General features: G+C 63.4%; 49 protein-coding genes (1 of these 49 running past the window's edge). 27 read left to right on the forward strand and 22 right to left on the reverse strand.

Going from position 1 to position 57,101, the window contains the following annotated elements; genetic code table 11:
• Positions 1-956: 956 nt before the first annotated feature.
• Together HXS66_RS11335 and HXS66_RS11340 are read right to left on the reverse strand one after the other, a co-directional pair.
• A complete protein-coding gene (locus tag HXS66_RS11335) occupies positions 957-3,788 on the reverse strand; it encodes a heavy metal translocating P-type ATPase (RefSeq protein ID WP_255303214.1) in 2,832 nt (943 codons plus the stop codon).
• Entirely contained in the window at positions 3,785-4,243 is a 459-nt protein-coding gene (locus HXS66_RS11340; protein WP_176503582.1) for a MerR family DNA-binding protein, read from the reverse strand. The genes HXS66_RS11335 and HXS66_RS11340 overlap by 4 nt, the downstream gene beginning before the upstream one ends.
• Positions 4,244-4,687: 444 nt before the next feature.
• Between HXS66_RS11340 and HXS66_RS11345 the strand changes: the two genes are divergently transcribed.
• Positions 4,688-5,941, forward strand: a complete 1,254-nt coding sequence (locus HXS66_RS11345; RefSeq protein ID WP_240499638.1) for an OmpP1/FadL family transporter — start codon at positions 4,688-4,690, stop codon at positions 5,939-5,941.
• A gap of 169 nt (positions 5,942-6,110) precedes the next feature.
• Here HXS66_RS11345 and HXS66_RS11350 read toward each other — a convergent pair whose 3' ends face one another.
• From HXS66_RS11350 to HXS66_RS11375, 6 genes are all read right to left on the reverse strand, one after another.
• Positions 6,111-7,193, reverse strand: coding sequence for a porin (locus HXS66_RS11350; RefSeq protein WP_169477284.1), 1,083 nt, complete (start codon positions 7,191-7,193; stop codon positions 6,111-6,113).
• Positions 7,194-7,493: 300 nt separating this feature from the next.
• Positions 7,494-9,089: an ABC transporter ATP-binding protein gene (locus HXS66_RS11355; RefSeq protein ID WP_218015172.1), complete on the reverse strand. Its 1,596-nt coding sequence runs from the start codon at positions 9,087-9,089 to the stop codon at positions 7,494-7,496.
• A 147-nt stretch (positions 9,090-9,236) separates the two neighbouring features.
• Positions 9,237-10,160: an ABC transporter permease gene (locus HXS66_RS11360; RefSeq protein WP_084207794.1), complete on the reverse strand. Its 924-nt coding sequence runs from the start codon at positions 10,158-10,160 to the stop codon at positions 9,237-9,239.
• Positions 10,161-10,174: 14 nt separating this feature from the next.
• On the reverse strand, positions 10,175-11,101 hold the full coding sequence (gene oppB, locus HXS66_RS11365; RefSeq protein WP_077377715.1) for an oligopeptide ABC transporter permease OppB: 927 nt from the start codon (positions 11,099-11,101) through the stop codon (positions 10,175-10,177).
• Between the two features lie 59 nt (positions 11,102-11,160).
• On the reverse strand, positions 11,161-12,834 hold the full coding sequence (locus tag HXS66_RS11370) for an ABC transporter substrate-binding protein (RefSeq protein WP_176503584.1): 1,674 nt from the start codon (positions 12,832-12,834) through the stop codon (positions 11,161-11,163).
• A 150-nt stretch (positions 12,835-12,984) separates the two neighbouring features.
• Positions 12,985-14,610: a peptide ABC transporter substrate-binding protein gene (locus HXS66_RS11375; RefSeq protein WP_176503585.1), complete on the reverse strand. Its 1,626-nt coding sequence runs from the start codon at positions 14,608-14,610 to the stop codon at positions 12,985-12,987.
• 429 nt (positions 14,611-15,039) lie between these two features.
• Here HXS66_RS11375 and prfB point away from each other — a divergent pair.
• From prfB to HXS66_RS11405, 6 genes are all read left to right on the forward strand, one after another.
• A protein-coding gene (gene prfB / locus HXS66_RS11380) for a peptide chain release factor 2 (RefSeq protein ID WP_103751451.1) occupies positions 15,040-16,138 on the forward strand; the annotation gives its coding sequence in 2 pieces (ribosomal slippage) (positions 15,040-15,114 and positions 15,116-16,138; 1,098 coding nt in all).
• A gap of 162 nt (positions 16,139-16,300) precedes the next feature.
• Complete coding sequence (lysS, locus tag HXS66_RS11385) at positions 16,301-17,839, forward strand: lysine--tRNA ligase (protein ID WP_077377722.1); 1,539 nt, start codon at positions 16,301-16,303, stop codon at positions 17,837-17,839.
• A gap of 353 nt (positions 17,840-18,192) precedes the next feature.
• Positions 18,193-18,576: a hypothetical protein gene (locus HXS66_RS11390; RefSeq protein WP_084207797.1), complete on the forward strand. Its 384-nt coding sequence runs from the start codon at positions 18,193-18,195 to the stop codon at positions 18,574-18,576.
• A gap of 254 nt (positions 18,577-18,830) precedes the next feature.
• Positions 18,831-19,142: a BolA family transcriptional regulator gene (locus HXS66_RS11395; protein WP_077377728.1), complete on the forward strand. Its 312-nt coding sequence runs from the start codon at positions 18,831-18,833 to the stop codon at positions 19,140-19,142.
• Positions 19,143-19,144: 2 nt separating this feature from the next.
• Positions 19,145-20,068: a hypothetical protein gene (locus HXS66_RS11400; protein WP_176503586.1), complete on the forward strand. Its 924-nt coding sequence runs from the start codon at positions 19,145-19,147 to the stop codon at positions 20,066-20,068.
• The gene (locus HXS66_RS11405; protein WP_176503587.1) at positions 20,065-20,571 is read left to right on the forward strand and encodes a GNAT family N-acetyltransferase; all 507 of its coding nucleotides are present in this window, start codon (positions 20,065-20,067) and stop codon (positions 20,569-20,571) included. Before HXS66_RS11400 ends, HXS66_RS11405 begins: the two co-directional genes overlap by 4 nt.
• Before the next feature lie 124 nt (positions 20,572-20,695).
• Here the strand turns inward: HXS66_RS11405 and zapB are convergent, their stop codons facing one another.
• Complete coding sequence (gene zapB / locus HXS66_RS11410) at positions 20,696-20,956, reverse strand: cell division protein ZapB (protein WP_176503588.1); 261 nt, start codon at positions 20,954-20,956, stop codon at positions 20,696-20,698.
• Between the two features lie 180 nt (positions 20,957-21,136).
• Positions 21,137-21,787: a 16S rRNA (guanine(966)-N(2))-methyltransferase RsmD gene (gene rsmD / locus HXS66_RS11415; RefSeq protein ID WP_084207800.1), complete on the reverse strand. Its 651-nt coding sequence runs from the start codon at positions 21,785-21,787 to the stop codon at positions 21,137-21,139.
• A 106-nt stretch (positions 21,788-21,893) separates the two neighbouring features.
• On the opposite strand from rsmD, the gene ftsY reads away from it, so the two are divergent.
• From ftsY to HXS66_RS11440, 5 genes are all read left to right on the forward strand, one after another.
• Complete coding sequence (gene ftsY / locus HXS66_RS11420) at positions 21,894-23,513, forward strand: signal recognition particle-docking protein FtsY (RefSeq protein WP_176503589.1); 1,620 nt, start codon at positions 21,894-21,896, stop codon at positions 23,511-23,513.
• Positions 23,510-24,178 (forward strand): cell division ATP-binding protein FtsE, encoded by a 669-nt coding sequence (gene ftsE / locus HXS66_RS11425; RefSeq protein ID WP_077377747.1) that lies wholly within the window; start codon positions 23,510-23,512, stop codon positions 24,176-24,178. The genes ftsY and ftsE overlap by 4 nt, the downstream gene beginning before the upstream one ends.
• Positions 24,175-25,245: a permease-like cell division protein FtsX gene (ftsX, locus tag HXS66_RS11430; RefSeq protein ID WP_077377751.1), complete on the forward strand. Its 1,071-nt coding sequence runs from the start codon at positions 24,175-24,177 to the stop codon at positions 25,243-25,245. Before ftsE ends, ftsX begins: the two co-directional genes overlap by 4 nt.
• Before the next feature lie 257 nt (positions 25,246-25,502).
• Positions 25,503-26,378 (forward strand): RNA polymerase sigma factor RpoH, encoded by an 876-nt coding sequence (gene rpoH / locus HXS66_RS11435; protein WP_084207803.1) that lies wholly within the window; start codon positions 25,503-25,505, stop codon positions 26,376-26,378.
• Between the two features lie 178 nt (positions 26,379-26,556).
• On the forward strand, positions 26,557-29,214 hold the full coding sequence (locus HXS66_RS11440; protein ID WP_139345486.1) for a bifunctional diguanylate cyclase/phosphodiesterase: 2,658 nt from the start codon (positions 26,557-26,559) through the stop codon (positions 29,212-29,214).
• 78 nt (positions 29,215-29,292) lie between these two features.
• Here HXS66_RS11440 and slmA read toward each other — a convergent pair whose 3' ends face one another.
• The 5 genes from slmA to coaBC all read right to left on the reverse strand — a co-directional run bounded on the left by slmA (position 29,293) and on the right by coaBC (position 34,516).
• Positions 29,293-29,910, reverse strand: a complete 618-nt coding sequence (gene slmA, locus HXS66_RS11445) for a nucleoid occlusion factor SlmA (RefSeq protein WP_077377757.1) — start codon at positions 29,908-29,910, stop codon at positions 29,293-29,295.
• 115 nt (positions 29,911-30,025) lie between these two features.
• Positions 30,026-30,943, reverse strand: a complete 918-nt coding sequence (argB, locus tag HXS66_RS11450; RefSeq protein ID WP_084207805.1) for an acetylglutamate kinase — start codon at positions 30,941-30,943, stop codon at positions 30,026-30,028.
• Between the two features lie 231 nt (positions 30,944-31,174).
• Positions 31,175-32,557, reverse strand: a complete 1,383-nt coding sequence (locus HXS66_RS11455) for a phosphomannomutase/phosphoglucomutase (RefSeq protein WP_084207806.1) — start codon at positions 32,555-32,557, stop codon at positions 31,175-31,177.
• A gap of 168 nt (positions 32,558-32,725) precedes the next feature.
• Entirely contained in the window at positions 32,726-33,184 is a 459-nt protein-coding gene (gene dut, locus HXS66_RS11460) for a dUTP diphosphatase (protein ID WP_136939620.1), read from the reverse strand.
• Positions 33,185-34,516 (reverse strand): bifunctional phosphopantothenoylcysteine decarboxylase/phosphopantothenate--cysteine ligase CoaBC, encoded by a 1,332-nt coding sequence (gene coaBC / locus HXS66_RS11465; protein WP_176494235.1) that lies wholly within the window; start codon positions 34,514-34,516, stop codon positions 33,185-33,187. It abuts the gene before it with no gap.
• 363 nt (positions 34,517-34,879) lie between these two features.
• Between coaBC and radC the strand changes: the two genes are divergently transcribed.
• The 11 genes from radC (at position 34,880) to HXS66_RS11520 (ending at position 45,818) form a co-directional block, all read left to right on the forward strand.
• Complete coding sequence (gene radC, locus HXS66_RS11470) at positions 34,880-35,554, forward strand: DNA repair protein RadC (protein WP_077377769.1); 675 nt, start codon at positions 34,880-34,882, stop codon at positions 35,552-35,554.
• A 502-nt stretch (positions 35,555-36,056) separates the two neighbouring features.
• The gene (gene rpmB / locus HXS66_RS11475) at positions 36,057-36,293 is read left to right on the forward strand and encodes a 50S ribosomal protein L28 (protein WP_043336270.1); all 237 of its coding nucleotides are present in this window, start codon (positions 36,057-36,059) and stop codon (positions 36,291-36,293) included.
• A gap of 92 nt (positions 36,294-36,385) precedes the next feature.
• Complete coding sequence (gene rpmG / locus HXS66_RS11480; RefSeq protein WP_016417370.1) at positions 36,386-36,541, forward strand: 50S ribosomal protein L33; 156 nt, start codon at positions 36,386-36,388, stop codon at positions 36,539-36,541.
• A gap of 155 nt (positions 36,542-36,696) precedes the next feature.
• Entirely contained in the window at positions 36,697-37,512 is an 816-nt protein-coding gene (gene mutM, locus HXS66_RS11485; RefSeq protein ID WP_176503590.1) for a bifunctional DNA-formamidopyrimidine glycosylase/DNA-(apurinic or apyrimidinic site) lyase, read from the forward strand.
• A gap of 150 nt (positions 37,513-37,662) precedes the next feature.
• On the forward strand, positions 37,663-38,862 hold the full coding sequence (locus HXS66_RS11490) for a class I SAM-dependent rRNA methyltransferase (RefSeq protein WP_205700541.1): 1,200 nt from the start codon (positions 37,663-37,665) through the stop codon (positions 38,860-38,862).
• 144 nt (positions 38,863-39,006) lie between these two features.
• A complete protein-coding gene (locus tag HXS66_RS11495) occupies positions 39,007-39,363 on the forward strand; it encodes a DUF2007 domain-containing protein (protein WP_176503591.1) in 357 nt (118 codons plus the stop codon).
• Positions 39,360-39,875 (forward strand): thioesterase family protein, encoded by a 516-nt coding sequence (locus HXS66_RS11500; RefSeq protein WP_176503592.1) that lies wholly within the window; start codon positions 39,360-39,362, stop codon positions 39,873-39,875. The genes HXS66_RS11495 and HXS66_RS11500 overlap by 4 nt, the downstream gene beginning before the upstream one ends.
• A gap of 143 nt (positions 39,876-40,018) precedes the next feature.
• Positions 40,019-41,140, forward strand: a complete 1,122-nt coding sequence (gene ald, locus HXS66_RS11505; RefSeq protein ID WP_077377781.1) for an alanine dehydrogenase — start codon at positions 40,019-40,021, stop codon at positions 41,138-41,140.
• 217 nt (positions 41,141-41,357) lie between these two features.
• Positions 41,358-42,371 (forward strand): tryptophan--tRNA ligase, encoded by a 1,014-nt coding sequence (locus HXS66_RS11510; RefSeq protein ID WP_077377784.1) that lies wholly within the window; start codon positions 41,358-41,360, stop codon positions 42,369-42,371.
• A 211-nt stretch (positions 42,372-42,582) separates the two neighbouring features.
• On the forward strand, positions 42,583-43,827 hold the full coding sequence (locus tag HXS66_RS11515; RefSeq protein ID WP_176503593.1) for a YeeE/YedE family protein: 1,245 nt from the start codon (positions 42,583-42,585) through the stop codon (positions 43,825-43,827).
• A 311-nt stretch (positions 43,828-44,138) separates the two neighbouring features.
• Positions 44,139-45,818 (forward strand): NAD-dependent malic enzyme, encoded by a 1,680-nt coding sequence (locus HXS66_RS11520; protein WP_176503594.1) that lies wholly within the window; start codon positions 44,139-44,141, stop codon positions 45,816-45,818.
• A 146-nt stretch (positions 45,819-45,964) separates the two neighbouring features.
• On the opposite strand, the gene acnA is transcribed toward HXS66_RS11520, so the two are convergent.
• Positions 45,965-48,709: an aconitate hydratase AcnA gene (gene acnA, locus HXS66_RS11525; RefSeq protein WP_077377793.1), complete on the reverse strand. Its 2,745-nt coding sequence runs from the start codon at positions 48,707-48,709 to the stop codon at positions 45,965-45,967.
• 346 nt (positions 48,710-49,055) lie between these two features.
• On the opposite strand from acnA, the gene HXS66_RS17570 reads away from it, so the two are divergent.
• The 3 genes from HXS66_RS17570 to trxB all read left to right on the forward strand — a co-directional run bounded on the left by HXS66_RS17570 (position 49,056) and on the right by trxB (position 51,612).
• Positions 49,056-49,412, forward strand: a complete 357-nt coding sequence (locus HXS66_RS17570; protein ID WP_176503595.1) for a CPXCG motif-containing cysteine-rich protein — start codon at positions 49,056-49,058, stop codon at positions 49,410-49,412.
• A gap of 293 nt (positions 49,413-49,705) precedes the next feature.
• Positions 49,706-50,308: a peroxiredoxin gene (locus tag HXS66_RS11535; RefSeq protein WP_065392448.1), complete on the forward strand. Its 603-nt coding sequence runs from the start codon at positions 49,706-49,708 to the stop codon at positions 50,306-50,308.
• 347 nt (positions 50,309-50,655) lie between these two features.
• Positions 50,656-51,612, forward strand: a complete 957-nt coding sequence (gene trxB / locus HXS66_RS11540; RefSeq protein WP_176503596.1) for a thioredoxin-disulfide reductase — start codon at positions 50,656-50,658, stop codon at positions 51,610-51,612.
• A 122-nt stretch (positions 51,613-51,734) separates the two neighbouring features.
• Here the strand turns inward: trxB and HXS66_RS11545 are convergent, their stop codons facing one another.
• Positions 51,735-51,992 (reverse strand): SlyX family protein, encoded by a 258-nt coding sequence (locus HXS66_RS11545; protein WP_176503597.1) that lies wholly within the window; start codon positions 51,990-51,992, stop codon positions 51,735-51,737.
• Positions 51,993-52,491: 499 nt separating this feature from the next.
• Between HXS66_RS11545 and HXS66_RS17545 the strand changes: the two genes are divergently transcribed.
• Positions 52,492-52,956, forward strand: coding sequence for a cold-shock protein (locus tag HXS66_RS17545; RefSeq protein WP_176503598.1), 465 nt, complete (start codon positions 52,492-52,494; stop codon positions 52,954-52,956).
• A 102-nt stretch (positions 52,957-53,058) separates the two neighbouring features.
• Here HXS66_RS17545 and HXS66_RS11555 read toward each other — a convergent pair whose 3' ends face one another.
• From HXS66_RS11555 to dapC, 5 genes are all read right to left on the reverse strand, one after another.
• Positions 53,059-53,472, reverse strand: coding sequence for a hypothetical protein (locus HXS66_RS11555; protein ID WP_077377811.1), 414 nt, complete (start codon positions 53,470-53,472; stop codon positions 53,059-53,061).
• A complete protein-coding gene (gene dapE / locus HXS66_RS11560; protein ID WP_084209577.1) occupies positions 53,469-54,665 on the reverse strand; it encodes a succinyl-diaminopimelate desuccinylase in 1,197 nt (398 codons plus the stop codon). Before dapE ends, HXS66_RS11555 begins: the two co-directional genes overlap by 4 nt.
• A gap of 156 nt (positions 54,666-54,821) precedes the next feature.
• Complete coding sequence (gene dapD / locus HXS66_RS11565; RefSeq protein ID WP_176503599.1) at positions 54,822-55,847, reverse strand: 2,3,4,5-tetrahydropyridine-2,6-dicarboxylate N-succinyltransferase; 1,026 nt, start codon at positions 55,845-55,847, stop codon at positions 54,822-54,824.
• A 40-nt stretch (positions 55,848-55,887) separates the two neighbouring features.
• Complete coding sequence (locus HXS66_RS11570; protein WP_308478319.1) at positions 55,888-56,289, reverse strand: arsenate reductase; 402 nt, start codon at positions 56,287-56,289, stop codon at positions 55,888-55,890.
• Positions 56,290-56,328: 39 nt separating this feature from the next.
• Positions 56,329-57,101 carry the 3' portion of a succinyldiaminopimelate transaminase gene (gene dapC, locus HXS66_RS11575; protein ID WP_176503600.1) on the reverse strand. It continues 427 nt past the right edge of the window, so 773 of the gene's 1,200 nt are visible here — the last part of the coding sequence; its start codon lies off the right edge, out of view; its stop codon occupies positions 56,329-56,331.

Consider the following 57,101-nt stretch of genomic DNA (forward strand, 5'->3'; position numbering starts at 1 on the left):
CGAACTCGGAAGTGAAACCGCTTAGCGCCGATGGTAGTGTGGAGTTTCTCCATGTGAGAGTAGGTCATCGTCAGGCACTTATACTGAACCGCCCCTGCAGCCCAGCTGTAGGGGCGGTTCTCTTTGTGCGCGGAAAAAGTGATGCTCGGCAAGAGTCGTGTGCGAGACAAAAGCTGCGCTGAGTAAAGAGTGCTGAGCCGGGCGTGCTGGGAACACGCGATGAGAAAAGGTCACGCGTCCCTAGGGTAGCGTTTCTCCCTGTAAGAGTAGCGGATGGCCGCCCCGATCCTCGTCAGGCACTTATACTGAACCGCCCCTGCAGCCCAGCTGCAGGGGCGGTTCTCTTTGTGCGTAGGAAAAAGTGGTGCTCGGAGAGGTGCACGCACTGCGTGAGAGGGGAGAGATAGGAGATAGCTCTGCCTGGACGGTGTTTCTCCCTGTAAGCGTCGCGGATGGCCGCCCCACGACCGTCATGAAAAGCTCGTCAGGCACTTATACTGAACCGCCCCTGCAGCCTTGCTGCAGGGGCGGTCTGCGTTGGGGCATCGAGGTGGGCAGAGTACGGTAAAGCGGGAGGCGCTTCGTCGAGGTAGTGACGCACTGATATGCAGAACCGCCGGGAGAGCGGGTGTGGACAGGTGGGCGCCAACCAGGAAAACAAGTTGTCCACACCCCCTGGCGGCGTGAGAGCGCCCCGACTTACGAGGCAACTGTCGCTGTTACATGGCGCTGTCCCGGAAAAGCGGCAGGGTCTTGGTGGACATCGGACTCGCTAGAGGCTGACGCGAAGACGCCCTGCCACACAGTGCGTGGCAGGGCGTCTTGAGTTGCCTTCACTGATCAAATGAAGGTGCTACGGATCAGTGGCAGAGCCGTGGTTCATGACCTGGCCAGCCAGAACCACCAGACGATGGCAGCGATCAGGCCAAGCCCTATCAGGTTGACGAGTATGCAGATCATGCTGACTCTCCTTGTGGCATGGTGGAAGAATTTCCTGTGCTGTCCGTACGTGACCGAGCTGCCCCCGGGGGAGTGAACCCCCGCAGGCGGTTGGCGTTCGTCACGACCGTCACGGAAGACAGTGACATGGCCAGCCCGGCGATCACCGGCGACAACAGCATGCCGGTGAAGGGATAGAGAATGCCTGCCGCAATCGGAATGCCGATCAGGTTGTAGCCGAAGGCACCCACCAGGTTCTGCTTGATGTTGCGCAGCGTGGCCTGGCTGATCGCGATCGCGTCCGCGACCCCTGCCAGGGAGGGCTGCATCAGCGTGATGCCGGCCGTCTCTATGGCGACATCAGTACCTTCACCCATCGCGAAGCCGACATCGGCCAGCGCCAGCGCCGGCGCATCATTGATGCCGTCGCCGACCATTCCCACCACATGGCCTTCCTGTTGGAGGCGGGCGATCTCATCGTGCTTGTCATCCGGTGAGACGCCGGCACGATAGTCATCGATCCCGGTCTCACGGGCCACGGCAGCGGCCGTGTGCTGATTGTCACCGGTCAGCATGATCACCTTGAGGCCAACGGCATGCAGGCGAGCGATGGCGTCGCGGCTATCGTCACGCAGCGGGTCGGCCAGCCCGAAGACGGCGATCAATGCATTGTCACGTGCCATCAGGATCACGGTGCGGGCATTGTCTTCCAGCGACGTGATCTGCTCACTCAGCGGTGCAAGGCTGATACCTGCATCCTCCAGCATGGCAGCGTTGCCCATGCGCCAGGTGCGGCCTGCATCGTCCTGAGCCTGAATGCCGCGCCCGCTGATGGTCTGGTAGTCATTGAAGGCCTTGCTGCGCGAGGCCTCGGGACGCTGTGCTTCGATATGTGCCAGCAGCGCGGTGGCCAGGGGGTGCTCGGAGCCCCGCTCCAGGGCATGGGCGGCATCCAGCACCTCCTGCTCGCTTTCCCCCGAGACCCGATGCGTTTCAGTGACTTCCGGCTTGCCGCGCGTCAGGGTACCGGTCTTGTCGACCACGAGTGCCGTCAGGCGACTGGCGGTTTGCAGGGCCTCACCGCTGCGCACCAGCACACCATGCTCTGCCGCCTTGCCGACCCCGATCATGGTCGAGATCGGCGTCGCCAGACCCAGTGCACAGGGGCAGGCGATGACGAGAACCGCCGTCGCGACCACCAGCATATGCACGCCAGTCGGGGCGGGCCCGACGTTGAACCAGAGGAGCGCCGCGACAATGGCGATGATCATCACGCTGGGCACGAATACGCCGGAGATGGTATCGGCCAGCCGTCCGATCGGGGGGCGCGAGTTCTGCGCCTGACGCACCTGACTGATGATGCGGCCCAGGCGTGTCTCGCTGCCGATGCGCTCGACTTCGAAGACCAGACTGCCACGCGTGTTGAGCGTGCCGGCAGCCACGTCATCGCCGACACCACGTGAGACAGCCAGCGGCTCACCGCTCAACATCGATTCATCGATGTGGCTCTGTCCTTCGATCACCTTGCCATCCACCGGGATGCGCTCACCGGGGCGAATACGCACGTGGTCACCGCTGCGTACGTCGTTGACATCGATCTCGCGCTCTTCGCCCTCGCGAATGACCCGAGCGGTACGGGTCTGCAGATCCAGCAGCGCGCGCAGTGCTTTCTGTGTACGCCCGCGGGCTCTGACCTCCAGTGCCTGACCAAGACTGATCAGGCCGATGATCATGGTCGAGGCTTCGAAGTAGAGGCCTCGCGCCGCCTGGGGCACCGTCTCGGGGAAGATCAGCACGCCCATGGAATAGAGCCATGCCGCCCCGGTACCGAGTGCCACCAGCGTGTCCATGTTGGCCTGATGATGGGTGAAGGCCTTCCAGGCGCTGGTGAAGAAGCTGCGTCCTGCGGTGGCGAGCACACCCAGCACCGCGACCCCGATGGCCAGCCACACTCCACGTTCGAGACCTTCGAAGCCGGGATGATGGAAGAACATGCTGATCATCAGCGGGATACCGATGCCCAGTGACAGCACGCTGTCACGGATGCGAGAGCGATATTCCTGGTCAGCCTCTTCCTGCTGTTGCGCGTCATTGGCGCCCGGGTCTTTCACCACGCTTGCCCCATATCCCACGTCTTCGATGGCCGCGATGATCTCGGTGGTCGCAAGCTGGCTTTTGACCTGTGCCGTGCGCGAAGCGAAGTTGACCTCGGCATGTTCCACGCCATCCAGGCCATCCAGTGTCTTCTGGATAGTGGCGACACAGCTGGCGCAGGTAATGCCGGACAGCGAGAGCTCAAGACTTCCGCTATCCGTCGGGCTGGCCGGAGAGGGTTCTGCTGCCGATGGAGCCGCCGTTGCGTGATCCTCCGTGGTGTCGTCGGACTCAGTGAGATCCGCTGATGTGTCGCCCTCGGCAGGAGGTTCCAATGCATAGCCCGCCTCGACGACAAGACGTTCAAGCAAGGCTTCCGGCAGCCAGCTGGAGACCTGCAGGACATTGTCTGCCGGCGTACCGCTGACGGTCGCGGACGAATCCCAGTGCTGAATGGCATTGCGCAGCTTGGCGACGCATTTCTGGCAGTGCATGCCGTAGACGTTGATCTCGAGGTTCGCAGGGGTGGCCGGTGCTGCCGGGGTGAGCGGATAGCCGCTGTCCTGCGCCACCTTCGCCACTCCTTCCTCACCCAGCCTCGTGTGTACCAGCAGCAGCTGGGCCTGGGGAGCGCCGACCAGTTCGGCCTGATCATCCTGTGCCAGCAAGGCCTTGCGAATCCTGGTGACACACCCCTGGCAGCTGATGCCGTCAGTGTTCATCACGCTGATCGTGGCAATGGGGTCGTGGCTCATGAGGACCTCCCGGTGTCAGGGGTGTACGTTCCGTTCTCTTCTGAGGGGGGCGGGAACGATTGCCCCTCGATCAGGCAGCACACGCTGTTGCCATCCGGCACGCCGTCCGGCATGTCCTGCCAGCTCTCCATGGCATGCTCCATGCGCTCTGCCAGGGCTTCCAGCTCGCGGATGCGCTCACGCACTCGGGGCAGATGTTCCTTGAGCAGGTCTCTCACCATGGGACAGGGGGAGTCATGCTGGTCAGCCTGCTGCAGAATCTGCTTGATATCGGCAAGGCTGAAGCCCAACTGGCGTGCCTGACTGATGAACTTGAGACGTACCAGCGCCTGCTCATCGAAGCGCTGGTAGTTGTTGACGGGATCGCGCCGGGCCGTGATCAGGCCCTGGCGGGTGTAATGGCGAACGGTTTCGGCGGTGACGTTTCCTTCGCGGGCCAGTTCAGCGACTTTCATTGCATCATCTCCTCGTGATCAAGAGTGGCGGAGAGAGCATTCGGCTGCCCTGAAGGTCTGTCGGCAGCCAATGTTCCGTGAATGATCCTCAGTGTAAGACCTATGTGCAGGACATAGGTCAAGCGACCCACTACATACGAAAAACCTGATGTTCGACCAATAGGCTAGAGAGGAAGGCGAGAGCCCCGCCATGTTTTAAACGCTGGCGAACAGACGCTAAATGATCGCCAGGACATGGGGTTAGCAACACGATGACAGTGCAGACATGAATGAAAGTTCCTCAAATACTAGAAATCTCCCTATTCAAACAAACGTTCGCCCTTGACTTGAACGGGCGACTCGCCCAAAACGTAGGTGTCAGGGCTATGCATCAACGAACGATAACAACAACATGCAGCTCTCCAAGCCACCTGCAATGGGACGCCATCCATAATGAAAAACAAGATGAACAAACTCACCCTCGGGGTCGCGCTGGCAGCGGCTGCCACGGCTTATGCCGGTGGCGTTCACGCGGGGGCCTTCCAGCTCAACGAGCAGAGCGTCAGCACTCAGGGGACGTCCTTCGCCGGGCGCGCCTCGAATGCCAACGATGCTTCCACCGTCTTCGGCAACCCGGCTGGCATGTCCTTCCTGGATCGCGCCCAGATCACCGGTGGGGTGACCTATCTGGACGTCAATACCGATATCGATGTCGCCAGCGCGAATGATGCACTCGGTCGGCCAGTCTCTGGCGGAGATGACGGCGACATGGTGCCGGGGGCGGCAGTGCCTTCTTTCTATTACGTGCAACCGATGAACGATCAGGTCGCGCTGGGCTTCGGGGTCTATGCGCCCTTTGGTGTGATTACCGATTATGGCTCTGATTTCCGTGGCCGTTATTTCGCCAATTACAGTGAAGTCGAGGTGGTCACCGCCCAGCCGACCATCTCCTACCGCATCAATGACAAGTGGGCCATCGGCGCCGGTGTGACCTACAACAGCATCAAGGGTGAGCTGACGTCGAATACTGTCGATGTCGGCGCAGGGGATGGCAAGGTCAAGATCAAGGGCGACGATGCCGCCTGGGGCTACAACGTCGGGGTCATCTTCCAGCCGGTGGAAAGTACCCGTCTCGGTCTGTCCTATCGCTCCAAGGTCGACTACAGCCTGGAAGGCGAGGCCAAGTACAACAATGTCTTCACTGGCACGGGCTTCGCGAATACCGAGCAGGATGCGTCGCTGGACGTAACCTTGCCGGAAAGCATCGACTTCTCCGTGACGCACAAGCTGGATGATCGCTGGACGCTGATGGCGGGCGTGACCTGGGTACACTGGAGTCGCTTCGACGAGATCGCGGTGGAAGTCGACAACATGAACGACATCGTCGAGGAGCAGGGCTATGAGGACAGCTGGCAGTATGCGGTCGGTCTGAGCTATCAGCTCAATCCGCAGTGGGTGCTGCGTACCGGCATGGCCTTCGATGACAGCCCGACCGTGGATGAGCATCGCAGCGCGCGTATCCCGTCCGGGGATCGCACCATCTTCTCGCTGGGGGCCGGCTGGACGCCGATGCCGGAGCTGACCATCGACATGGCCTACACCTACCTGTGGGAAGAGACGGCCACCGTCAGCCTGAGCGAGCCCAACCGTGGGACCTATGAAGCCGATTACGAGAATGAAGCGCATGGCTTCGGTCTCGGCGCGACCTATCGCTTCTGAGTACGTAAGCGGCTGAAACGCTGAGCGGATCTCAGGACAACCAATACAGAAACGCCCGGTCACATGACCGGGCGTTTTTTGTTGCCCCTGCCGGAGGCCATCCGGCAGGGGCGGGACCATCGCCTCAGCGCGAGTATCGGCGGTCCGTCACCAGCGTCTGACATGACGATCAGAAGTCGTAGCGTGCCAGGAACATCAGCTGGTCGCGGTCAGCACTGTACTCGCTGCCGTCTGACTGGCGGCTGTTGTCGAAGCGGTACTCGGTGGCCAGCGTCAGGTCCTTGACTCGCCAAGCCGCGCCCAGGATCTGATAGGCGTAGCGGGCTTCGCTGTCGGTGTCTTCCAGGTGGTTCAGGCCGCCATAGAGCTCGACGCTGTCATCGCCCCAGATGACCTCCTTGAACTTGTAATTGACCACGAATTCCGCGCCGCGCGCCTTGTCGACGAAGGCTTCCGAGGAGTCCAGGGTGCTGCCGGCGATGTGGTTGCGATATTCCCCGCCGACGAGCGCGATGTACCAGTTGCCCGGCGACCAGTGACCGCCGAGCAACCAGGCATCGACATCGCCGTTCTCGCTGTTGCCGCTCTCGTAGTCGCTCAGCTCCGTATGGTGGAAGACCCCGCCCACCGTGACGTCCTCGTTCGGATGCCAGTTGAGCGCGGCTTCATAGCTGTAGTCGCGCTCATAGCCTGAGTACTCGGTCTCGGTGGTGAAGACGCCGTCCTCGAAGAGCGAGGTCTCGTTGCTGTGCTGGCCATCATGACTGAGCTGGTAGAGCAGGCCGACGGTGAACTCTCCGAAACCCTTCTTCCAGTACAGCGAGTTGTCCGGGCGTCCCGTGCCATGCAGACCACCATCTCCGCTGCGGCCTTCGAAGGTACCGGACGCCTCGCCACCATTGATCCAGAACCAGTCGGTGTTGACGGCCACCATGTCGTACCAGGGGCCATACTGCTTGCCGACCGTGAAGCTGCCCCATTTCTCGTGTGCCGCCCCAGCGTAGAGCATGCGCTTGTAGTGAGCATCGGTGCCATCCTTGAACCAGGGGTCGAAGCCCCATTCGGCCCGGATGATGGAGCTCCAGCCTTGCTGGAACTGATGCTCGTGGATCAGGCGAATCCGCGAGCCACCGTTGTAGATCTCATCGTGTGCGCCATCCTGGATCACGGCAAACGCCGCCAGGCGGCCACTGAACTCGACGCGGTCGGTATCCGTCTTGTAGACCTCGATGGCCTGAGCCATGGGGCTCATGCTCAGCAGTCCCGTGCCGAGCAGGGCTGCGCCAATCGCGTGACGCAGACGAGGGTGAGTGAGAAGGGGGATGCTGGCTGTTGTTGTAGGTTGCATCGTCATCCTGTGCATGTCTTTCCATCGGTGTGGGGAATGCCGGAGCATCCTGCTCCGGCCTCGGTCGGGTGCACGCACCCGGTTGGCAGCCAATGTCGATTCGCGTGACCGACTCGGCTGTCCTTGCCAGAGCCTTTTCTCAGGCAAAGCGGGGTCTTGATGGGCGCCGAAGCGCCCATCAGGCATGTCGTCGTGTTCAGGGTGTCAGTGGTGCGCCTGGCCCAGGTCCGGGGCGAAGGCAGCCTGCATCAATTCACGGGTGTAACGCTCACGGGGCGCCTCGAAGATGGCGTGGGTACTGCCGCTTTCCACCACCTCGCCTTCCTTCATCACGATGAGGTGGTCTGACAGTGCACGCACGACCGCCAGGTCATGGCTGATGAACAGGTACGTCAGGCCATGACGCGCCTGCAGGTCGCGCAGCAGGTCGATCACCGTGACCTGTACCGAGCGATCCAGCGCCGAGGTCGGCTCATCCAGCAGCAGGAATTCCGGCTTGAGCACCAGGGCGCGAGCGATGGCGATACGCTGGCGCTGGCCGCCGGAGAATTCATGCGGATAGCGATTGCGCATGCCGGGGTCGAGGCTGACCTCACAGAGTGCCTCACAGACCTGTGCGTCGCGTTGGGCGCGATTGAGCTCCGGATGATGCACGCGCAGGCCTTCGCTGATGATCTCGCCCACGGTCAGGCGCGGCGACAGGGAGCCGAAGGGGTCCTGGAAGACGACCTGCATGCGCGAGCGCAGCGGTCGCATGCCGGACTTGTCCAGCGCGGCGATGTCCACGCCATCGAAGTCGATGTTGCCCTGGCTCTTGAGCAGGCGCAGCAGGGCACGACCCAGCGTGGACTTGCCGGAACCGGACTCGCCGACGATGCCGATGGTCTGGCCGCGTCGGACCTCGAGATCGATGCCGCGCACCGCCTCGAAGGCGACCTTGGGGCCGAACAGCGGCCGCTTGATGGTGAAGCTGACGCGCACATCGCGTGCCGAGAGCAGCACCGGCGCATCCGCGGCCACCGCGGCCTTCTCGCCGGCCGGTTCGGCATCGATCAGCATGCGGGTGTAGGCGTGCTGTGGGTTGTCGAAGACCTCGTGGGTGGTGCCGGTCTCCAGCAGCTCGCCGTGGCGCATCACGCAGACGCGGTCCGCGAAGTGGCGCACGATGCTCAGGTCGTGGGTGATGAACAGAATCGCCATGCCGTAGCGTTGCTGCAGCGACTTGAGCAGCCGCAGGATCTGCGCCTGCACCGTGACGTCCAGCGCGGTGGTCGGCTCATCGGCGATCAGCAGGTCCGGCTCGCAGGCCAGCGCGATGGCGATCATCACGCGCTGACGCTGGCCACCGGACAGCTCATGGGGATAGCTGTCGATACGCCGCGCCGGCTCCGGGATGCCGACCTGCTCCAGCAGTTCCAGCGCCTTGTGACGGGCCGCGCGGCCCTTGAGATCACGATGCAGTGCCAGTACCTCGATGATCTGCCGTCCGATGCGATGCAGCGGGTTGAGCGAGGTCATCGGCTCCTGGAAGACGGTGGCGATACGGTTGCCGCGCAGCTCGCGCATGCGCCGCGTCGAGGCGCTCAGCAGGTCTTCGCCGCGCAGGCGGATGGCACCCTTGATCTCGGCGAGTTCCGGCAGCAGGCGCAGGATGGCGGTCGAGGTCACCGACTTGCCGGAGCCGGACTCGCCGACCAGCGCCAGCGTCTCGCCCTTGTTGAGGGTGAAGCTGACGCCCTTGACGGCGGGTACCGCGCCGTCCGGGAGCTGGAAGTCGACCTTGAGGTCATCGACTTCCATCAGCGGCGGCGTGCCCGGCGCCTCGGCCGCCAGTCCCAGGCGAGTCAGGGTGTCGGCGCGGGCCTGGTCGGCGGCGTTGCGCGCTGGCGGCAGGCTGGAGGCGGTGCCGGAGGGTGAAGGTGAAGAGGTCATGATCAGCGCTCCGGTTCAGCGAGTCTTGGGGTCGAGGGCGTCACGCAGGCCATCGCCGAGGAAGTTGAGGCAGAACAGGGTCGCGGCGAGGAAGGCCGAGGGCACCAGCAGCATCCAGGGTGCGGTCTCCATCATGTCCTTGCCTTCGGAGATCAACACGCCCCAGGAGGTCAGCGGTTCCTGCACGCCAAGCCCGAGGAATGACAGGAAGCTCTCCAGCAGGATGACCTTGGGCACCGTCAGCGTGACGTAGACGATCACCGGGCCCAGCGCGTTCGGAATCAGGTGACGCGTCACGACCTGCAGATCACGCACGCCGAGTGCATGCGCCGCCTCGACGAATTCACGCTTCTTGAGTGCCAGCACCTGGCCACGCACGATGCGCGACATGTCCAGCCACTCCACCGCACCGATGGCGGCGTAGATCAGGAAGATGTTGCGACCGAACACCACCATCAGCAGGATCACCAGGAACATGAACGGCAGCGAATACATGATGTCGACGAAGCGCATCATCAGGTTGTCGGTGCGCCCGCCGAAATAGCCGGAGACGGCGCCGTAGAGCACGCCGATCACCAGACTGACGAAGGTGGCGACCAGCGCCACCGACAGCGAGATCTGACCGCCATGCAGGGTACGGGTCAGCAGATCACGCCCGTTGACGTCGGTGCCGAAGATGTGGCCGGAGGCCAGGTCCGGGCCGGTGCCGATGGCGTTCCAGTCGACCTCGTCGAGTTCGAAGGGCGTCAGCCATGGGCCGATCAGGCAGGCCAGCACGACGAGGGTCATCACCACCAGACTGCACATGGCGGCGCGGTTCTGCTTGAGACGACGCCAGGCATCGCGGGTCAGGCTGTCGCCTGCCGGTGCCGCAGGGGGCTGGCCGTCGAAGGCACTGGCAGCGCCGGTGCCGTGGGGGGCGGGAGTTGTCTGTGACATGTCAGGGCCTCGGGTCAGTCGTCGTAGCGGATCTGCGGGTCGAGCATGCTGTAGAGCAGATCGACGATCAGGTTGAGCAGCAGGATCAAGGCGCCATAGAAGACCACCGTGCCCATCACCAGGGTGTAGTCACGATTGAGCGCACCCTGCACGAAATAGCGCCCGATGCCGGGAATGCCGAAGATCTGCTCGATTACCACGGAGCCGGTGATGATCCCGGCAATGGCCGGGCCGAGGTAGGAGACCACCGGCAGCATCGCCGGTCGCAAGGCATGGCGCAGAATCACCTTCCACTCGCTCAGCCCCTTGGCGCGGGCGGTGCGGATGTAGTGACTGCCCAGTACCTCGATCATGCTGGCGCGCATCATGCGGGCGATGTAGGCGATCTGCTGGATGGAGAGTGCCACCACCGGCAGCAGCAGGTTCTGCCAGGCGCCGCCGTTCCAGCCGCCGGCCGGCAGCCAGCCGAGCAGCACGCCGAACACCAGCGCCAGCAGCGGGGCGATCACGAAGTTGGGCACCGCGATCCCCGCCAGTGCGGTACTCATCACCACGTAATCCGCCGTCGAGTTGCGCCGGATGGCCGCGATCACCCCCAGCGGCACCCCGATCAGCAACGCGGCCAGAATCGCCCACATGCCCAGCTCCAGACTGGCCGGGAAGCCCTGGCTGATCAGCTCGCTGACGTCGAAGTCCTTGTACTTGAAGGACGGGCCGAGATCGCCCTGTACCAGATCACCCAGATAGCGGATGTACTGCATCGGCAGCGGTTCATCCAGGTGATAGGCCGCGCGCAGGTTCTGCTCGATTTCCGGCGGCAGGCGGCGTTCGCCATCGAAGGGGCCGCCCGGGGCGACTCGCATCAGGAAGAACGACAGGGTGATCACGATCAGCAGGGTGGGAATCGCCTGCAGCAACCGTTTGAGGGTGTAGCTCAGCATCCAGTGCTCCGTTCGGGCCGCTGCCCGGGTGTGTCGTTGTTATGGGTGGCTGTCATCGGTCAGTGCGAGGTGTCGATATGCAGATAGCGACTCGGGTGAACGTCCAGCGCGTTGGGGGCCCAGCCGCTGATGGCGGGGGTCACGAGGCTGGAGGTGACGTAGTCGTAGAGCGGCAGCACCACATCGTGGTCGAGCAGATACTGCTCGGCATCGTGCAGTTGTTGCTGGCGAGCATCGTCATCGCCCTCGCGCGCCGCCGCCTCGATCAGCGCATCGTAGGCCGGTGAGCTGAGCCCGGGTGCGTTGGAGGTGTTGTCGCTGCTGAAGGCGTTCAGGAAGTCGTAGGCATCGGCGATGGTCGCGATCATGCCGTAACGGCCGACCTCGAAATCGCCCAGCGCCAGATCCCGGTAATGCACCGCGGCCTCGGTATTGGTCAGCGTCACTTGCACGCCCAGTGGCTTCCACATCGCTCCGAGCGCCACGGCGATCTTCTTGTGGTCTTCCAGGGTGTTGTAGCGCAGGGTCAGCTCAAGCGGGTGGTCTGGCCCGTAGCCCGCGTCTGCCATCAGCTCGCGGGCCTTCGCCATGCGCCGGTCCATCGACCAGTCAGCGAAGTCGAAGCGCGCGCCCTGATGTTCACTCAACGCCTCGGGCACGAAATGCCAGGAGGGGATCTGGCCCATGCCGAGAATGCGCTCGGTGATCACCTCACGACGCGTGGCCAGATTCAGCGCACGACGAATGCGCCGGTCCGCCACGGGCGAGCCCTCGCGCAGATTGAAGACATAGAAGTACTCGCCGAGGATCGGGTAGGTGTGCAGGGCCTCGGCCAGATTGTCCTGAATCCAGGCGTAGTGGCTGGCGGGTACGCCGTAGGCGATCTCGACTTCACCCGCACGGAAGCGATTGAGCGCGGCATGGCTCTCCTCGATGGGCAGGTAGACCACCTCGTCGAGAGTGACGTTCTGTGCGCCGTGATAGCGCGCGTTGGGTGTCAGCGTGATATGCGACTGCGGCGCCCATTCCTTGAGCACGAAGGCGCCCGAGGTGACCATGTTGGCCGGCCGCGTCCAGTCAGCGCCATTGGCCACGATCACATGGCGTGGCAGCGGGGCGGCTTCGCTCATCGCCAGCGTCTGCGCCAGTGTTGCCGACGGATGACTGAGCGTGATGGTGAGCGTCTGCGCATCGGGCGCGGCCACGCCGAGCTGATCCGGGGGCAGCGCGCCGGTATTCACCGCGCGGGCATTGACGATCGGGTAGTAGAGGGTGGCGTTGTGGGCCGCGGTAGCCGGTGTCAGCAGGCGGCGCAGCGCAAAGACTGCATCCTCGGCGGTCAACGGCGTGCCGTCTGACCACTCAAGCCCCGCGCGCAGATGGAAGGTCCAGATCCGTCCATCGGCGGACGACTCCCAGCGCTCTGCCAGCCCGGGAATCAGCTCGCCGTCGGCGGAGTAGGCGATCAGCGGCTCGAACAGGTCACGCACGATGCGTGTCTCCCAGGTGCCACTGGTCTGCTGCGGGTCCAGCGAGCCGGGTTCGGCGCCGTTGGCGATACGCAGGATCTGTTCGTCCTGGCTTGCGGGGCTTATGGAGCTTGTGGAGCTGGTGGAGCTTGTGGCTTGTGCGGCCATGGCACTGCTGGAAGCGCCAAGGGAGAGGGGAAGAACGGACAGCAGCAGGCCTGCGCCGAGGCTTGCCGCGCATTGCATCGAGGAAGTGGGGGACATGCGTCGACTCCTTGTCACGCCCGTGGGGCGCGACGGCATCTTCTGGTGCCATCCTTGGCAGATGCCACGCGGCCGCCCTGGTGGACAGCCGCGTGAACCCATGACATTCGAGAGAGCGGCGAGCCTGGTCAGAGGCTCAGCAGGCTCGCCTCACTCGGAGAACGAGACCCAGCGCGAGCGGTGGATATCCTCGATGTTGCCCTGCCAGCCGCTGAGCTTGGGATTCACCAGGTTGCGTGACACGTAGTAGTAGATCGGCAACACGGCGTAGTCATCCAGCGCCTTGCGCTCGGCGTCCTGCATCAGGGCCTCTCGGTCATCCATGTCGAGGGTATCGGCGGCCTTTTGCATGTCGTCATCCAGCGCCTTGTTGGAATAGGCGCCGTAATTGTTGGGCACGCCGGTTTCCAGCAGGTTGAGGAAGTTCTGGGCGTCGTTGTAATCGCCGATCCAGCCGGCGCGACCGACATCGAACTTGCCCTGGCGCATGTCCTCGTAGTGCACCGCGACCTCGGCATTCAGCAGATTGACCTTCACGCCCAGCGGCTTCCACATCGCGGCGGCGGCAATGGCCACCTTCTTGTGGTCTTCGCTGGTGTTGTAGCGCAGGGTCAGCTCCAGCGGGTTGTCCGGGCCGTAGCCGGCGTCCTCCATCAGAGACCTGGCCTTCTGCATGCGTTCATCCATCGACATGTCCTTGAAGGGCATCTCCTGGATGTCGTAGTGGTTCACGCCGGTGGGCACGAAGCTGTAGGCCGGCACTTCGCCGGTGCCGAGAATCTTGTCGGTGATGATGCTGCGGCGGATGGAGAGGTTGAGCGCCTCGCGCACCCGCGGGTCTGTCGTGGCATGGCCGTCGCGTGAATTGAGCACGTAGTAGTAGATGCCCAGGTAGGGCGCGACGTGGGTGGCGTCCGGCAGGTTGTCCTTCAGCCAGCCGTATTGCTGGGTGGGGAATTCGCGTGCGATGTCGATCTCGCCGGCGCGGAAGCGCTTCAGGGCGCTGTTGCGCTCCTCGATGGGGTAGTAGATCACCTCATCCAGCGCGACCTCCTTGGCATCGTGGAATTCAGGATTCTTGAGCGCGACGATGCGGGTCTGCGGCTGCCACTCGCTCAGCTCGAAGGCGCCGTTGGAGACCATCTTGCCCGGGTCGGTCCAGTCCTTGCCGTACTTCTCCACCACATGTTTCGGCAGCGGGTAGGCGGTGTAATGCGACAGCTGGTCCAGGAAGTAGGGCGTCGGGCGCTCGAGGGTGATCTCGAGAGTGTGGTCATCCACGGCTCGCACGCCGAGGGTATCCGGCTCGGCCTCGCCGCTGTTGATGGCCTTGGCATTCTTGATCGGATACAGGATGTAGGCGTAATCCGAGGCGTTCTCGGGTGTCATGATGCGCTTGAGCGCGTACACGAAGTCCTCGGCGGTCACCGGCTCACCGTCTGACCATTTGCCGTCCTGGCGCAGCGTGAAGGTATAGGTCTTGCCGTCATCGGAAATCTGCCATGACTCGGCCGCGCCGGGGATGCGCTCGCCATCGGCGGCTTCGGTGACCAGCCCCTCGAAGAGATCGCCCACCACGTCATTTTCCCAGGTGCCGGAGATCTGCTGCGGGTCCAGCGAGGCCGGCTCCCCCATGATCGCCAGCTTGAGCGTATCGGCCATGAGGCCCGGGGAAGCGGCGATGCTCCCGGCCAGCAGCAGAGAGCTTGCCAGTCGCTTGAGCGCGAAGCGCTTGGGGAGGGCCGGCGCATGAGACGAGGAGTGCAGTAGTGCCATGGTAGGGAGGCTCGCTATTGTTGTTAGGGGGAATACGAGTGATGCCTTCTACCATCGAGTCTTTTCCTGCCTGCTGTCCATGTTAAAAAATGGATAGCTCATGCATGCATTCGATGATCGCCATGCAAGGCACGGAAAATCGGGCGTTCCGGGGCTGACAGCCGTTTGAATGACTTTGGTCGCAGTCGCATGGAAGGCAGGCAGCTGCCGGCTGGCGGGCAGCGTGACGGATACCCGAGAGCGTCCTTCGGCCACCTGGCCACGGATGATGGGGCGGGCATGGTCGCCACGCCGGGAAATGGCTACAATATCGGGCTTCGCGCGCTGTCGATCTGCGCAGGTGTCCAGTGGACAACGTCTCGCAGGCTGTCCCCTTCGACAGGGCTGTCGCGCCCCATTCACGCATCATCGCCTCAAGACAGGACGACCATGCAAGAGATCAATCCGATCACCAACCTCATCAAGGACCTGTCCGAAAGGGCAGAAGTCCTGAGGGGGTATCTTTGACTATGCCGAAAAGCAGGATCGGCTAGAGGAAGTCACTCGCGAACTCGAGAATCCGGATGTCTGGAATGACCCGGAATACGCGCAGAAACTCGGCAAGGAGCGTGCGTCGCTGGAGCTGGTCGTCAAGACCCTCGACGACATGAGCAACGGCCTGTCCGACTGCGCTGACCTGCTGGAGATGGCGGTCGAGGAAGAGGATGAAGGCACCGTGGACGAAGTCGTCCGCGAGCTGGATCAGCTCAAGGCCAGTCTCGAGAAGCTCGAGTTCCGCCGGATGTTCTCCGGTGACATGGATGCCAACAACGCCTACCTCGACATCCAGGCCGGCTCCGGTGGTACCGAAGCTCAGGACTGGGGCAACATGCTGCTGCGCATGTACCTGCGCTGGGCCGAGCATCACGGCTTCAAGACCGAGATCGTCGAGGCGAGTGCCGGTGAAGTCGCGGGCATCAAGTCCGCCACCATTCACATCGAGGGCGACTATGCCTTCGGTTGGCTGCGCACCGAGCTGGGTGTGCACCGTCTGGTGCGCAAGAGTCCCTTCGACTCCGGCGGCCGTCGTCACACCTCGTTCGCGTCCGTGTTCGTGTCGCCGGAAATCGATGACAACATCGAGATCGACATCAATCCGGCCGATCTGCGCACCGATACCTATCGCTCCTCCGGTGCCGGTGGTCAGCACGTCAACACCACCGACTCCGCGGTACGTATCACCCACATCCCGACAGGGATCGTGGCGGCCTGCCAGACCGAGCGCAGCCAGCACTCCAACCGTGACCGCGCCATGAAGATGCTGAAGGCGCGTATCTACGAAGCCGAGATGCAGAAGCGCAACGCCGCCAAGCAGGAACTCGAGGACTCCAAGTCCGACATCGGTTGGGGCAGCCAGATCCGCTCCTACGTCCTCGATGACCAGCGCATCAAGGACCTGCGGACCGGTGTCCAGTCGAGCAACTGTGACAAGGTGCTCGACGGCGATCTCGATGACTTCATCGTCGCCAGCCTCAAGATGGGGCTCTGATCGCGAGGAGACTCGCGAACCAGCGCCCATTCGCCTCCGCCGGTATCGCCGGCGGAGGCCACGAATTCCCGAATCGCGATCAGTCCTGATGCGCTATCCCCAGGCTGATCTTGATCTGTCGTGGCTTTGGCCATGACCCTTTGATACGAGACAGGCCCCTCCATGTCGACAGAGCAGACCCCCGCCATTGATGAGCAGCAGGCCGCCGAACAGGCTCAGGAAGAGAATCGCCTGATCGCCGAACGTCGCGCCAAGCTGAGTGCCCGCCGTGAGCAGGCCGCCGCCGAAGGCAAGAGCGCCTTCCCGAATGACTTCCGTCGTGACAGTCTCGCCGCTGACCTGCAGGCGGAGCTGGGCGAGAAGGACAAGGCCGAGCTGGAGACGCTGGACCGCAAGGCCGCCGTCGCCGGGCGCATCATGCGCAAGCGTGGCCCCTTCATCGTGTTGCAGGAAGTCTCCGGCCAGATTCAGCTCTATGTCGACAAGAAGGGCCTGCCGGAAGCGCTGCTCGAGGACATCAAGGGCTGGGACATCGGCGACATCGTCGGTGCCAGTGGCCCAGTGCACAAGTCCGGCAAGGGCGATCTGTACGTCATGATCGAAAGCGCCCAGCTGATGACCAAGAACCTGCGTCCGCTGCCGGACAAGTTCCATGGTCTGTCCGACCAGGAAATGCGCTATCGCCAGCGCTATGTCGATCTGATCATGAACGAGCAGTCACGCCGCACCTTCGCGCTGCGTGCCGGCATCGTCGCCTCCATCCGTCGTTTCCTCAGTGACCGCGGCTTCATGGAAGTCGAGACCCCGATGCTGCAGCAGATCCCGGGTGGCGCGACCGCGCGTCCGTTCATCACGCACCACAATGCGCTGGACATGGAAATGTACCTGCGCATCGCCCCGGAGCTGTACCTGAAGCGTCTGGTGGTGGGTGGCTTCGAGCGCGTGTTCGAGATCAACCGCAACTTCCGCAACGAAGGGCTGTCGACGCGTCACAATCCCGAGTTCACCATGCTCGAGTTCTACTGGGCCTATGCGGACTACCGTGACCTGATCGCGCTGACCGAAGACATGATCCGCACCGCAGCCCAGGAAGTGCTCGGCACTACGCAGATCACCTGTCAGGGCAGCGAGTACGACCTGAGCCAGCCGTTCATCCAGATGACCATGCGCGAGTCGATCATCAAGTATGGCGATGGCATCACCGCAGCCGACCTGGCCGATTACGACGCCGCACGCGCCACGGCGGAGCGTCTCGGTATCCAGGTCAAGCCGATCTGGGGGCTGGGCAAGCTCGAGACCGAGATCTTCGAAGCCGTCGCCGAGCACCGTCTCGACCAGCCGACCTTCATCACCGAGTACCCGGCCGAAGTCAGCCCGCTGGCGCGTCGCAACGATGCCAACCCGCACGTGACCGATCGCTTCGAGTTCTTCGTCGGTGGCCGCGAGATCGCCAATGGCTTCTCGGAGCTCAACGACGCCGAAGATCAGGCCGAGCGCTTCCAGGCTCAGGTGGCCGAGAAGGATGCCGGGGATGACGAAGCCATGTTCTACGACGCCGACTACGTGCGCGCGCTGGAATACGGCATGCCGCCGACGGCGGGTGAAGGCATCGGCATCGACCGTCTGGTGATGCTGCTGACCGACAGCGCCTCCATCCGCGATGTGCTGCTGTTCCCGGCGATGCGTCCGCAGCAGGGCTGATCGCGCTGCTCGCCTCCCGTGGTGAGTCATCGTGACGAACCACGCTGATGGCACTTGCGACGCCTCCGATCCTCAATCGGGGGCGTCGTGGTCTCTGCAGGGCGACATTGGCTGATGACGAGCGGTGGCCGAGGGGCAATCGTCACGGATGAGGCGAGGCGGTGCTTGGCTTTGTTGCCTGCGAGCGGCCATAATGGTCGGCGTCCTGTCAGTCAGCCGTTTCATGGTGCTGAAGCTGATGACAGTATCGTCGAGGTCTACCGTGCGAGAGCGTGTGCCGGCTGTGTCGAGCCACCCACGATGGCGGTGTCCTGCCTTGGGAATTGTCCCCTGAATGTCCTGGAGAGTGCAGAATGAAGCTGCTTAACCGTTCCGCCCTGAGCGTCAAGCCGACCCAGGCGTTTGTCGACTGGATCAACTCGCTGGAATCCGAAGGTGAGGGAGGTGAGGATCTGGCGCTGGAGGATGTCAATCAGGAGAGTACCGTCTACCTGATTCCCGAGATGGACACTCGCGAAGCGCTGGATGGCTTCGTGTCCGAGCGCTGGCTGGACGTGCTGGAAAGCGAGCTGCGCGCCTGGGAGGAAGACACCCGCCATTGGCCGGAGCCGATGGACAAGGCGCTGTTCGAGCGCTTCCTGACCGTCGAGCACAGCTACCTGGCCGTTGACCTGGATGACGAGGCGCCGCTGGAAGTCTGCGAAGTGGACGACGAGCTGCTGGCGGATCTCGATTGAGTCCGTCGTGCGCCGTCTGTTGACGTGACGGCGCTGTCAGTCAGCGCGACAGGCGTTACAATGGCCTCGGGCAATGTGCTCGGGGCCATTTGCGTTCTGTGGCGGCTTTCCCCGTGGCGGCTTTCCCCTTGGTGTCTGTCACCCGGTATCTGCCACGCGGTACCTGTCACGTGGAGCGCCCTTTTCCCGACATGTCGTTTCATTTCACCTGCCGTCCATCCGCTCGGCGGCTGCCCCATTCAAGGAGATCGCGCATGAGCGTCCAGGCCCGGATAGAAAGCAAGCTAGCGACGCTCGACCCGCTGATGGTCGAGGTCGTCAACGAGAGCCACATGCATAGCGTGCCGGCCAATTCCGAGACGCACTTCAAGGTCACGCTGGTCAGCGAGCGCTTTGACGGCCTGATGCCGGTCAAGCGTCACCAGCTGTTGTACGCCCTGCTGGATGAAGAGCTCGCCGGCCCCGTCCACGCGCTGGCGTTGCATCTGTATACCCCGCAGCAATGGACGGCGCGCGGCGGTGAGATTCCCGAATCCCCCAACTGCCTGGGCGGTGGCAAGCACTGACCATGACCTCTGAACCGCAACGCCTGCAATACCTGGACGCCATGGGCCTGACCGCCTGGGTCGGTCGCTATCAGCTGCCCAATGCGCTGCCCACCGAGGCCTGTGAATGGCCAGAGCCGGTGGTGGCTGAGCCGGTGGCACCTCAGGCACGTCTGCATGCGCTGATTGAAGAGGCGCCGCAACCGACGGTGAGCTCGCCGCAGGCGGAGCCGGCTCCTGCGCGAGCACCGGGACCGTCGCCCGCCGCCAGTGCGCGCGCCCTCCTGGGCATGGCGCCGGCCGAGGCCTCCGTGGCCACGGCCGTGCAGACCCGCGAGGCGACGGGGGACGAGTCAAGCAGCACGGCCTCCTGGGGAACGCCACCTGCTCAGGCGACGACGGAGACAGTGGTCGAGGCGCAGGCCACGCCTCCGGCCGACCAGCCGCCGCTGCGATTCAGCGTACAGCTGGCAGCACTCGACGGACGCTGGTTGGTCATGTTGCCCGGTGATGAGGCGCCGCATCTGGAAGGCGAGGCGTTGCTGAAGGCATTGTGGCGGGCGGCAGGCATCACGCCGACGACAGACCTGACGTTCAGTCACTTCCGCTGGCCATTGCTCGCGAACCTCAAGGCCAGTGCACCGCTGGATGAGGCACGGGAGGGATTGCGGGCCTTCCTGAATGGCCCCGCACGCCGTGATTGGCAGCCCGAGCGGGTCCTGATCTTCGGCAATCGCGAAGACTGCGCGACCCTGCGTGAGGTGCTGGGCATCACCTCCTCCTCGGGAGACGCCGAAACCTCAAGTCTGCTGGACATTCCCGTCTGGCAGGGGCCCGAGCTTGCCACGCTGGCGCGCTCCAGTGATGCCAAGCGCCAGCTGTGGCCGCTGCTGATTCGCTGGGGAAAGGCGTGGTCCCGCGGGATGACGGAAGGCACGTCGTCATGAGCGGGGCTGACGGCGAGACGGGCGCGGTGCGCAAGCTGGTGCTGGACGATGCGACGCTGGCGGCATTGCAGGCCATCGAGAGCACCCAGGCGCATGGGCTCTCCAGATGCCAGCTGGCGGATGTGCTCAGCGATGCCTCACGCTGCATTCTTGGCTGGCATGCGCCAGCCACGTCTGAGCGGTTGGCGGGATTCGTGGTACTGGCGCGCGGCCCTTTCGAGGCCGAGATCGAGGCGATCACCGTGCATGCTGACCTGCGCGGTCAGGGTATCGGGCGGGCCCTGTTGCAGGCGGCGATCGAGCGCGCCAGACAATGGCATCATGCCACGGGGCTGGAGCGCCTGTTGCTGGAGGTGCGCGCAGGCAATGACGCGGCGCGTGCGCTCTATGCGCATGCCGGATTCCATGTGGATGGCGTGCGGCGAGGCTACTACCCTGCCTTGCCTCCTGCGCCCTCGGGAACTCGCGAAGATGCGCTGCTGATGTCGCTGTCACTGGAGTGAGGTGCCGGCAGGACGTCTCTTCAAAGGCTGGCCTTTTGGGGCACATCGCAAGCGACTGCTGACAGAGACGACAACGCCGCCGACAGGAGACTGTCGGCGGCGTTGTCGTGCAAGGCCAGAGTGATCAGGCGCTCTGGGTCTCGCTCTCGTTCTCGTTGAAGCGGGCGATCAGGCCTTCCAGACGGCTAGCCCACTGGTCGCGCTCTTCCTGCAGGCGCGCATTGGTCTGACGCAGCTGCTCCAGTTCCTCGCCCTGGCCTTGCTTGGCGTCGCTCAGACGCTGGTTTTCTTCCTTCAGCTCATCGACTTCCATCTTCAGCATCTCGATGGAGTCGATCGCCTGGCCGACTTTCTGCTCAAGCTGGGTAAAGAGTTCAGTGCTCATGCTATCTCCTTGTCGGGCCCCAAGGGCTCGAGGGTGTTCGTTGAGGGCGGTAAAAGTATGCGGTGAATGCTGGTGCGATGAAGATCGGCCACCCCGGCAGTCCCTGCCGGAACGGCGCAGCGATACCCGCCTGCAGGCAGACTACGATGCTGCCTTTATCGACACAAGCGCGAAAGGTGCTCAGGCCGGTTGCTGGCGTCGATAGAGGCGTCCGTGACTGTCGCCGGCGCGACTCTCGCGATGCAGCTGCCAGTTGGCGGGGACCTGAGGCGTCAGCTCCGCCTCGACTTCCAGATAGATCATGGCGCCATCCTTCAACCAGCCCCGCGACTCGAGCAGCTCGCAGCTCTCGGCGGCGAGTCCGAGCCGGAAGGGCGGGTCGAGCAGGACCAGATCCACGCCCTCCTCGGGCGGGGTGCCGCTCTGTAGCCAGTGGATCACGTCGGCGGTGATGACCGTCGCCGGCAGCTGGCCTTCATTGCTCAGGGTCGTGATGTTGTCGGCCAGCGCCCGAGCGACACGGCTCTCGCGTTCCACGAAGGTGACCTGGGCTGCCTCCCGTGACAGCGCCTCGAGTCCCAGTGCGCCGCTGCCGGCGAACAGATCCAGTACTCTTGCGCCACCGACATGAAAGCCGAGCCAGTTGTAGAGTGTCTCGCGAACGCGGTCTGGCGTCGGCCGCAGGCCGGGCGCCTCGATCACGGTCAGCAGGCGGCGCTTGAAACGTCCGCCGATGATTCGCAGACGCCCCGCTGGCCCTGCCTTGCCAGAGCGCGAGGGGGCTGAGGATTTGCCCCGTGCGGGGCCTTTGTGAGGTGCGCGTTTTTTCATGCCGCGAGTCTAGCATGTGCGACGCCGGATGCCGCGTGGTGCGTACCTTAAGGCCTGAAGGGATGGTAGGATGACGCCACTTTCACGAGTTCAGGACTGTCTCGCCATGTTCGGTTTTTTCAAGCGCAAGAAACACAAGGCTCAGGAGCAGCAAGCCTCCGAGCAGCAGGCCCTCGAGCAACAGGCTCTTGAACAGACACAAGATGCCACGGCCCACGAGCAGGACTCCGGCAAGCAGGACACTGCCGAGCAGGCAGCCCGGCTAGAGGCCGAAAAAGCGGAAGCCGAGCGCCTGGCCGCCGAGGAAGCTGCCCGTGTCGAGGCTGAGAAGGCGGCAGCTGAGAAAGCCGAAGCCGAGCGTCTCGCCGCCGAGGAAGCCGCCCGTGTCGAGGCTGAAAAGGCGGCAGCTGAGAAAGCCGAAGCCGAGCGTCTCGCCGCCGAGGAAGCCGCCCGCGTCGAGGCTGAGAAGGCGGCAGCTGAGAAGGCCGAAGCCGAGCGCCTCGCCGCCGAGGAAGCCGCCCGAGTTGAAGCTGAGAAGGCTGAAGCTGAGCGCCTCACCGCCCGCGAAGAAGAAGAGCGCCTGGCTGCCGCGCAGCTGGCCGCCATCGAGGCCGAAGAACAGGCCGCGCTGGAGCAGGCTCGCCTGGAAGAAGAGGCCCGTGCTGCCGAAGTCGCCGTGGTGGAGGCTGATGCCACGGTGGACGATGAGGATGCCCGCGATACGGCGCGCGATGGACGTGAGAAGCCGCGTCGTGGCTTCTTCGCGCGCATCAAGGCAGGTCTAGGCAAGACGCGCGCCAACCTGACCGAGGGTGTCGCCAGTCTGTTCCTCGGCAAGAAGCAGATCGACGATGAGCTGATGGAAGACCTCGAGACCCAGCTGCTGATGGCAGATGTGGGCATCGAGGCCACCACCGAGATCATCGACAACCTGACCGCGCGTATCTCGCGCAAGGAATTGAAGGAGCCGCAGGCGCTCTACGAAGCGCTGCAGGAAGAGCTGCGCGTGATGCTGGCGCCGGTCGCGAAGGATCTCGAGCTGCCGGCCAAGGGCGATGGCCCCTTCGTGATCCTGATGATCGGGGTCAACGGGGTCGGCAAGACCACCACCATCGGCAAGCTGGCCAAGCGCTACCAGAGCCAGGGCCGCAGCGTGATGCTGGCGGCGGGCGATACCTTCCGTGCCGCAGCGGTGGAACAGCTCAAGGTCTGGGGCGAGCGCAACAAGGTGCCGGTCATCGCGCAGCACACCGGTGCTGACAGCGCCTCGGTCATCTATGACGCCCTGGAAGCCGCCAAGGCGCGTAACGTCGATATCCTGATCGCCGATACCGCGGGCCGTCTGCACAACAAGAGCCACCTGATGGAAGAGCTCAAGAAGGTGCAGCGCGTGATGGCCAAGCTGGACGTCGCCGCGCCCCATGAAGTGATGCTGGTGCTGGATGCCGGTACCGGTCAGAACGCGCTGTCACAGGCCTCCACCTTCCATGAAGCGGTCAACATCACCGGCCTGACACTGACCAAGCTGGATGGTACCGCCAAGGGTGGCATCATCTTCGCGCTGGCCAAGCAGCTCAATCTGCCGATTCGCTACATCGGCGTCGGGGAGGGAGTGGATGATCTGCGGCCCTTCGCGGCGGACGATTTCGTCAACGCCCTGTTCGCGCGTGCCGGAGAGGAAGAGGATGCACGTCCGGCGGATGGCGCGGAGACACGCGAGGCATGATTGCCTTCGAGCATGTGGGCAAGCGCTATGGAGGGCGCTTCGATGCACTCGCCGGGCTCGATTTTCGCATCGAGCGTGGCGAGATGGCGTTCCTGACCGGGCATTCCGGGGCAGGGAAGAGCTCATTGCTCAAGCTGATCATGCTCCTCGAGCGTCCCTCGCGTGGCCGTATCCTGGTGGCCGGGCACGATATCGGACGCCTGCATGCCTCGCAGGTGCCTTACTACCGCCGCCAGATCGGTGTGGTCTTTCAGGACCATCAGCTGCTGAGCGATCGCAACATCTTCCACAACGTGGCGCTGCCCCTGATGATCCAGGGGGTCACGCCGCGCGAGCAGGCGCGTCGCGTGCGTGCCGCTCTCGACAAGGTGGGCCTGCTGCATCGCGAGAAGGCGCTGCCCATCGAACTCTCCGGGGGGGAGCAGCAGCGCGTGGGCATCGCGCGTGCGGTGGTCAACAAGCCAGCCTTGCTGCTGGCGGATGAGCCGACCGGCAACCTGGACCCGAAACTCTCGACCGATATCATGCGTCTGTTCGAGGACTTCAATCGCATCGGTACCACGGTGATGATCGCCAGTCATGATCTGGCGCTGATCGCGCGTCTGCACCATCGCACGCTGGAGCTTTCCGACGGTCGCCTGATTGCCGACAAGGAGGCCCGATGAGCCCTCCCCGCACTCACCACGAGTCCTCGTCCGACAAGCGCCAAGCGGGAAGAGGTCGTGCCGCCAAGGCCGCCTCGGACGCTGTCGAATCCACGGAGTCTGTCGAGCGTCAGGCGCGCAAGGGCGCGCGCTCCAGCCGGATTTCCGTCGAGAGTCGCTATCGCAGCTGGCTGCGTCATCATGGCGCCATGGCGCGTGACAGCGCACGCCGTCTGCTGGTCACTCCGGTCGCCAGCCTGCTGACCATGCTGGCGATCGCCATCGCGCTGACACTGCCTGCCGCGCTGTGGCTGGCGCTGGACAGCGCGCGCCTGCTGGACAATGAGCTCAATGACAGCGCTCAGCTCACCCTCTATCTCGAGACGTCGGTCGACGAGAGCCAGGCACTGACGCTGTCGGACTCGCTGCGCGGCGCCCCGGGCGTCGGAGGCGTACGTCTGATCACTGCCGCCGAGGGCATGCAGGAATTCGCCCAGGCACTCGATCTCAAGCGCTCACTGAGCCTGCTGGACGACAACCCCTTGCCGGCCAGCATCGTCATCACGCCGCTGGATACCTCGCCGGAATCCGTCCGCGATCTCGCCGCACGCCTCGAGGGCGAGCCGGGCGTCGAGAGTGCACGGCTGGATCTGGCGTGGCTGGAGCGTCTGCGTCAATTGAGTGAGCTGGGTCAGAAAGTGACGCTGGGACTTGCGCTACTCTTCGGACTGGGGGTGCTGCTGGTGGTAGGCAATACCATCCGGCTGTCGGTGGAGAGCCGCCGGCAGGAGATCGAGGTCGTGACCCTGATCGGTGCGACCCACGCCTTCGTGCGGCGTCCCTTCCTTTATAGCGGTGCCTGGTATGGCCTGGGCGGCGGGTTGCTGGCGTGTGGCATTCTGGCGCTTGGCGGTAACTGGTTGGCGGCACCCGTGACGGCTCTTGTACAAAGTTATGGCGGCAACTATGTGTTGCCCGCACTGGGCATCACAGGGGGTACCACGCTGCTGTTTTCGAGTACAATACTGGGTTGGTTGGGGGCCTGGATCGCGGTCGGACGTCATCTGGCGAGTATTTCTCCGCGCTGATGCCGATCTTTTTTCGCGGTTTTCCGCCAGTGTTCCCCTCCAGAAAGGTAATCAGTTACGCTCCGGAAACAATTGCGCCGGGCGTCAGTGAAGGGGCTGGTGGGTGGTTAAACGTACCGCACACCCGCTGGTGTTACGAAGCGCTACTCGTCATGACAATTGTACACGTCATGTACAGCTATTGACGGGAACCTGTCGCAACCTTCACAGTCTCACTACTTGCATGCGTGTTAGGCAACCATGGAGACATCTGCATTATGAGCACCAGTCTTCAGCCACTTGGCCACCTGTCACCGGGTCAAGATCTAAACGGCTATATCCAGTCGGTGAACCGTATCGCTGTGCTTACTGCTGAAGAGGAGCATGAGCTTGCCCTGCGGTTGCATGAAGAGAATCATCTGGAGTCGGCCCGTCGACTCGTCATGTCGCACCTGCGTTTCGTGGTACATATCGCGCGCAGCTACAGCGGCTATGGCTTGCAGCAGGCGGACCTGATCCAGGAAGGCAATGTCGGCCTGATGAAAGCGGTCAAGCGCTTTGATCCCCATCAGGGCGTTCGCCTCGTGTCCTTTGCCGTGCATTGGATCAAGGCCGAGATTCACGAGTTCGTGCTGCGCAACTGGCGCATCGTGAAAGTCGCGACCACCAAGGCCCAGCGCAAGCTGTTCTTCAATCTTCGCGGTGCCAAGAAGCGTCTGGCATGGCTGAACAATGAAGAAGTGGACGCCATCGCAGGCGACCTGGACGTCAAGCCATCGGTGGTACGCGAGATGGAAAGTCGTCTCTCGGCACACGATGCCGGCTTCGATGCGGGTCCCAGTGATGACGAGAGCTCCGCTTACCAGGCGCCGGTCAATTATCTCGAGGACCACAGTCTCGATCCGGCGGCTCAGGTCGAGCAGCAGGATCTGGAAGATGACTCCCACGGGCGTCTGCTCAAGGCACTGGCAGCACTGGATGAGCGTTCGCGCGATATCCTCCAGCAGCGCTGGTTGAGCGACAACAAGGCGACGTTGCACGAGCTGGCAGACATCTACAGTGTCTCGGCAGAACGTATCCGTCAGCTGGAAAAGAACGCCATGAAGAAGCTGCGTGAATCGATGGGTGACATGAGCGAAGGGTTCGCTGCCTGACACTCCCTCGCTGACTTCCCGCAGTAGATGAAGCCCCGCCGGTGTTCCGGCGGGGCTTCTGTCGTTGAGGGACAGTGAAACGACCGGCTATGGCAGTAGACAGTTGTATCGTGCAACAGAATGTTTCATTCTGTTGCACTACGCTAAGCGGTCATTTCCCTTCCTCATTGGTGGCTATGTGGACCCGATTACCTCGCGTCAACCAGGCACACATTCACTGTGGCGCATCCTTGGCATCAATGTCGCTTTGCTGGTGGTGTTGGGCGGGCTGTTTCTGGCGGGACAATGGTTTGATGTCCGCGAACAGGAGATGCAACGCCTCGAAGCGCTCGATACGCAACTGCACATCTCGACTGAACAGCTCGTGGCGGATGTCGCCCGCGAGATGATGGTGCTCGAGCGTGTGTTGCACGAGGAGACACCAAGGCAGTGGAGAGGCTCGCTCGAGAGTGCGCTGGGGCGTCATCCGGCGCTGGTCTCCCTGATGATGGTGCCGTTCGCCGATTATCGTGGCAGCAGTCTCAATCAGATCGGTGTCGGGCGCAGCTGCAAGTGGCAGCTCTCGCAGGCCGAGGCGCAATCCCTGCCCGGCAGAAGCAATCTGTTGTTCGGTTCGGCACTGCCTCTCGGGTCCGGACAGCCCGGCTTGCCTTTCTATCGCCATATGCAGCTCGAGGACAAGGCGTGGCTGCTGATCGGGTGCCTGGATTTCTCGGAGTCCAGAAGTCTGCTGGCCAATCCGGGGGCGGATGACGGGCAGCGCCTGCGCCTGTTCTCGACCAACGGACTGCTGCTGTTTTCCAGCCCCCAGGAGCACGCGCTGGGGGTGACGGGAAAGTTGCCGTTGCCGACGCTGGCCAACATGGGCAAGTACATCTCCGAGCGTGGCGTGCGGCGCTATCACGTGGACGGCTTTGATGGCCGTCCGCGCATGGCGGCGGGCAGTTTTATCGCACCACTCAAGCTGTTCAGTGTCGTCAGTCAGCCCGTCTCGAGCCTGTGGTGGGTCTGGTGGCAGCGTATCTGGTTCGGTCTGCTGCTGGGGGGCATCTTCCTGGTGGTGCTTGGCGTGATGATCGCGCGTGCCGAGCGGCAACGCAGTGAGCGCCACGATGAGCTGGAGGGCGAGCTTGAATCGATGGCGGCGCGCTCGCGTACTCTGGTGACCTTGATGGATAACCTGCCCGGTGTGGTGTATCGCATCGAGGTCAACACCGGCACGCTGACCTTCATCAGCAGTGGTGCCGCGGAATTGTTCGGCCGTTCAGCCGAGTCTCTGGTCGGGGCCGGCATCACCCTCAACGAGCTGATCCATCCCGAGGATCGCCCGTCCGTCGCGTCGGCGCGTCACTGGGCGATGTGCGCTCAGATGCGTCATGAACAGGTGTTCAGAATCGTCGCGGATCACGAGCGCTGGGTGCTGGACCGCAGCGTGATGATCGAGGGAGAGGAGGGTGTACGTTACTGGGAAGGCCTGCTGCTGGATATCAGCGCCCACAAGGAGTCGGAGCGTCAGCTCGACTACCTGGCGCGCCACGATGCCTTGACGGGGCTCTACAACCGCAAGGCCTTCATGGCGGCGGCGGATGAGCGGGTCGCGATCGGAGGCGTGATGATCTATGCCGACATCGATCGCTTCTCGACGGTGAATGATGGCCTGGGGCATGAGGCGGGGGATCAGCTGCTGGTCTCGATCGGTGAGCGCCTGCGGCGCATCCTGCCGCCCGGTGGCCTGGTCGCGCGTCTCGGGGCGGATGAGTTCGGCCTCTACTTCCCTCAGGTCGGCGAGCAAGCCGAGCAGATCGTGGCCGATGTCCAGCAGAAGCTGGAGCGCCCCTTCACGATTCTTGGGCGTCCCTTGATCATCAGCCTGACGGCCGGCTACTCCCTGGCCGAGGCAGATGGTGACGCCCAGGCGTTGATGCTCAATGCGGACGTGGCGCTCTATCATGCCAAGTCGCGTGGCGATCATGCCCTGCGCTGGGAGTCCTCGCTGGACAAGCATGTCGCCTCGCGCATGACGCTGGAGCAGGACCTGCGTCAGGCCATCGAGCGCCAGCAGCTCTTCCTGCACTACCAGCCGCAGCTGAACGCGGCGGGAGAGCTGCTGGGGGTCGAGGCGCTGCTGCGCTGGCAGCATCCTGAGCTGGGCATGATTTCTCCGGCCCAGTTCATTCCGCTCGCGGAAGAGACGGGGCTCATCTTCCGGCTGGGGCGTTTCGTGCTGGAAGAGGCCTGCGCCCAGATGGTGCGCTGGCAGGAAAGCGGCCTTTACATGCCGCGCATGGCCGTCAACCTCTCGGCGCGCCAGCTGACCTCGGGCTATGAGCATGAAGTGATCAGCGTGCTCGAGAGTCAGAATCTCGCGCCGACGCGCTTAGAGGTCGAGGTCACGGAGACCCTGTTGATCCAGGACATGGAGGGTGGGCTCAGCGTGCTGAGAGCACTGCGGGAGCTCGGTGTGCGTGTGGCGCTGGATGACTTCGGGCAGGGATACTCGTCACTGTCCTATCTGTCTTCCCTGCCGCTGGATGTGCTCAAGGTCGACCGCAGCTTCGTGATGAAGATGGACGCCCTGGCGGAAGATGCGTCCGAGCAAGGGCGCGGCGGTCAGGTGGCCAGCGAGCAGGGAGCCAATGAGCAGGCCATCCAGCTGGTAGGTGCCATCATCAGTCTGGGGCATTCGATGGGGCATGAGATCGTGGCGGAAGGTGTCGAGACACAGGCGCAGTTCGAGGGGCTCAAGCGATTGCGCTGCGACAGTTATCAGGGCTACCTGCTGGCACGCCCGATGACGGCGACGGCCATCGTCGAGCGCTATGGGCCTGGCAACTGAGTCTGCACGTGAAGGTGGCATGAAAAAGCCCCCGTCTCTTCGAGGCGGGGGCTTTTCTTTTGCTCAAGCGGAGGGCCGTCAGACGGCAATCCGCTCCTGGCTGCTCAGCAGCAGGTCGCGACTCAACAGTCTCCACTGTTCTTCCCAGTGCTCGGTGGGTCGCTTGCGATAGTCGCTGCGGACATACTGTCCGATGCGGCCTTCGGCACTGGCCAGCAGGAGATTGGCTGCGGCTGTCACGGTAATGGCAGGCCGCAGGCCTTCACGAGGCTCGGCCTCGCGCAGCACCTGCTTGAGCTGGGTCTCGAGACGTTCGAACAGCTGCGCCATGCGCACGCGCAGACGAGCCGTCTCCCCGGTCAGGGCATCGCCGTTGAGCAGGCGGCACAGTCCGGGATTCTTCTCGGCAAAGCCAAGCAGCAGGCTCAGGATATGGTGCACCCTGGCATGAGCCGTATCGTTGTCCTGCAGAATCAGCGCGATGCGCTCGAACAGGGTGCTCTCGATGAACTCGATCAGCCCTTCGAACATGCGCGCCTTGCTGGGGAAGTGACGATAGAGTGCAGCCTCGGAGACGCCGACCTGACGTGCCAATGCCGCGGTGGTGATACGTTTGCCGCTGTCCTCTTCCAGCATCAAGGCAAGTGCCTGGAGGATCTGTTCGCGACGTGATTGTTTTGGATTCGCCTGCGTCATGGAATCTTGTCATTTCTCGCGGCCTGCAGCGATGTGCTGCGGGCGGGTCCGTGTCCTGAGGCGTGTCGCTGGCCTCGCGCGAATCACCGGAAGTCTGGCCCCGGCTTTATGCTCTTCATGCCTTGGAGGTGTCCGGATCAGCATTGCTGATCAAGGTGCCGACACCGGCATTGGTGAAGATTTCCAGCAGGGTGGCATGCGGTACGCGACCATCGATGATGTGTGCACTGCGCACGCCCTGCTTGACGGCATCCAGCGCGCAGCTGATCTTGGGCAGCATGCCGCCATAGATGGTGCCGTCCTCGATGAGTCCATCCACCGCTTCGGTGGTCAGCCCCGTCATGACTTCGCCCTCGGCGTTCAGAAGGCCGGCGACGTTGGTCAGCAGCATCAGCTTCTCCGCCCCCAGCGCTTCTGCGACCTTGCCGGCGACCAGGTCGGCATTGATATTGTAGCTGCGTCCCTCATCGTCGACGCCGATCGGCGCGATCACCGGAATGAAGTCATTGCGGGTCAGCAGCTCGATCAGATCCGTCGAGACATGCTCGACTTCACCGACGTGACCGATATCGATGATTTCCGAGGCATTCATGCCCGGCATGTGGCGGGTGACCTTGAGCTGGCGCGCGCGAATCTGGCCGCTGTCCTTGCCGGTGACGCCGATGGCCTTGCCGCCGCACTGGTTGATCAGATTGACGATGCCCTTGTTGACCAGGCCGCCCAGTACCATCTCGACCACATCCATGGTCTCTGAGTCGGTCACGCGCATGCCGTCGACGAAGCGTGATTCGATGTTCAGCTTCTTGAGCAGGGCGCCGATCTGAGGGCCGCCACCGTGCACGACCACCGGGTTGATGCCGACTTCCTTCATCAGCACCATGTCGCGGGCAAAGGAGTCGATCAAGGTATCTTCGGTCATGGCGTTGCCGCCGTATTTGACCACCACGGTCTTGCCCGAGAACTGCTGGATATAGGGCAGGGCTTCGGACAGGACCTCGACCACCTGGTGCGGGTCGCGGTTGGCGTGGCTCATCAACGTATCACTCCACAGAAATTGGGTCCGAAAGGAGAGTTCGGACACTGTCACTCGAGACTATCACTTGCGTTACGCCTGCGCGCACCACGTCATGGAAAGAGGTGATGGCAACCGGCGCTGCCATGGGAAAGAGTCACCCGGGCCGGGGAGTCAGCGGACCGGCACGGCGATCATCCTGCTGCCGCGCCGGTCGTTGATCGCCTGTCCGGGCCGATCAGAACGCCTCGATCAGAATGGGGCGGTGATGCTTGGCTCGGCCTGCTTCAGTGCGGCACGGAAGCTGTCCTTGATGCGCTCCAGCGCCGCCTCTGACTTGCCTTCGAAGCGCAGTACCAGCACCGGTGTGGTGTTGGAGGCGCGGCACAGGCCCCAGCCGTCGGCGTAGTCGACGCGAATGCCATCCAGCGTGGTCTTCACGCCGTCGTCACCGAAGTCACCTTCGCTGGCCAGTCGCTCGACGATAGCGAACTTGGTCTCATCGGTCACTTCCACGTTGATTTCGGGGGTGCCCAGATCCTGCGGATAGCGTGCGAAGAAGGTGTCGGCATCGACATCCTGCTTGGCGAGGATTTCCAGCAGACGCGCCGCGCCGTAGAGGCCATCGTCGAAGCCGAACCAACGCTCCTTGAAGAAGATGTGGCCGCTCATCTCGCCGGCCAGGGCCGCGCCGGTTTCCTTCATGCGCGCCTTGATCAGGGAGTGGCCGGTGCGCCACATTTCCGGTGTGCCTCCCGCCTTCTCGATCACGGTGGCCAGGTTGCCGGTGCACTTGACGTCGAAGATGATGCGCGCGCCCGGTACACGTTCAATGAGGTCTTCCGACAGTGCCATCATCAGACGGTCGGGATACAGGATCTCGCCCTTGGGCGTGACGACGCCGAGGCGATCGCCGTCGCCATCGAAGGCCAGACCGATGTCCGCGCCGGTTTCCTGCATGGTTCTGATCAGGTCCTGCAGGTTTTCCGGTTTGCCCGGGTCCGGGTGATGGTTCGGGAAGTTGCCATCGATCTCCTCGAACAGCGGGATGGTCTCGACGCCGAGGCGACGGATCAGCTCCGGGCCCAGCTCACCAGCCACGCCATTGCCGCAATCGACCACTGCCTTGAGCGGACGCTTGACGACCACGTCGCCGGTAATCTGATCCAGGTAGCGTTCGCGCACGTCTTCTTCACGCAGGCTACCTTCGCCTTGCGCCAGATCGCCTTCCTGCAGGCGGCGATAAAGGTCGGTGATGGTGTCGCCGGACAGGGTCTCACCCGCCAGCACGATCTTCAGACCGTTGTAGTTGGCCGGGTTGTGGCTGCCGGTCAGCATTACGCCGGAGCGGGTGCCTTCCAGGATATTGGTGGCGTAGTAGAGCACCGGGGTCGGCACCATGCCGATGTCGATGACATCACGGCCGGCATCGCGCAGGCCGGCAATCAGCGCCTTGGACAGGCGCGGGCCGGAGAGGCGACCATCGCGGGCGACCACGACGGTGGACTCACCGCGTGCCGCGGCTTCGCTACCGATGGATTGGCCGATGGCGCGCACGCCGTCTTCGGTGAGGGTCTCATCCACGATGCCACGGATGTCGTAGGCGCGAAAAATTGAAGCGGGTACCTGACTCATGGTGCATCCCTGTCGGTTGAATCAATCGTGAGAAGTCATGGTCGGCATGCCGTGCGAACACTATCGCGGCATGCCGACGGGTGCGGCTAGCAAGCGGTTCCGTCTGTCACGGAGCGCTGTCGGGTTTCGGTGGCGAGTCGTCTGCAATGCGCTGTCAGTGACGACCCGTCAATGACGACCAGAATGGCCAAAGCCGCCTTCACCGCGCTGGCTGGTCTCGAATTCCGTGACCTCGACCAGTTCGGCTTGTACTACCGGGACTAGCACGTACTGTGCCAGTCGCTCACCGGGTTCCAGCACGAACTCGCTGTCGCCGCGGTTCCAGACCGAGATCATCAGTTCGCCCTGGTAGTCGGAATCGATCAGACCGACCAGATTGCCCAGCACGATGCCGTGTTTATGCCCCAGGCCGGAGCGCGGCAGGATCATGCCGGCCAGCGCGGGGTCGGCGATATGGATCGCCAGGCCGGTACGCACCAGCTCACAGGCGCCCGGGGCCAGTGTCAGCGGGGCATCCAGCAGTGCGCGCAGGTCCATGCCGGCACTGCCGGGAGTCGCATGGTGGGGTAGCGGGTAATCGCGAACGCGCTCGTCGAGGATCTTGAGTTCGAGCCGGGGGCGGGTCATCTAAGGTGTTTCCTGGTCATCGATGGCGGAGGTCGCCATGTTCAAATTGGCGGCACCATGGAGGGCGCCGTCTTGATGCAGTGCCAGTGCGCGCTCGAGAATCGCACGCGCCAGCGCAATCTTGGGACAGGCTGCGATGGCCTGTTCATGCAGTCTGTCATTTGCCTGGCCGGGGTGTCGCCACACCAGGGTGGCGGCATTGCTGTCACTGCCGAACCCCAGTCCCGGGGTGCTGACGTCATTGGCCACGATCATGTCGAGACGCTTGCGTGTCAGCTTGTCGCGGGCATAGCGAAGGACATCGCGAGTCTCGGCGGCGAAGCCGACCACCAGCGGAGCGGGCTGTCCGTTGGCGCGCCGCGCCTGACTCTGCTCGGCAATGCCGGCAATGATATCGGGATTGCGGATCAGATGGACCTGCATCTGTTCTTCGCCGACCTGCTTCTTGAGCTTGTGCTCGGCGACAGCGGCAGGTCGGAAGTCGGCGACGGCGGCGCAGCCGATGAAGACCTGGCTATCCTGCAGCGCCGCTTCGGCAGCGCCTTGCATCTGCAAGGCTGACTCGACATCGATGCGCTCGACGCCAGGCGGTGTGGGCAGGGCGACAGGCCCACTGATCAGGCGAACTCTTGCGCCCAGTGCCGCGGCTTCGCTGGCCAGGGCATACCCCATCTTTCCGGAGCTGTGATTGCTCAGATAGCGCACCGGATCCAGCGCTTCCCGGGTCGGACCGGCGGTGATGGTGATGGTCAGGCCCGCCGCCGGCAATGGTGCCGGCTCGCCCTCATCGAGCAGCTCGCTCAGACCGGCGACGATCTCCTCTGGCTCGAGCATGCGCCCGGCTCCCACGTCGCCGCACGCCTGTTCGCCGCTGGCCGGGCCGAGCAGCGTCCAGCCATCGGCACTGAGCTGCCGGGCGTTGCGCTGGGTGGCAGGGTGCGCCCACATCGCCTGATTCATCGCCGGGGCCACGACCCAGCGTGCGTTGTTGGCCAGGCACAGGGTAGTGATCAGATCATCGGCACGGCCATGGGCCAGGCGGGCCATGAGGTCGGCAGTGGCGGGGGCGATGAGAATGACCTCCGCCCAACGCGCCAGCTCGATATGTCCCATGCCGGCCTCTGCCTCAGGATCGAGCAGCGAGGTATGCACGGGATTGCCCGACAGCGCCTGCAGGGTCAACGGCGTGATGAAGGCCTGGGCACCTTCGGTCATGGCGACGCGTACCTCGCACCCGGCCTTTTTCAGCAGACGAGTGATGAGCGCCGCCTTGTACGCTGCGATACCGCCGCTGATGCCCAGCAGAATGCGCCGTCCGGCGAGTGAGTGCATGGTGTCCTGCATCCCTGATCCGTCAATGTCAAAGCTCTCGCGTTCGCCTCTACCATATCACCGTGATGCAACCTTGCGTAGCGTCGCTGGCCGGGCACGCCGTCTGTCGCGGGTGCGGACACTGACCTGTCGCGGTACGACGAGCCGCGAGCCAGGAAGGCTCAGCCAGCCAGAAAGCGCGCCAGGCATGCAAGCGTTGAGAGTGACGCTGGCGGCAGTGACGGGCGAAGACCACGCTTCTCAGTCCAAATGCTGATGTCGCGTCATGCTCCTTGGCGTGTCGGTGGGCCTGCCCTGAGGCAGGCATGGCCACTCTCGTGGCGCGCCGGATGTCAGCATCACTGTCACGAGAGGAGAGTGTGCATGGGCATCAGGGAGTGGCCAATCGGGGAGCGGCCCCGTGAGAAGCTTCTGTCATCGGGGGCTGCTGCGCTGTCAGATGCCGAGTTGCTGGCAATCTTCCTGCGAGTGGGAATCAAGGGGCGTTCGGCGGTGGACCTGGCGCGCGATCTGTTGACCACCTTCGGCGGGCTGCGCCCACTGCTGGAAGCCAGTCAGCAGGATTTCTGTGCCGCGCGAGGCCTGGGAGATGCCAAGTATGTACAGTTGCAGGCGTCGCTGGAGCTGTCCCGTCGACACCTGGAAAGCCTGTTGATGCGCGGCGCGGCATTGACCTCACCGCTGCTGGTACGGCGCTATCTCTCCTCTCATCTGCGTGATCTGCCACATGAGGTCTTCGCCGCACTCTTCCTGGATAGTCAGCATCGCGTCATTCGCTTCGAGACACTCTTCACCGGCACGCTGGATGCTGCTGCCGTCTATCCGCGTGAAGTGGTCAAGCGGGCGCTGGCGCTCAACGCGGGTGCCTTGATACTCGCCCACAACCATCCCTCCGGAGTGGCGGAGCCCAGTGATGCCGATCGTCGTATCACCCAGCGCCTGGAAGAGGCGTTGGGACTTTTCGATATCCGGGTGCTGGATCACTTCGTGGTGGGGGACGGCGAGGTGATCTCCTTCGCCGAGCGTGGCTGGTTGTGAGCCAGGCATCGCCTCGGTCTTGTGCGACCTCTTTCGACAAGGCGCTGAGACGAGAGCAGGGGGGAAGAGAAGGAAGAAGAAGGAGCGGATGGGAAGGAGGCGCCCTGCGGATGTCCGGTCTGGTCAATTGTCGGGCCTGCCGGGTGACAGGGATTGCAAAACAGGGCGTCGATTGTGGTAATGTTGCGCCTCCCGTACCACCCACCACAGAATTCGCGACCACTCTGGCCGACATTGGCTGAGTGAAGCGTCTGGCTAAGCAAGCGTCTGTACCGATGTGACAGCTCGGGCGAAGCGTGTTGGCGAAAAAAATCCGTCTTGGGCGTGCTTTCGCGTTCCTCTTCGGGTAAAATGCTGCGCCTGCACGTTCCAGTACCCTGAAGCTTGTCTTCCGGAATGGACGTAACACACTTTGAAATCAGGGCATGAGGCGGCGCCTGCCACTTCCGGTTTGCCCGACAGGTTTTGAACAACTTAGCCAACGCAGCGGTTGGAGGCTCCAATGTCCAAAGTATGTCAGGTTACCGGCAAGCGCCCGGTGACTGGTAACAACGTTTCTCACTCCCAGCGCAAGACTCGTCGCCGGTTCCTGCCGAACCTGCACACCCACCGTTTCTGGGTTGAATCCCAGCAGCGCTTCGTCAAGCTGCGCGTCTCTACCAAGGGCATGCGCATCATCGACAAGAAGGGTATCGACGAAGTCCTCAAGGACCTCACTGCACGTGGCGAGCGCTTCTAAACACTAGAAGACAGCCCCTGTAGCAATGGCAACCGAGCCGAGGGCAGCGCTCTCAATCGTTCGGTGAATGCGACTGTGGAAGGAAACTGAAAATGCGTGACAAGATCAAGTTGGTGTCAAGTGCCGGTACTGGCCACTTCTACACCACCGACAAGAACAAGCGTAACACTCCGGACAAGCTTGAATTCAAGAAGTACGATCCGGTCGTTCGCAAGCACGTGATGTACAAGGAAGCCAAGATCAAGTGATCTTGTCTCCCGCCAGCGTGCTGTCGGAACCCTCGAAAACCCGGTCCTGACCGGGTTTTCGAGTATCTGGATGTCGGAGTTCCGGCATCCTGCAACAGGGTGGCGGCTTCTGTCGTCACCCTGTTGTGCGTCTGGCGGTCAGTCGAGGAGGAAGCATGCCCGAATTACCGGAAGTCGAGACGACTCGCCGTGGTATCGCACCATTGGTCGAGGGCCAGGAGGTCACCGAGGTGATCGTGCGTCAGCCACGGCTGCGCACGCCAGTACCGAGTGAGCTGGCGGAGTGGCTGGTGGGGCAGCGTTTCGGTGAGCTCTCGCGCCGTGCCAAGTACCTGCTGTTGCCGATCGCCGATGGCCACCTGCTCTGGCATCTGGGCATGTCCGGCAGTCTGAGGCTGGTACCCATCGGCACGCCGCCCCGCACGCATGACCATGTCGATGTGGTGCTGGGCAATGGCCAGGTGTTGCGCTATCACGACCCGCGTCGCTTCGGTTTCGTCGACTTCGTGCGCGGTGACCCGCACGCTGACACACGTCTGGCGAGGCTCGGGCCGGAGCCCTTGTCGGACGCCTTCACCGGTGAGCTTCTCTTCGCGCGCTCGCGCAAGCGACGCGTGGCGATCAAGCCTTTCCTGATGGACAACGCCAATGTGGTCGGCGTGGGCAACATCTACGCCAGTGAGGCGCTCTTCATGGCCGGCATCGACCCGCGTCGTCCGGCGGGGGAGACCTCCCTGGAGGAATATGAGCGCCTCGCCGAGGCCTCACGCAGCGTGCTGTCGGCCGCCATCGAGCAAGGCGGTACCACCTTGCGTGATTTCGTCGGTGGTGATGGCAAGCCCGGCTACTTCGCCCAGCGCCTCAACGTCTATGGGCGAGGGGGCGAGCCCTGCCGCGAGTGTGGCCATGAGATCATGAGCCTGGTGCTCGGGCAGCGTGCCAGCTGCTTCTGCCCTCATTGCCAGAGCTAGTGCCGTCCGTGCCGGCACGGGTCAGACATGTCTCACTGACCCTTGATGATCACTTGACCGGAGGCTCCGTGACCGGGGCCGCCATGACGACTAGAATGGCCCCATTCGGGCGCGCCCTGTCGTCGTCCTGTCCCTTTCCCTGTCTTATGGATGATTCCCGTGACTGAACGTCTGCGCCTGAAGAAGAATGCTGATCGCCGCCTCAAGGCTGGCCATCTGTGGCTGTACTCCAATGAAGTCGATACCGTCGCGACGCCGCTCAAGAATTTCGAGCCGGGTGCCCAGGCGATCATCGAGGCCAGCAACGGCCGCGCGATGGGCGTTGCCTACGTCAACCCGAACTCGCTGATCTGCGCTCGTATCGTCTCGCGCAACCCGGAACAGCGTCTGGACCGCTCGCTGCTGGTGCATCGCTTCAACCAGGCGCTGTCACTGCGCGAGAGCCTCTATGACAAGCCGTTCTACCGTCTGGTCCACGGCGAGGGCGACCTGCTGCCGGGTCTGATCGTCGATCGCTTCGGCGACGTGCTGGTCTGCCAGCTCAACACCTTCGGCATGGAGCGACTGGCGGAAGTGATCGTCGATGCGCTCTTGAAGGTCGTCAAGCCGACCGCCATCGTGTTCAAGAACGATTCCAGCGGTCGCCGTCAGGAACAGCTCGAGCGCAACGTCGAAGTCGTCTATGGCGAGCTGCCGGAAAGCGTGCTGCTGGAAGAGAATGGGGTCCAGTTCAGCGCGCCGGTACTGGATGGCCAGAAGACCGGCTGGTTCTATGATCACCGCGACAACCGTGCCTGGCTGAATCGTCAGGTGGCAGGCAAGCGCGTGCTGGACCTGTTCAGCTACGTCGGTGGCTGGGGTGTGCAGGCGGCGGCGCATGGCGCCAGCGAAGTGCTGTGTGTCGACGCCTCCGGTGCGGCACTTGAGCGAGTCTCGGGCAACGCCGTGCTCAACGGTGTCGAGGATCGCGTCTCCATCGCGGAGTCGGATGTCTTCGAGGCACTGACGGCCCTGCGCGCGGAAGGCGAGCAGTTCGACGTCATCATCGCGGATCCGCCCGCCTTCATCCGCAAGCGCAAGGACATCACCAACGGTGAGCGCGCCTATGCACGCCTCAACCGTGAAGCCATGCGTCTGCTGGGCCGCGACGGTCTGCTGATGTCCGGCTCCTGCTCCATGCATCTCGCGCCGGAGCGCCTGATGGATGTGGTGCGCGGCGCCGTGCGTCACCAGGACCGCCACGGTCAGGTCATCTTCCAGGGCCATCAGGCCAGCGACCACCCGGTGCACCCGTCCATCCCCGAGACCTCCTACCTCAAGGCGCTCGGTGTGCGGGTCTATCGCGACTGAGATCGAGTCTCGGGTCGCGACCAGGAGCGCGATCGGGATCGCGAGCGATGAACGTGTCCTTTGGCACGAACGACAACGCCGCCCTTCGGGGCGGCGTTGTCGTTGATGGCTTCCGTAGCGCCCGGACTCTGATAGTCTGACGGCATGTATCGACGACTGACATCCCATCACAATCTCGTGCTGCTGGATCACTGGCGCAACCTTCTGGAAAGCGAGGGTATCCCGTGCGAGCTGCGCAACCGTCTGCTGGGTTCGGCAGCCGGGGAGTTGCCCGTCAACGATTGCGAGCCGCAATTGTGGGTTGCCGAGCACAATCTCGCCCGCGCTCGCCAGCTGCTGGCGCATATCGAGGCCGCGCCTGCGCAGCCGGATTGGCAGTGCGCCTGCGGGGAGCGCCTCGAAGGCAGCTTCAGTGAATGCTGGTCCTGCGGTGCCAGTGCGCCCATGCGTGATGATGCAGGGCCCCGCAAGCAGGATGACGACACGGAGTTCGTGGCATGACGGACGTACAGGCATCGGAGACCGTCATCGGCAACACGGCCCCCTTGCGGGAAACCTGTGAAGGGTGGGCGCTGCCGTCTCCCTTCCTGCTGCCGATCGCGGTAAGTGTCGAGGCGCTGGATGGCTATGGCCATGTCAACAATGCCGAATACGTGCGCTGGCTGGAGAGAATCAGCTGGGCGCATTCCGAAGCGTTGGGGCTGGGCCTTGAACACTATCGTGCCCAGGATCGTGGCATGGCGGTGCATCGTCACGAGATCGACTATCTGGCCAGCGCACGGCTTGGCGATTCGCTGATGCTGGCCACCTGGCTGGTGGCGTGCGATGGCCGCCTGAGCCTGACGCGCCGCTTTCAGCTGCGTCGTTGCTCGGATGGTCTGACGCTGTTGGAGGCACGCACGCGCTTCGTCTGCATCGAACTCTCGAGTGGGCGAGCCAGACGCATGCCCGAGGCTTACCGTGAATGCTATTCGGCGGTGCTGGTGAGCGAGGATGCTGCCAGCCAACGATGATTCCCTGCATTCCACTGCATTGCTGTCGTGTTTTGGTGAATCTTGCTGGCATCTGATTGGCGCGACGCTGACGAGTCTGCTGTGCTTGTAGGAGGTGTCGAGATGACATCACCGTATTCCGCCAGCAGTGCAAGGAGCTCGTCATGCAGATCGCCGTGCCGAAGGAAATCAAGAACCACGAATACCGTGTCGCTCTGACGCCCGCCGGGGTGCGAGAGCTGATTGCCCATGGCCATGACGTCATCGTCGAGCGTGGTGCGGGTGAGGGCAGTGGGTTCAGTGACGCCGAGTACCAGGGGGTCGGGGCTCGTCTTGAATCGGATGTCGAGCAGGTCTTTCGTGAGGCCGAGCTGATACTCAAGGTCAAGGAGCCTCAGCCGGCCGAGGTGGCACGTCTCACCAGCGGCCAGACATTGTTCACCTACCTGCATCTGGCCGCCGCCCGTGAGCTGACCGAAAGCCTGCTGGATAGCGGGGTGACCGCGATTGCCTACGAGACCATCACCGACACCGCCGGTGGTCTGCCGCTGCTGGCACCCATGAGTCGCGTTGCCGGGCGCATGGCGATCCAGGCCGGTGCGCATGCGCTGGAGAAGGCGCAAGGCGGGATGGGGGTGCTGTTGCCCGGTGTGCCTGGCGTGCCACCGGCGCGGGTCACGGTGATCGGCGGCGGCGTGGTGGGGGAGAATGCGGCGCGCATGGCGCTGGGGCTGGGCGCCGAGGTGGTGATTCTCGATACGTCATTGAACCGCCTCGAGACGCTGGATCACCGCTATCAGGGACAGATTCGTACGGTCTATTCGACATCCGAGGCGCTGGATGAGGCGGTACGCCATTCGGCATTGATCATCGGGGCCGTGCTCGTGCCCGGTGCCGCGGCTCCCAAGCTGATCCGTCGCGAGCATCTGCGCAACATGATGCCCGGTGCGGTACTGGTGGATGTCGCGATCGATCAGGGCGGATGTTTCGAGACCAGTCGCGCCACGACCCATGCGGAACCGACCTATCTCGTCGATGGTGTCGTGCATTATTGCGTGGCCAACATGCCGGGGGCCGTGGCGCGTACCTCGACCCAGGCACTCACCAGCGCGACGCTGCCTTATGTGGTGAAGCTCGCCAATGGCGGCTATCGCAAGGTATTGCGGGAAGATCGTCACTTCGCGGCAGGCCTCAACGTGCATGCCGGCCAGCTGACGATTGCGGAAGTCGGCGCTGCCTTCGGCATGCCGGTGATCTCGCTGGAAGATGCACTGGCAAAGGGCTGACACCTGCCGGTGGGCACATGGCGTGCATGGGGCGCTGGTCGTCTGTCCGGCCCTTACGAAGGCCATGCCCCTCAGGGTAAGATGAGTGCAATGCAGCGGCAGGACATGGCGGGTTCATCGCATCGTGATGCGCGCCGTCGTGCCCTGTCGTGATTCATTGTGAGCAGGTCCCGCCAAGTGGCACGCTCCCCGACTCAGACGCCCAAGAAGTGCATCCATGACCAAGACCCGCGTTCTTACCGGCATCACGACCACCGGCACCCCTCACCTCGGCAACTATGTCGGCGCCATCAAGCCCGCCATCGAGGCCAGCCAGGACCCGACGGTCCAGTCCTTCTATTTCCTCGCCGATTTCCATGCTCTGATCAAGTGTCAGGACCCGAAGCGCGTGCAGGAATCCCGCCGTGAGATCGCCGCCACCTGGCTGGCGCTGGGGCTGGACACCGACAACGCCATCTTCTATCGCCAGTCGGATGTGCCGGAGATTCCGGAGCTGATGTGGTTGCTCAACTGTGTCTGCGCCAAGGGCCTGATGAACCGTGCGCATGCCTACAAGGGCGCCGTGGCCGAGAACGAGGACGCGGGCATCGAGGACGTGGATCGTGGCATCAGCATGGGGCTGTTCAGCTATCCGGTGCTGATGGCGGCGGACATCCTGATGTTCAATGCCCACAAGGTGCCGGTGGGGCGTGACCAGATCCAGCATATCGAGATGGCGCGTGACATGGCCGGGCGCTTCAACCACCTCTTCAAGGGCAACTACTTCACCATGCCCGAGGCGGTGACCGACGAGAAATCCCAGCTGCTGCTGGGCCTCGATGGCCGCAAGATGTCCAAGAGCTACAACAACACCATTCCGCTGTTCGGCACCGAGAAGCAGCTGCTCAAGAGCGTGCGCAAGATCAAGACCAATTCGCTGGAGCCGGGGGAGCCGAAGGACCCGGATACCTGTTCGCTGTTCCAGATCTATTCCGCCTTCGCCACCGAGGCGGAAGTCGCCGCCATGCGTGAGCAGTACGCCGCCGGCATTGGCTGGGGCGATGCCAAGAATCAGCTGTTCGAATACCTGAACGATCATCTCAAGGCGCCGCGTGAGCGTTACGTCGAGCTGATGGAAGATCCGGCACATGTCGAAGCCATCCTCAAGCGTGGTGCCGAGCGTGCGCGCGATGAGGCCGCGCCGATGATGGAGCGCCTGCGTCGTGCCGTCGGTCTGGGCAACTTCGTGTAATCTCGAGGACACCCTGCACAGCCCGGCATCAGACGCCCGCCATCGCTTTCGATGGCGGGCGTCGTCGTCTGGGAGGTGAGCTGACGGGGGTGACTTATATTCCATGGCGGAATGGATGGCGTGCTGAAAATTCGTTCACAGCTATAAGGCAACGCGTTAGGCTTGCCGCATTGATGAACGCGACATGACGACTTCGTTCAAGGAGCAAGACATGAGTCACGATGCGATACCCGGCAAGGCCAGCCAGTCCGGCCTGCCGACGACCGCCATCAACCCGAAGGCCATTCTGGCCGGAGGCTTGCTGGTGGTGGCTGCCATCCTGCTGGGGCTGGTGTCCGGCTGGCGCCAGGGCTTGCTGCTGCTGGTGGGGGGCGCGCTGGGCGTGGTGCTCTACCACGCGGCCTTCGGTTTCACCTCCGCCTGGCGAGTCTTCATCACCGAGCGCCGAGGACGCGGCCTGCGTGCCCAGATGCTGATGCTGGCGATCGCCGTGGTGCTGTTCTTCCCGGTATTGGCCTCGGGCAGTCTGTGGGGGCAGGAGGTCTCCGGCTTCGTCTCGCCGCTGGGTGTCTCGGTGGTGGTCGGTGCCTTCCTGTTCGGGCTCGGCATGCAGCTGGGCGGCGGCTGCGCCTCGGGCACGCTGTTCACCGTCGGTGGCGGCAATGCGCGCATGGTGATCACCCTGATCTTCTTCTGCGTCGGCTCGGTGATCGGCACCGCGCACTTCAGCTGGTGGCAGAGCCTGCCGTCGCTGCCCGCCGTCTCGCTGGTGGACAGCTTCGGCGCGCTGGGTGGCATCATCGTCAGCCTGGTGCTGTTCGCCATCATCGTGGTGGTGACACGCACGCTGGAGAAGCGCCGTCACGGTGAGCTCGAGAAGGCCGCCGTGACCGACAGTCAGCCGCGTGGTCTGTCACGCTTTCTGCGGGGCCCCTGGCCGCTGCTGGCGGGTGCCGTGGCGCTGGCGCTGCTCAACTTCGTGACGCTGGCGCTGGCCGGTCGCCCGTGGGGCATCACCTCGGCCTTCGCGCTGTGGGGCACCAAGGCCTATACCGCGCTGGGCTTCGATGTCAGTGACTGGGGCTACTGGCAGGCGGCGGGCAATGCCAAGGCGCTGGCCGCACCGCTCTATCAAGACATCACCACGGTGATGAACATCGGTATCGTGGTGGGGGCGCTGGCGGCGGCGCTGCTGGCCGGCAAGTTCGCGCCGAAGTGGAACATTCCGCTGCGCTCGGTGGTGGCTGCCGTGCTGGGTGGTCTGCTGTTGGGCTACGGCGCGCGCCTGGCCTTCGGCTGCAACATCGGTGCCTACTTCGGCGGCATCTCCTCCGGCAGCCTGCATGGCTGGCTGTGGCTGGTGATGGCCTTCGCCGGCAACATGCTGGGCGTGAAGCTGCGCCCGTTCTTCGCGCTTGCGCCGCGCAAGCCGGCATCGCGTGCCGATCTGGCCTGAGCCATTCTCAGTACGTGACCTCGAACGCCTCGCTCCTTCCCCGTCAGGGGGATGTGCGGGGCGTTTCTCGTCATGCAGCACCCTTGTCTGCGCAACGCACGTCGACCCTGCACAGGCTGCCGGAGATAGCACTGCGCGTGCTATCATCATGCCTTGTTCGCACGTGGAAACTGCACGTCGAAAGGTCCCTCGGACGCCCGGTTGCCAGCAGGTCTTCTGCGGTGCTTCAGCGGGCATGCTGCGCGTGTCTGCCGGCATGCCGAGAAGCTTGCCGAGCGTGAGGTCGTCCCCACTGATTCAAGAGTCTCGCCATGACGGATACTTCCAAGCGCGCCCTGTACGTTCCCTATGCCGGCCCGAGCCTGCTCGAGATGCCGCTGCTCAACAAGGGCAGCGCCTTCAGCCTCGAGGAGCGTGTCAGCTTCAATCTGATGGGCCTGCTGCCGCAGAATGTCGAGAGCATCGAAGAGCAGGTCGCGCGCGTCTACAGCCAGTATCAGCAGTGCGCCACCGACCTCGACAAGCACATCCTGTTGCGCTCGGTGCAGGACGACAACGAGACCCTGTTCTTCCGCGTGATCGAGGAGCACCTCGAGGAGATGATGCCCATCATCTACACCCCGACCGTCGGTCAGGCGTGCGAGGAGTTCTCCAACATCTACCGCAACCACCGTGGCCTGTTCATCTCCTACCCGGACCGCGAGCACATGGATGACATCCTGCGCTCCGCGACCAAGGACAACGTCAAGGTCATCGTCGTCACCGATGGCGAGCGTATCCTGGGCCTGGGCGATCAGGGCATCGGCGGCATGGGCATCCCCATCGGCAAGCTGTCGCTGTACACCGCCTGTGGCGGCATCAGCCCGGCCTATACCCTGCCGATCTCGCTGGATCTGGGTACCAACAACCAGAAGCTGCTCGACGACCCGCGCTACATGGGCTGGCGTCACGAGCGCGTCACCGGTGATGACTACAACGCCTTCGTAGCCGAGTTCATCACAGCCGTGAAGCGTCGCTGGCCGAAAGCCATGATCCAGTTCGAGGACTTCGCGCAGGCCAACGCCATGCCGCTGCTCGAGCGTTACCGCGATGAAGTCTGCTGCTTCAACGACGACATCCAGGGCACCGCCTCCGTCGTGGTCGCGACCCTGATGGCGGCCTGCAAGGCCAAGGGCGAGAAGCTCTCCGACCAGCGCGTGACCTTCCTGGGTGCCGGCAGTGCCGGTTGTGGCATCGCCGAGATGATCGTGGTGGCGATGGTCAAGGAAGGCATGGACGAGGCCGAGGCCCGCAAGCGTGTCTTCATGGTCGATCGCTTCGGCCTGCTGACCAGCGACATGGAAGGCCTCTACGACTTCCAGAGCCGTCTGGCTCACGACGTCAAAAGCGTGGCCGACTTCGGTGACCGCGGCCTGCTGGATGTGGTCAAGGCCGCCAGGCCGAGCGTGCTGATCGGTGTATCCGGCCAGCGTGGCCTGTTCAGCGAAGACGTGATCCGTGCCGTGCAGGCCGGTTGCGAGAGCCCGCTGGTGATGCCGCTGTCCAACCCGACCTCACGCGTCGAAGCGACCCCGGCGGAAGTCATCGAGTGGACCGACGGCAAGGCACTGGTCGCCACTGGCAGCCCGTTCGCGCCGGTCGAGCACAACGGCCACATCCACGCGATTGCCCAGTGCAACAATGCCTACATCTTCCCGGGCATCGGTCTGGGTGTGCTGGCATCCAGCGCCTCACGCATCACCGACAACATGCTGATGGCCGCGGCCAACGCGCTGGCCAACAACGCTCCCATCGTCCTGAAGGGCGAGGGCGCGCTGCTGCCGTCGCTGGGCGATATCCAGGACATCAGCCGTCAGATCGCCTTTGATGTAGCACGTCAGGCCCAGGCCGATGGCGTGGCGCTGACCTCCAGCGATGAGATCATCCAGGCCAACATCGAGAAGAACTTCTGGCAGCCGCGTTACCGCGCCTACCGTCGCAAGGCGTTCTGATCGCGCCTGCGCCGTCAGTGAGCGCATGAAGCAGATTGCCTGAAACAGGTTGCCTGAAACAGAGTGTGCAAATGAAGAAGCCCCCGCAGGCCATGCCTGCGGGGGCTTTTGTATTGCAGTCAGCGCTGTGGTCAGCGGCTGGCGGGTTACAGCATGCCGCGCAGCACGTAGTGGAGGATGCCGCCGTGGCGGTAGTACTCCAGCTCGTTGTCGGTATCGATGCGGCACAGCGCCTCGATCTTCTGCTCACCCTTGTCGCTCTTGAAGGTGACCTGGACCTTGCCGCCGGCCGTCAGGTCATTCAGACCGCTGATGCTGATTTCCTCATCACCGGTCAGGCCGAGAGACTGGCGGCTTTCGCCTTCGGGGAACTGCAGCGGCACCACGCCCATGCCGATCAGGTTGGAGCGGTGGATGCGCTCATAGGACTCGGCAATCACCGCACGGACGCCCAGCAGCAGGGTGCCCTTGGCGGCCCAGTCACGTGAGGAGCCGGTGCCGTACTCCTTGCCTGCGACCACCACCAGTGGCGTGCCTTCCTCGGCATACTTCATGGCGGCATCGTAGATGGCCATCTGCTCGCCGGAGGGCACGTGGCGTGTCTCGCCGCCCTCGACGCCATCGAGCATCTCGTTGCGGATACGCACGTTGGCGAAGGTGCCGCGCATCATCACCTCGTGGTTGCCGCGACGCGAGCCATAGGAGTTGAAGTCCTTGACCTCGACGCCGTTCTCCTTGAGGTAGCGACCCGCCGGGCTGTCCGGCTTGATGGCACCGGCCGGTGAGATGTGGTCAGTGGTCACCGAATCGCCGAGCATGGCCAGCACGCGAGCGTTCTCGACGTCCTGCACGGCCTTTGGCTCGCGCTCCATGCCTTCGAAGAACGGCGGATGCTGGATGTAGGTGGAATCCTTCCACTCATACACCTCGGCTTCCGGTACCTCGATGGCCTGCCAGGTCTCGTCGCCGTCGAAGACTTCAGCGTACTCCTTGCGGTACATCTCGGTGCGTACCTGTTCGACGGCCGTGGCGATTTCCGCCTGGGTGGGCCAGATGTCCTTGAGGAAGACATCGTTGCCGTCGTTGTCCTTGCCCAGCGGCTCCTTGGAGAGGTCGGTGCGCACGGTGCCGGCGAGGGCGTAGGCCACCACCAGGGGCGGTGACGCCAGCCAGTTGGTGCGGACGTTGGGATGCACGCGACCCTCGAAGTTGCGGTTGCCCGACAGCACCGAGGCGACCGTCAGGTCACGCTCGTTGATGGCGGCTTCGACAGGGTCCGGCAGCGGGCCGGAGTTGCCGATGCAGGTCGTGCAGCCATAACCGACCAGATTGAAGCCCAGCTCGTTGAGGTCATCCTGAACCCCCGCCGAGGCGAGATAGTCGGTGACGACCTTGGAGCCCGGTGCCAGAGAGGTCTTGACCCATGGCTTGGTGCGCAGGCCTTTCTCGCGCGCCTTGCGGGCCACCAGGCCTGCCGCCAGCATCACGCTGGGGTTGGAGGTGTTGGTGCAGGACGTGATGGCGGCGATGACCACGTCCCCGTGATCGAGACGGAAGGTCTCGCCGTCCAGCTCGCTGTAGTCGGTATCCTTCTCGTAGCTCTGCTCGACATCGACGGCGGTCTGGCCACCCTCGGACAGCCATTTGCCGTCCTCGACCGCGGGAATCTGACCCAGCTGGTCATCGAGGATCTTCTCGAAGGTCTGCTTGATGTCGGTGAGCGCGACGCGATCCTGCGGACGCTTGGGGCCGGCCAGAGAGGCGACGACCTCACCCATGTCCAGCTCCAGGGTGTCGGAGAAGATCGGCTCATGGCCCGGCTCACGCCACAGACCCTGCTCCTTGGCATAGGCTTCGACCAACGCGACCTGTTCATCGGAGCGGCCGGACAGACGCATGTAGTTGAGCGTCTCGTCATCCAGCGGGAAGAAGCCGCAGGTGGCACCATATTCCGGCGCCATGTTGGCGATGGTCGCGCGGTCCGCCAGTGGCAGGTCGTCCAGGCCATCACCGTAGAACTCGACGAACTTGCCGACCACGCCACGGCTTCTCAGCATCTGGGTGACGGTCAGCACCAGGTCCGTCGCGGTGATGCCTTCGTTGAGCTTGCCGGTCAGCTTGAAGCCGACCACTTCCGGAATCAGCATCGAGACCGGCTGGCCGAGCATCGCGGCTTCCGCCTCGATCCCGCCGACACCCCAGCCCAGCACGCCCAGGCCATTGATCATGGTGGTGTGGGAGTCGGTGCCGACCAGGGTGTCAGGGTAGGCGAGCGTCTTGCCATCTTCCTCGCGGGTGAAGACGGCGCGACCCAGGTACTCGAGATTCACCTGGTGACAAATGCCGGTACCCGGCGGGACGACGGAGAAGTTGTCGAAGGCCTGCTGGCCCCAGCGCAGAAACTCGTAGCGCTCGCGGTTGCGCTCCATCTCGATGCGCACGTTGTCCTTGAAGGCGCTCGGGTCGCCGTAGTGATCCACCATCACCGAGTGGTCGATGACCAGATCCACCGGGGTCAGCGGATTGACCTTCTCGGGGTTCGCGCCCAGTGTCTTGACGGCGTCACGCATGGAGGCCAGGTCGACGACGCCGGGCACACCGGTGAAATCCTGCATCAGCACCCGGGCTGGGCGATAGCCGATCTCATGAGTGCTGGAGGCGGTCTTCTGCCAGTCGGCCAGCGCCTTGATGTCGTCCTTGGTGGCAGTGTCACCATCCTCGAAGCGCAGCTGGTTCTCCAGCAACACCTTGAGCGTGAAGGGCAGTCGCGTCAGGTCGCCAAGCGACTCGGCGGCCTTCTTGAGCGAGTAGTAGTGATATTGCCTGTCTCCGACCTGCAGTTCGGAGAGGGTATTGAGCGAATCCAGTGACTGAGAGCGCTGGGAACCCATGATTCTCCTCCTTGTCGTTGTCTTCACCGGCCAGACTGCTGATGTGTCATCCAACAGGTGCGTCAGGTGCCTTGGCCGGCTGCGACGCGTCGCCTGAGAGCGACTGCCAAATCGCGGGATACTGCCTATATAAGGCTATGGTCATCATCTGACCGGAATTCAAGCGCCTGCTTGCTTGAGGATAGTGCGCAGTGAGGAACCCCGCGTCGCGTTCGCTGCCATAGAGACGGATGAGAGACATCGTGAGGGAGGTGAGCATGGCGCTCATGGCTCGTGGACTGTCAGCCGCTGGCAAGGCCTTCGCCGCGATCAATCGCATCTCTCACATGACATGACGGAGGTTGGCATGAGTGATCAAGGGCGTGAGCCGGGTGAGTTGCCGGAAGATGACGAGGTACTGGATGCTGCCGTCGAGCAGTGGCTGGCGGAGCATTCCTCGGGGCAGTCCGATGAGTGGCCGGGACATGAGCTGCTCGAGGACAAGCATGAAGGCGTGACCAGTGAGGCGCTGCATGAGGCGGAAATCAACTGCCCCTACTGTGACACGCCCTTCACGGTGTTCCTGGATCTGGGCGAGGGCAGTCTGACCAACATCATCGACTGCGAGCGCTGCTGTCAGCCGATTCAGGTGCGCCAGCAGGTGGACCCCGCCAGTGGTGAGCTGGACGGCCTGGATATCGGCCAGGACGATGACGTGCTCTGACCTCGGGGGGCGATCTCAGACGCGATCTCAGGTGCCCTGATTCAGCGCATCTGCCCCGAATCGCGCCGCAAGAGCGAGAATCCCGAGCAGTGCACAGGAGATACTGTATTCTGTTTCAGAGGTCACTTATGATTCCGGCGCAGCAGGCATCGTCATCGAGCTTTCATAGGCAAACTCTATGATGGTGATTGCGCCAAACATTTGGCATCTGCCACCTGAGGCGATTAGTCTGTGTGGCGATTCATCACGAAGGCGGCTTTGCGCCTTCCATCATCATTTCTCAGGAGATCACCATGAGCGTATTGGTCGGACGTCAGGCCCCGGATTTCGAAGCCGCAGCTGTGCTGGGCGACGGTACCATCGTCGACAACTACAAGCTGTCTGATTCCAACGGCAAGCTGCGTGTGCTGTTCTTCTGGCCGCTGGACTTCACCTTCGTTTGCCCGTCTGAAATCATCGCCCACGACAACCGTCTGGCGAAGTTCAAGGAACTCGGCGTTGAAGTCATCGGTGTTTCCATCGATTCCCAGTTCACTCACCACGCATGGCGCAAGACCTCTCCGGACGCTGGCGGCATCGGTGAAGTCGGCTTCCCGATCGTGGCTGACGTCAAGCACGAAATCGTGCAGGCCTTCGGTGTCGAGCACCCGGAAGCTGGCGTCGCGCTGCGCGCGTCCTTCCTGATCGACGAAGATGGTGTCGTTCAGCACCAGGTCGTCAACAACCTGCCGCTGGGCCGCAACGTCGACGAGATGGTCCGCATGGTCAAGGCCCTGCAGTTCCACCAGACCAACGGCGAAGTCTGCCCGGCAGGCTGGGAAGAAGGTCAGGAAGGCATGAAGGACACCGCTGAAGGTGTCGCCAAGTACCTGGCAGGTCACTCCAGCAGCCTGTAAGTCGCTGCCTGGTCGCGATCAGCCGCGTCATCGCTGACTGATCGAGCGTCCGCCTTTCGACACCCTCCCATGAGTGGCTCGACTGGCAGGCGAACCGGAAGCCGTCGCCCCTGGCGGCGGCTTCCGTGTATCTGAGGCTAGCGTCATAAGCTTCTGCGATGCCGGTCTGAGCGCAGTGCTGAAAGCTCGGCGCGTCTGCGCTAATCTGCGCAGTCCCTGTTCACCATCCACTCCGTGTCCTGAGCCATGCCGATCGCAGGCGCTGTCTGCATCGCTCAGTACATAGATCATCAGTCGTCACCCGGCGTCTGGTGAATTTTCCGCCTTCATCTGTCTTGAGGTCATCCATGAGCAATGTCCGTCACGAACGTCTGATCATCCTCGGTTCCGGCCCGGCGGGTTACACCGCTGCCGTCTATGCCGCGCGTGCCAACCTCAAGCCGCTGCTGATCACCGGCATGCAGATGGGTGGCCAGCTGACCACCACCACCGATGTCGACAACTGGCCGGGCGATGATGCCGGCGTGCAGGGACCGGAGTTGATGGAGCGCATGCGCCGTCACGCCGAGCGCTTCGAGACCGAAGTCCTGTTCGATCACATCAACGAAGTGACTCTCGGCGAGCGTCCGTTCCTGCTCAAGGGTGACAACGGCAGCTACAGCTGTGATGCGCTGATCATCGCCACCGGTGCCAGTGCACAGTATCTGGGCCTGCCGAGCGAGCAGCAGTTCATGGGCCAGGGCGTCTCGGCCTGCGCGACCTGTGACGGCTTCTTCTATCGCAATCAGGAAGTCGTGGTGGTCGGGGGCGGCAACACCGCGGTCGAGGAAGCGCTGTACCTGTCCAACATCGCCTCCAAGGTCACCCTGGTGCACCGTCGCGACAGCCTGCGCGCCGAGAAGATTCTGCAGGACAAGCTGTTCGACAAGGTCGAGAACGGCAACATGGCGGTGGAATGGCACCACACGCTGGATGAGGTGCTGGGTGACAACTCCGGCGTCACCGGCGTGCGTCTGCGTCATGTCGAGAGTGGTGCCACCAAGGAGTTGAACTCGATGGGGGTGTTCATCGCCATCGGCCATCGTCCGAATACCAGCCTGTTCGAAGGCCAGCTGGAGATGCAGGGCGGCTATCTCAAGGTCCAGTCCGGCCTGGAAGGCAATGCCACCCAGACCAGCATCCCCGGTGTCTATGCCTGTGGTGACGTGATGGATCACGTCTATCGCCAGGCGATCACTTCTGCCGGTACTGGCTGCATGGCGGCGCTGGACGCCGAGCGCTATCTGGATGGTCTGACTGCCTGAGTGGCCTGACCCTCCGCGCTCGCGTCTCCTGACAAGCCGTCAGGGAGGCACGCACAAGAACGGCCCCGTGGCATGCGCTGCGGGGCCGTTCTGCGTTTTGATCACAGGCGTCAGTGCTCGCTTCAGTAGTGAGGAGGAAGCTCGTCGGCAGGCGACAGTGAGTCGGTCTGTGTCCGTTCACTGTCAGATTCGCGCAATTGGCGCAGCTGCGCGCTCATCAGCGCGGTGAGGCGCTCGAGCGTCTCTATCTGGCGTTGCTGGGCAATCACGGTGCGATCCAGCGTCTCCAGCCAGTCATCCTGGTGGGCCAGGCGGCTTTCGAGCGCCTCCAGGCGTGCTTCCAGCCGAGCATCGCCGGGAAGATCGGTCGGGGTCGACATGCGCTATGAACTCCTGAAGAGAGGTGTCAGTCCCGGTGGGTGAGTCAGTGGCGTGAGGATATCACCAGCCACAAGCGGACCGACAAGGGTTGAGGGGAGGCACGTGGTGGCATCAGACGCATTCTGGTGAGGCGTGTTAGACTGATATCGGTGTGTTCTGCTTTCTTTTCGCGCAGTGCACCTGTTGACGGCAGCTGTCAGTTTCGCCTCTGGCACTGACATGGCTGCCGGTTCCATCGACTGATGTGGGGAGACTCGCATCACGAGCCACGACGTGGCCAGGCTGACACCGAGTGTCAGTGACAGCCACGGGCATCGCCGTGAGGCGTTGCGTTCAGGCAGAGGTCCGACGACTGACGGTCGCATCGCGTGTCGTCATCCTCCCGGATTCTGCCCTTGCTGCGGCGTCTGGCAGAACATTCTGATATGGATCATCTGAAGTACCCCCTTCTGCCTTGTCGCGTTCCACCTTAATCCATTGCTTAGAGAGTTTATCTTGATGAGTTCCAAATCGTTCTTCCGTTGTTTCATCATCAGTCTGTTGCTGGCATTGCCGGCACCGTTGCTGATTGCCGTCTTCATCACCCTGACCGGCGGCGAGCTGGCCGACACGCTGTCCACTGCACTCAGTATCGAGGGCTTTGAACTGGCCTACGCCGCTGCTGCCGTCGCCGTCTTCATTCTGCTGCTGGTCGCCACCCTGGCCATTCCGGTGCTGACACCGCGTTCCGCGGCGCTGGCCGAAGTCGAGGACGACGATCGTGAGATCGGCGAGGTCAAGTGGTTCAACGTCAACAAGGGCTATGGCTTCGTGACCCGCGAGAGCGGTGAAGATGTCTTCGTGCACTTCCGTGCCATCCGTGGCAAGGGCCATCGCACGCTGGCCGAAGGTCAGAAGGTGCGTTACCACGTCATCAGCAATGAGCGTGGCCTGCAGGCGGATGACGTGACGGTCATCACCTGATCGCTGACTCGCTCAGTGAAAGACGACAACGCCCCCGCAGGCTAGCCTGCGGGGGCGTTGTCGTTCATGGCCTGCACATTGGGGTGACGAGCGTCGCGTCACTCAGCCCTGGTCTGGCCAGGTGAAGGCCTCTTCGCTGCCATCGGCCATGACGCGGAAGAAGCGGTCCGGCTCATCGCCTGGCTGCCAGCTGCCCAGCGAGCAGCGCGCCTCGACCTGCAGCCCTCGGGCGGCGGCGCGAGCACAGTCGACATCACGTGCCCAGGGAGTGCTGGCGCTGTCGAACCACAGGCTGGCGAACCCGTCAGCGACTTTCTCCACGACCAGTACCGCGATCTCGGCGCCGTCACGCGTGAGGCGGGTCCGGTGCTGCAGCTTGCCGGCCGGCTGGAAGACGACGACCTGCCCGAACTGCTCGCCCAGCCAGGCACCGAGCGCTTCCAGGCTCAAGGGCTTGAGGTAGATCTCGATGTCCGGGTATTGCTCATCGGCGTCAGTGTGCGGGGTCTCGCTCATGCCGTGGTCTCTCGGGTCGCGGGGACAAACAGGTATTCCAGGATGTGTTCATAGGCGCTGGAGAGCTGATCCAGATCGCTGGCCATGACGCGTTCATCGATCTTGTGGATGGTCGCGTTGACCGGCCCCAGTTCTACCACCTGGGTGCCGAGCGTGGCGATGAAGCGCCCGTCCGAGGTGCCGCCGGAGGTGGACAGTACCGGCTTGCGGCCCAGCGCGCGTTCCACGCCGTGCACGGCGGCATCGACCAGCGCGCCTTCCGGTGTCAGGAAGGGCTCGCCGCTCAGGTTCCACTCGATCTCGACGTCCAGCCCGTGCTTCTCGAGGATCTCGTAGGTGCGACGCTTGAGGTCATCGGCGGTCAGCTCGGTGGAATAGCGGAAGTTGAACACCACTTCCAGCTCGCCGGGGATGACGTTGGTCGCGCCGGTACCGCCACGGATGTTGGAAATCTGGAAGCTGGTCGCCGGGAAGAAGTCGTTGCCGTCGTCCCAGTGTTCAGCGGCCATGGCGGCCAGTGCCGGGGCGGCCTCGTGGATCGGGTTGCGTGCCAGGTGCGGATAGGCCACGTGGCCCTGCACGCCCTTCACGTGCATGACGGCACCCAGCGAGCCGCGACGGCCATTCTTGATCACGTCACCGGCATAGTCGGTGGAGGACGGCTCGCCGACAATGCAGTAATCCAGGCGTTCGTGGTGCTCGCGCAGATACTCGACCACCGCGCGGGTACCGTGAACCGCCGGGCCTTCCTCATCGGAGGTGATCAGGAAGGCGATGCGGCCTTCGTGGTCCGGGTTGGCGGTCACGAAGCGCTCGGTGGCGGTCAGCATCGCGGCCAGCGAGCCCTTCATGTCGGCGGCACCACGGCCACACAGGAAGCCGGCGTCATCGATGCACGGTGAGAACGGCGGATACTGCCAGTTGGCTTCCGGGCCGGTGGGCACGACATCGGTGTGGCCGGCGAAGGCCAGTACCGGACCATGATGACCGCGTACTGCCCAGAAATTCTCGACATCACCGAAGGGCAGGCGGGTGATCGTGAAGCCAAGTGCCTCGAGACGGTCGATCATCAGGGCCTGGCAGTCCAGATCATCCGGTGTGACGGAAGGGCGCTCGATCAGGTCGAAGGCCAGTTCCAGCGTCGGCGAGAGATTGCTGGGGCGTGACGGAAGCGGTGCGTGTGAATCAGTCATCATGGGCCATCGCTGCAGGCGTTGCCGCGAGGAGCGGCAACGCGAAATTCGGGGGAGACGAAATGTCTTCGTGCCGGCTCGAGCATCGCTGCCCGAGCCGGAAGATGCCGCGGCTACCTGCTGGCTCACTTGCCTGACAGGCAGCCGTCGCGCGCCTCAGTTGTGGGCGTGCAGGGCATCATTGAGCGCGATGGCGCTCTTGTTGGTGAGGCATTCCACGCGACCGGTGATGGAGTTACGACGCAGCAGCAGGTCATCCTGGTTCGCCAGCTCACGTGCCGCGACGGTCTCGACTTCTTTGCCTTCATTGTCGAAGACCATGACCTTGGTGCCGGCGGTGATGTAGAGGCCAGCTTCCACGGTGCAGCGATCGCCCAGCGGGATGCCGATGCCGGCATTGGCGCCGATCAGGCAGCCTTCGCCGACCTTGATGATGATGTTGCCGCCACCGGACAGGGTGCCCATGGTGGAGCAGCCACCGCCCAGGTCGGAGCCCTTGCCGGCGAAGACGCCCGCAGCGATACGGCCTTCGACCATGCCCGGGCCTTCGGTGCCGGCATTGAAGTTGCAGAAGCCTTCGTGCATCACGGTGGTGCCTTCGCCCAGGTAGGCACCCAGACGCACACGTGAGGTATCGGCGACACGGATGCCGGTCGGCACCACGTAGTCGGTCATCTTCGGGAACTTGTCGACGCAGTCCACGGACAGCGTGCGACCTTCCAGGCGGGCCTTGAGACGACGCGCCGGCAGCTCCTCGATGTCGATGGCGCCTTCGCTGGTCCAGGCGACATTCTTGAGCAGACCGAACATGCCGGTCAGGTCGATGCCATGCGGACGCACCATGCGGTGGGACAGCAGGTGCAGCTTGAGGTAGACCTCCGGCACGCTCTGCGGCGCGGCATCTTCCTCGAGGAACATGGCGACCAGCGGGCGCTGGGAGCTGGCCAGGCTTTCGGCCAGTTCGGCCTGGGCGCTGTCGCCGGCGTCGCGCAGGGCGCTGGCCAGGGCGGCACAGTGCTCCGGCAGGAAGCTGGTGGCAGTGGTGCCGGCCGGTGCGTCCAGTGCCTTGCGAGCGGCGTCAGCAACGGCAGCGGTCGGCTTGAACAGCGGGGCAGGATAGTAGACTTCCAGCCAGTCGCCGGTGGTGTTCTGGGTGCCGATTCCGAGGGCAAGGCTCAACATCGTGTCAATCTCCGGGGTGTCCAGTGGTGTAAGAGGTAACTCAGTCCTGCGGTTCGTAGACCGCCTTGTCATAGCCGATCACCAGATCCACCTCGTCCTCGGCCGGATGGCGTTCGAGGATGGGGCGCTTGATCAGGGTCGGGTGCTCCAGCATAAGTGCGCGTGCCGAGTTGGCATCGAGGCTGTCACGTTGTTCATCGCTCAGGTTGCGCCAGCTGGTGCTGCGCTTGTTGAGCAGGCTGCTCCAGGCGGTCTGCTCCAGCCAGGATTCCAGCAGGCTGGCGGAGAGGCCATCCTCACGCAGGTCATGCCAGCGATAGGGCTCGCCCCGGCCATCGAGGGCGCGGCGCGCCTTGCGGCAGGTATCGCAGGTCTTGATGCCGTAGAGCACGTGCATGGCGGTCTCCTTGAGCCAATCCGCCTCGCCGGGCGGGGTTGTCATCCAGTGTTGGGCTGCTGTCAGCCCGTGCAGGCCTGGCGCTCAGCGCAGGCGTTCGACGAAGCGACGCAGGCGCCGGGCGGCTTCGACGGTCTGTTCCAGTTCGGCCACCAGCGCCAGACGAATGCGCCCGGCGCCCGGATTCACGCCGTCCACCTCACGCGCCATGTAGCTTGCCGGCAGCACGCCGACGGCCTCTTCACGCAGCAGCTCGCGGGTGAAGGCGGCGTCATCCCCGCCCGGCACGGCCGGGTAGAGATAGAAGCTGGCTTCCGGGGTCGGGAAGTCCATCACCGGCGCGAGGATCTCGGTCACGGCGGCAAACTTCTCGCGGTAGGCGTCGCGATTGGCCAGCACGTGGGCTTCATCATTCCAGGCGGCGATGGAGGCGTGCTGGTGGTGCAGCGGCATCGCGCAGCCGTGATAGGTGCGGTAGTGACGGAAGCGACGGATCACCTCGCCATCGCCGGCCACGAAGCCGGAGCGCAGGCCCGGCAGGTTGGAGCGCTTGGACAGCGAGTGGAAGACCACGCAGCGCGCGTAGTCATCACGACCCATGGCGGCACAGGCTTGCAGCAGGCCCGGCGGCGGTGTGGCTTCGTCGAGGTAAAGCTCCGAATAGCACTCGTCGGAGGCGATCAGGAAGTCGTGCTCGTCAGCGAGGCGAATCAGCTGCTGGAAGTCGGCCAGCGGCGTCACCGCGCCGGTGGGGTTGCCCGGCGAGCAGACGAAGACGATCTGGGTGTCACGCCATACCTCGGCCGGCACCGCGGCGTAGTCGGGGCGGAAGCCGTTCTCGGCGGGGCAGGGCAGGT

The sequence above is a fragment of the Cobetia sp. 5-11-6-3 genome, from assembly GCF_013374055.1.
GTDB lineage: Bacteria > Pseudomonadota > Gammaproteobacteria > Pseudomonadales > Halomonadaceae > Cobetia > Cobetia marina.

What these genes read in the sequence shown, in the direction of transcription:
- ftsX (WP_077377751.1), top strand. Translation starts at nt 24,175, where the DNA reads ATGAGCCCTCCCCGCACTCACCACGAGTCCTCGTCCGACAAGCGCCAA.
- slmA (WP_077377757.1), bottom strand. Translation starts at nt 29,910, where the DNA reads ATGACGCAGGCGAATCCAAAACAATCACGTCGCGAACAGATCCTCCAG.
- argB (WP_084207805.1), bottom strand. Translation starts at nt 30,943, where the DNA reads ATGAGCCACGCCAACCGCGACCCGCACCAGGTGGTCGAGGTCCTGTCC.
- HXS66_RS11490 (WP_205700541.1), top strand. Translation starts at nt 37,663, where the DNA reads ATGATTCCCGTGACTGAACGTCTGCGCCTGAAGAAGAATGCTGATCGC.
- HXS66_RS17570 (WP_176503595.1), top strand. Translation starts at nt 49,056, where the DNA reads ATGAGTGATCAAGGGCGTGAGCCGGGTGAGTTGCCGGAAGATGACGAG.
- ftsE (WP_077377747.1), top strand. Translation starts at nt 23,510, where the DNA reads ATGATTGCCTTCGAGCATGTGGGCAAGCGCTATGGAGGGCGCTTCGAT.
- HXS66_RS11345 (WP_240499638.1), top strand. Translation starts at nt 4,688, where the DNA reads ATGAACAAACTCACCCTCGGGGTCGCGCTGGCAGCGGCTGCCACGGCT.
- HXS66_RS11350 (WP_169477284.1), bottom strand. Translation starts at nt 7,193, where the DNA reads ATGAGCCCCATGGCTCAGGCCATCGAGGTCTACAAGACGGATACCGAC.
- HXS66_RS11400 (WP_176503586.1), top strand. Translation starts at nt 19,145, where the DNA reads ATGACCTCTGAACCGCAACGCCTGCAATACCTGGACGCCATGGGCCTG.
- HXS66_RS11370 (WP_176503584.1), bottom strand. Translation starts at nt 12,834, where the DNA reads ATGTCCCCCACTTCCTCGATGCAATGCGCGGCAAGCCTCGGCGCAGGC.
- HXS66_RS11570 (WP_308478319.1), bottom strand. Translation starts at nt 56,289, where the DNA reads ATGACAACCCCGCCCGGCGAGGCGGATTGGCTCAAGGAGACCGCCATG.
- rpmB (WP_043336270.1), top strand. Translation starts at nt 36,057, where the DNA reads ATGTCCAAAGTATGTCAGGTTACCGGCAAGCGCCCGGTGACTGGTAAC.
- HXS66_RS11340 (WP_176503582.1), bottom strand. Translation starts at nt 4,243, where the DNA reads ATGAAAGTCGCTGAACTGGCCCGCGAAGGAAACGTCACCGCCGAAACC.
- dapE (WP_084209577.1), bottom strand. Translation starts at nt 54,665, where the DNA reads ATGACTGATTCACACGCACCGCTTCCGTCACGCCCCAGCAATCTCTCG.
- rpmG (WP_016417370.1), top strand. Translation starts at nt 36,386, where the DNA reads ATGCGTGACAAGATCAAGTTGGTGTCAAGTGCCGGTACTGGCCACTTC.
- trxB (WP_176503596.1), top strand. Translation starts at nt 50,656, where the DNA reads ATGAGCAATGTCCGTCACGAACGTCTGATCATCCTCGGTTCCGGCCCG.
- radC (WP_077377769.1), top strand. Translation starts at nt 34,880, where the DNA reads ATGGGCATCAGGGAGTGGCCAATCGGGGAGCGGCCCCGTGAGAAGCTT.
- rpoH (WP_084207803.1), top strand. Translation starts at nt 25,503, where the DNA reads ATGAGCACCAGTCTTCAGCCACTTGGCCACCTGTCACCGGGTCAAGAT.
- HXS66_RS11545 (WP_176503597.1), bottom strand. Translation starts at nt 51,992, where the DNA reads ATGTCGACCCCGACCGATCTTCCCGGCGATGCTCGGCTGGAAGCACGC.
- HXS66_RS11355 (WP_218015172.1), bottom strand. Translation starts at nt 9,089, where the DNA reads ATGGAAGTCGATGACCTCAAGGTCGACTTCCAGCTCCCGGACGGCGCG.
- HXS66_RS11510 (WP_077377784.1), top strand. Translation starts at nt 41,358, where the DNA reads ATGACCAAGACCCGCGTTCTTACCGGCATCACGACCACCGGCACCCCT.
- HXS66_RS11360 (WP_084207794.1), bottom strand. Translation starts at nt 10,160, where the DNA reads ATGTCACAGACAACTCCCGCCCCCCACGGCACCGGCGCTGCCAGTGCC.
- acnA (WP_077377793.1), bottom strand. Translation starts at nt 48,709, where the DNA reads ATGGGTTCCCAGCGCTCTCAGTCACTGGATTCGCTCAATACCCTCTCC.
- HXS66_RS11455 (WP_084207806.1), bottom strand. Translation starts at nt 32,557, where the DNA reads ATGAGTCAGGTACCCGCTTCAATTTTTCGCGCCTACGACATCCGTGGC.
- dut (WP_136939620.1), bottom strand. Translation starts at nt 33,184, where the DNA reads ATGACCCGCCCCCGGCTCGAACTCAAGATCCTCGACGAGCGCGTTCGC.
- oppB (WP_077377715.1), bottom strand. Translation starts at nt 11,101, where the DNA reads ATGCTGAGCTACACCCTCAAACGGTTGCTGCAGGCGATTCCCACCCTG.
- zapB (WP_176503588.1), bottom strand. Translation starts at nt 20,956, where the DNA reads ATGAGCACTGAACTCTTTACCCAGCTTGAGCAGAAAGTCGGCCAGGCG.
- HXS66_RS11390 (WP_084207797.1), top strand. Translation starts at nt 18,193, where the DNA reads ATGAAGCTGCTTAACCGTTCCGCCCTGAGCGTCAAGCCGACCCAGGCG.
- dapD (WP_176503599.1), bottom strand. Translation starts at nt 55,847, where the DNA reads ATGTTGAGCCTTGCCCTCGGAATCGGCACCCAGAACACCACCGGCGAC.
- ftsY (WP_176503589.1), top strand. Translation starts at nt 21,894, where the DNA reads ATGTTCGGTTTTTTCAAGCGCAAGAAACACAAGGCTCAGGAGCAGCAA.
- HXS66_RS11515 (WP_176503593.1), top strand. Translation starts at nt 42,583, where the DNA reads ATGAGTCACGATGCGATACCCGGCAAGGCCAGCCAGTCCGGCCTGCCG.
- HXS66_RS11535 (WP_065392448.1), top strand. Translation starts at nt 49,706, where the DNA reads ATGAGCGTATTGGTCGGACGTCAGGCCCCGGATTTCGAAGCCGCAGCT.
- HXS66_RS17545 (WP_176503598.1), top strand. Translation starts at nt 52,492, where the DNA reads ATGAGTTCCAAATCGTTCTTCCGTTGTTTCATCATCAGTCTGTTGCTG.
- HXS66_RS11555 (WP_077377811.1), bottom strand. Translation starts at nt 53,472, where the DNA reads ATGAGCGAGACCCCGCACACTGACGCCGATGAGCAATACCCGGACATC.
- HXS66_RS11395 (WP_077377728.1), top strand. Translation starts at nt 18,831, where the DNA reads ATGAGCGTCCAGGCCCGGATAGAAAGCAAGCTAGCGACGCTCGACCCG.
- coaBC (WP_176494235.1), bottom strand. Translation starts at nt 34,516, where the DNA reads ATGCACTCACTCGCCGGACGGCGCATTCTGCTGGGCATCAGCGGCGGT.
- HXS66_RS11520 (WP_176503594.1), top strand. Translation starts at nt 44,139, where the DNA reads ATGACGGATACTTCCAAGCGCGCCCTGTACGTTCCCTATGCCGGCCCG.
- lysS (WP_077377722.1), top strand. Translation starts at nt 16,301, where the DNA reads ATGTCGACAGAGCAGACCCCCGCCATTGATGAGCAGCAGGCCGCCGAA.
- HXS66_RS11405 (WP_176503587.1), top strand. Translation starts at nt 20,065, where the DNA reads ATGAGCGGGGCTGACGGCGAGACGGGCGCGGTGCGCAAGCTGGTGCTG.
- HXS66_RS11495 (WP_176503591.1), top strand. Translation starts at nt 39,007, where the DNA reads ATGTATCGACGACTGACATCCCATCACAATCTCGTGCTGCTGGATCAC.
- rsmD (WP_084207800.1), bottom strand. Translation starts at nt 21,787, where the DNA reads ATGAAAAAACGCGCACCTCACAAAGGCCCCGCACGGGGCAAATCCTCA.
- HXS66_RS11375 (WP_176503585.1), bottom strand. Translation starts at nt 14,610, where the DNA reads ATGGCACTACTGCACTCCTCGTCTCATGCGCCGGCCCTCCCCAAGCGC.
- HXS66_RS11335 (WP_255303214.1), bottom strand. Translation starts at nt 3,788, where the DNA reads ATGAGCCACGACCCCATTGCCACGATCAGCGTGATGAACACTGACGGC.
- HXS66_RS11500 (WP_176503592.1), top strand. Translation starts at nt 39,360, where the DNA reads ATGACGGACGTACAGGCATCGGAGACCGTCATCGGCAACACGGCCCCC.
- mutM (WP_176503590.1), top strand. Translation starts at nt 36,697, where the DNA reads ATGCCCGAATTACCGGAAGTCGAGACGACTCGCCGTGGTATCGCACCA.
- ald (WP_077377781.1), top strand. Translation starts at nt 40,019, where the DNA reads ATGCAGATCGCCGTGCCGAAGGAAATCAAGAACCACGAATACCGTGTC.